Origin of the sequence: Kocuria atrinae (assembly GCF_039531425.1) — a bacterium.
In the GTDB taxonomy this organism is placed as follows: domain Bacteria; phylum Actinomycetota; class Actinomycetes; order Actinomycetales; family Micrococcaceae; genus Kocuria; species Kocuria atrinae.
On sequence record NZ_BAAAQA010000001.1, the window covers coordinates 12,427 to 57,819 of the forward strand.

General features: G+C 63.5%; 38 protein-coding genes, 2 tRNA genes and 1 pseudogene. 8 read left to right on the forward strand and 33 right to left on the reverse strand.

Annotated elements, in window-relative coordinates; genetic code table 11:
* Positions 1 to 46: 46 nt before the first annotated feature.
* Together gndA and ABD283_RS00085 are read right to left on the reverse strand one after the other, a co-directional pair.
* The gene (gene gndA, locus ABD283_RS00080; RefSeq protein ID WP_344223035.1) at positions 47 to 1,504 is read right to left on the reverse strand and encodes an NADP-dependent phosphogluconate dehydrogenase; all 1,458 of its coding nucleotides are present in this window, start codon (positions 1,502 to 1,504) and stop codon (positions 47 to 49) included.
* A 107-nt stretch (positions 1,505 to 1,611) separates the two neighbouring features.
* Positions 1,612 to 1,682 (reverse strand) — tRNA-OTHER (locus ABD283_RS00085).
* A 317-nt stretch (positions 1,683 to 1,999) separates the two neighbouring features.
* Between ABD283_RS00085 and ABD283_RS00090 the strand changes: the two genes are divergently transcribed.
* Together ABD283_RS00090 and ABD283_RS00095 are read left to right on the forward strand one after the other, a co-directional pair.
* A tRNA-Val gene (locus ABD283_RS00090) sits at positions 2,000 to 2,072 on the forward strand.
* A 155-nt stretch (positions 2,073 to 2,227) separates the two neighbouring features.
* The gene (locus ABD283_RS00095; RefSeq protein WP_344223037.1) at positions 2,228 to 2,905 is read left to right on the forward strand and encodes a histidine phosphatase family protein; all 678 of its coding nucleotides are present in this window, start codon (positions 2,228 to 2,230) and stop codon (positions 2,903 to 2,905) included.
* 4 nt (positions 2,906 to 2,909) lie between these two features.
* Here the strand turns inward: ABD283_RS00095 and ABD283_RS00100 are convergent, their stop codons facing one another.
* The 27 genes and pseudogenes from ABD283_RS00100 to dinB form a co-directional block, all read right to left on the reverse strand.
* On the reverse strand, positions 2,910 to 3,932 hold the full coding sequence (locus ABD283_RS00100) for a zinc-dependent alcohol dehydrogenase family protein (RefSeq protein WP_344223038.1): 1,023 nt from the start codon (positions 3,930 to 3,932) through the stop codon (positions 2,910 to 2,912).
* 70 nt (positions 3,933 to 4,002) lie between these two features.
* Positions 4,003 to 4,575, reverse strand: coding sequence for a hypothetical protein (locus ABD283_RS00105; RefSeq protein WP_344223039.1), 573 nt, complete (start codon positions 4,573 to 4,575; stop codon positions 4,003 to 4,005).
* 254 nt (positions 4,576 to 4,829) lie between these two features.
* Positions 4,830 to 5,306: pseudogene (gene nrdR / locus ABD283_RS00110) on the reverse strand (transcriptional regulator NrdR); the annotation flags it as partial.
* Between the two features lie 3 nt (positions 5,307 to 5,309).
* Entirely contained in the window at positions 5,310 to 6,689 is a 1,380-nt protein-coding gene (gene hisD / locus ABD283_RS00115; protein WP_344223041.1) for a histidinol dehydrogenase, read from the reverse strand.
* Positions 6,690 to 6,786: 97 nt separating this feature from the next.
* Positions 6,787 to 10,281 carry a DNA polymerase III subunit alpha gene (dnaE, locus tag ABD283_RS00120; protein WP_425552778.1) on the reverse strand — a complete coding sequence of 1,165 codons (3,495 nt, stop codon included), beginning with the start codon at positions 10,279 to 10,281 and terminating at the stop codon, positions 6,787 to 6,789.
* Between the two features lie 183 nt (positions 10,282 to 10,464).
* Positions 10,465 to 11,442 carry an RluA family pseudouridine synthase gene (locus tag ABD283_RS00125; RefSeq protein ID WP_344223044.1) on the reverse strand — a complete coding sequence of 326 codons (978 nt, stop codon included), beginning with the start codon at positions 11,440 to 11,442 and terminating at the stop codon, positions 10,465 to 10,467.
* On the reverse strand, positions 11,435 to 12,037 hold the full coding sequence (lspA, locus tag ABD283_RS00130) for a signal peptidase II (RefSeq protein WP_425552775.1): 603 nt from the start codon (positions 12,035 to 12,037) through the stop codon (positions 11,435 to 11,437). The genes ABD283_RS00125 and lspA overlap by 8 nt, the downstream gene beginning before the upstream one ends.
* A gap of 6 nt (positions 12,038 to 12,043) precedes the next feature.
* Positions 12,044 to 12,742 (reverse strand): DivIVA domain-containing protein, encoded by a 699-nt coding sequence (locus tag ABD283_RS00135; protein WP_344223045.1) that lies wholly within the window; start codon positions 12,740 to 12,742, stop codon positions 12,044 to 12,046.
* A 120-nt stretch (positions 12,743 to 12,862) separates the two neighbouring features.
* Complete coding sequence (locus ABD283_RS00140; RefSeq protein WP_344223046.1) at positions 12,863 to 13,159, reverse strand: YggT family protein; 297 nt, start codon at positions 13,157 to 13,159, stop codon at positions 12,863 to 12,865.
* A gap of 2 nt (positions 13,160 to 13,161) precedes the next feature.
* Positions 13,162 to 13,686 (reverse strand): cell division protein SepF, encoded by a 525-nt coding sequence (locus tag ABD283_RS00145; protein ID WP_344223048.1) that lies wholly within the window; start codon positions 13,684 to 13,686, stop codon positions 13,162 to 13,164.
* A 63-nt stretch (positions 13,687 to 13,749) separates the two neighbouring features.
* Positions 13,750 to 14,577 (reverse strand): YggS family pyridoxal phosphate-dependent enzyme, encoded by an 828-nt coding sequence (locus tag ABD283_RS00150; RefSeq protein ID WP_344223049.1) that lies wholly within the window; start codon positions 14,575 to 14,577, stop codon positions 13,750 to 13,752.
* Positions 14,574 to 15,377: a purine nucleoside phosphorylase YfiH/LACC1 family protein gene (locus tag ABD283_RS00155; RefSeq protein ID WP_344223050.1), complete on the reverse strand. Its 804-nt coding sequence runs from the start codon at positions 15,375 to 15,377 to the stop codon at positions 14,574 to 14,576. The genes ABD283_RS00150 and ABD283_RS00155 overlap by 4 nt, the downstream gene beginning before the upstream one ends.
* A 108-nt stretch (positions 15,378 to 15,485) precedes the next feature.
* On the reverse strand, positions 15,486 to 16,733 hold the full coding sequence (gene ftsZ / locus ABD283_RS00160; protein WP_344223051.1) for a cell division protein FtsZ: 1,248 nt from the start codon (positions 16,731 to 16,733) through the stop codon (positions 15,486 to 15,488).
* A 256-nt stretch (positions 16,734 to 16,989) separates the two neighbouring features.
* On the reverse strand, positions 16,990 to 18,015 hold the full coding sequence (locus tag ABD283_RS00165; RefSeq protein WP_344223052.1) for a cell division protein FtsQ/DivIB: 1,026 nt from the start codon (positions 18,013 to 18,015) through the stop codon (positions 16,990 to 16,992).
* A complete protein-coding gene (murC, locus tag ABD283_RS00170; RefSeq protein WP_344223053.1) occupies positions 18,015 to 19,424 on the reverse strand; it encodes a UDP-N-acetylmuramate--L-alanine ligase in 1,410 nt (469 codons plus the stop codon). The genes ABD283_RS00165 and murC overlap by 1 nt, the downstream gene beginning before the upstream one ends.
* A gap of 57 nt (positions 19,425 to 19,481) precedes the next feature.
* On the reverse strand, positions 19,482 to 20,606 hold the full coding sequence (gene murG / locus ABD283_RS00175; protein ID WP_344223054.1) for an undecaprenyldiphospho-muramoylpentapeptide beta-N-acetylglucosaminyltransferase: 1,125 nt from the start codon (positions 20,604 to 20,606) through the stop codon (positions 19,482 to 19,484).
* Positions 20,596 to 22,023, reverse strand: a complete 1,428-nt coding sequence (ftsW, locus tag ABD283_RS00180; RefSeq protein ID WP_344223055.1) for a putative lipid II flippase FtsW — start codon at positions 22,021 to 22,023, stop codon at positions 20,596 to 20,598. The genes murG and ftsW overlap by 11 nt, the downstream gene beginning before the upstream one ends.
* The gene (murD, locus tag ABD283_RS00185) at positions 22,023 to 23,561 is read right to left on the reverse strand and encodes a UDP-N-acetylmuramoyl-L-alanine--D-glutamate ligase (RefSeq protein ID WP_344223056.1); all 1,539 of its coding nucleotides are present in this window, start codon (positions 23,559 to 23,561) and stop codon (positions 22,023 to 22,025) included. Before murD ends, ftsW begins: the two co-directional genes overlap by 1 nt.
* Positions 23,558 to 24,691: a phospho-N-acetylmuramoyl-pentapeptide-transferase gene (gene mraY, locus ABD283_RS00190; protein ID WP_344223057.1), complete on the reverse strand. Its 1,134-nt coding sequence runs from the start codon at positions 24,689 to 24,691 to the stop codon at positions 23,558 to 23,560. The genes murD and mraY overlap by 4 nt, the downstream gene beginning before the upstream one ends.
* Positions 24,688 to 26,199 carry a UDP-N-acetylmuramoyl-tripeptide--D-alanyl-D-alanine ligase gene (locus ABD283_RS00195; protein WP_344223058.1) on the reverse strand — a complete coding sequence of 504 codons (1,512 nt, stop codon included), beginning with the start codon at positions 26,197 to 26,199 and terminating at the stop codon, positions 24,688 to 24,690. Before ABD283_RS00195 ends, mraY begins: the two co-directional genes overlap by 4 nt.
* Entirely contained in the window at positions 26,196 to 27,854 is a 1,659-nt protein-coding gene (locus ABD283_RS00200) for a UDP-N-acetylmuramoyl-L-alanyl-D-glutamate--2,6-diaminopimelate ligase (protein ID WP_344223059.1), read from the reverse strand. The genes ABD283_RS00195 and ABD283_RS00200 overlap by 4 nt, the downstream gene beginning before the upstream one ends.
* Positions 27,855 to 27,938: 84 nt before the next feature.
* Complete coding sequence (locus ABD283_RS00205) at positions 27,939 to 29,792, reverse strand: peptidoglycan D,D-transpeptidase FtsI family protein (RefSeq protein WP_344223060.1); 1,854 nt, start codon at positions 29,790 to 29,792, stop codon at positions 27,939 to 27,941.
* Between the two features lie 89 nt (positions 29,793 to 29,881).
* Positions 29,882 to 30,508, reverse strand: a complete 627-nt coding sequence (gene ftsL / locus ABD283_RS00210; RefSeq protein WP_344223061.1) for a cell division protein FtsL — start codon at positions 30,506 to 30,508, stop codon at positions 29,882 to 29,884.
* On the reverse strand, positions 30,505 to 31,488 hold the full coding sequence (gene rsmH / locus ABD283_RS00215; RefSeq protein ID WP_344223062.1) for a 16S rRNA (cytosine(1402)-N(4))-methyltransferase RsmH: 984 nt from the start codon (positions 31,486 to 31,488) through the stop codon (positions 30,505 to 30,507). Before rsmH ends, ftsL begins: the two co-directional genes overlap by 4 nt.
* A gap of 201 nt (positions 31,489 to 31,689) precedes the next feature.
* Positions 31,690 to 32,121, reverse strand: a complete 432-nt coding sequence (gene mraZ / locus ABD283_RS00220; RefSeq protein WP_344223063.1) for a division/cell wall cluster transcriptional repressor MraZ — start codon at positions 32,119 to 32,121, stop codon at positions 31,690 to 31,692.
* A 223-nt stretch (positions 32,122 to 32,344) separates the two neighbouring features.
* A complete protein-coding gene (locus ABD283_RS00225; RefSeq protein WP_344223064.1) occupies positions 32,345 to 32,731 on the reverse strand; it encodes a DUF3040 domain-containing protein in 387 nt (128 codons plus the stop codon).
* Between the two features lie 50 nt (positions 32,732 to 32,781).
* On the reverse strand, positions 32,782 to 34,059 hold the full coding sequence (gene dinB, locus ABD283_RS00230; RefSeq protein WP_344223065.1) for a DNA polymerase IV: 1,278 nt from the start codon (positions 34,057 to 34,059) through the stop codon (positions 32,782 to 32,784).
* 220 nt (positions 34,060 to 34,279) lie between these two features.
* Between dinB and ABD283_RS00235 the strand changes: the two genes are divergently transcribed.
* Positions 34,280 to 35,392: a polyprenyl synthetase family protein gene (locus tag ABD283_RS00235; RefSeq protein ID WP_344223066.1), complete on the forward strand. Its 1,113-nt coding sequence runs from the start codon at positions 34,280 to 34,282 to the stop codon at positions 35,390 to 35,392.
* A 2-nt stretch (positions 35,393 to 35,394) separates the two neighbouring features.
* Here the strand turns inward: ABD283_RS00235 and ABD283_RS00240 are convergent, their stop codons facing one another.
* Positions 35,395 to 35,787, reverse strand: a complete 393-nt coding sequence (locus tag ABD283_RS00240) for an Rv2175c family DNA-binding protein (RefSeq protein ID WP_344223067.1) — start codon at positions 35,785 to 35,787, stop codon at positions 35,395 to 35,397.
* A gap of 135 nt (positions 35,788 to 35,922) precedes the next feature.
* On the opposite strand from ABD283_RS00240, the gene ABD283_RS00245 reads away from it, so the two are divergent.
* On the forward strand, positions 35,923 to 37,053 hold the full coding sequence (locus tag ABD283_RS00245) for a LysM peptidoglycan-binding domain-containing protein (protein ID WP_344223068.1): 1,131 nt from the start codon (positions 35,923 to 35,925) through the stop codon (positions 37,051 to 37,053).
* Positions 37,046 to 38,881 (forward strand): Stk1 family PASTA domain-containing Ser/Thr kinase, encoded by a 1,836-nt coding sequence (gene pknB / locus ABD283_RS00250; RefSeq protein ID WP_344223069.1) that lies wholly within the window; start codon positions 37,046 to 37,048, stop codon positions 38,879 to 38,881. Before ABD283_RS00245 ends, pknB begins: the two co-directional genes overlap by 8 nt.
* 123 nt (positions 38,882 to 39,004) lie before the next feature.
* Here the strand turns inward: pknB and ABD283_RS00255 are convergent, their stop codons facing one another.
* From ABD283_RS00255 to ABD283_RS00265, 3 genes are all read right to left on the reverse strand, one after another.
* Positions 39,005 to 39,568, reverse strand: a complete 564-nt coding sequence (locus ABD283_RS00255; protein ID WP_344223070.1) for a CAP domain-containing protein — start codon at positions 39,566 to 39,568, stop codon at positions 39,005 to 39,007.
* Between the two features lie 244 nt (positions 39,569 to 39,812).
* Positions 39,813 to 41,207, reverse strand: coding sequence for a class II 3-deoxy-7-phosphoheptulonate synthase (locus ABD283_RS00260; protein WP_344223071.1), 1,395 nt, complete (start codon positions 41,205 to 41,207; stop codon positions 39,813 to 39,815).
* A gap of 9 nt (positions 41,208 to 41,216) precedes the next feature.
* A complete protein-coding gene (locus tag ABD283_RS00265) occupies positions 41,217 to 42,071 on the reverse strand; it encodes a lysophospholipid acyltransferase family protein (protein WP_344223072.1) in 855 nt (284 codons plus the stop codon).
* Between the two features lie 143 nt (positions 42,072 to 42,214).
* Here ABD283_RS00265 and ABD283_RS00270 point away from each other — a divergent pair, with 143 nt between their 5' ends.
* The 3 genes from ABD283_RS00270 to ABD283_RS00280 all read left to right on the forward strand — a co-directional run bounded on the left by ABD283_RS00270 (position 42,215) and on the right by ABD283_RS00280 (position 45,349).
* Positions 42,215 to 43,021, forward strand: a complete 807-nt coding sequence (locus tag ABD283_RS00270; RefSeq protein ID WP_344223073.1) for an alpha/beta hydrolase — start codon at positions 42,215 to 42,217, stop codon at positions 43,019 to 43,021.
* The gene (locus ABD283_RS00275) at positions 43,018 to 43,440 is read left to right on the forward strand and encodes a hypothetical protein (protein ID WP_344223074.1); all 423 of its coding nucleotides are present in this window, start codon (positions 43,018 to 43,020) and stop codon (positions 43,438 to 43,440) included. The genes ABD283_RS00270 and ABD283_RS00275 overlap by 4 nt, the downstream gene beginning before the upstream one ends.
* A 100-nt stretch (positions 43,441 to 43,540) precedes the next feature.
* Positions 43,541 to 45,349, forward strand: a complete 1,809-nt coding sequence (locus ABD283_RS00280; RefSeq protein WP_344223075.1) for an AMP-dependent synthetase/ligase — start codon at positions 43,541 to 43,543, stop codon at positions 45,347 to 45,349.
* Positions 45,350 to 45,393: the final 44 nt, after the last annotated feature.

The following is a 45,393-nucleotide window of genomic DNA, read 5'->3' on the forward strand; positions in this document are numbered from 1 at the left end:
TGGAAAGGTGGCCCGCGGCGTCGTTATTGGTTCTAAGTCCTGGGAATCAGGAGACGACCTCGGAACGATCACCGCTCCACAGGACGTGGAACGAGCTCTCGGGATCGTCCACGCGCTTGTAGGTGTGCGCACCGAAGTAGTCGCGCAGCCCCTGGGTCAGGGCGGCGTTCAGGCGCGGGCGTCGCAGTGCGTCGTAGTAGGCCAACGCGGAGGAGAAGACCGGTGCCGGGATGCCGCGTTCGACCGCGCGAGCGACCACGCGGCGCCATGCGGGCAGCGCGTCTTCCATGGCAGCGACGAACTCGGGGGCGAACAGCAGGTTCAGCGGATCCTTGTCCCCCGCGTAGGCCTCCATGATCACGTTGAGCAGCTCGGCACGAATGATGCAGCCCTCGCGCCACAGGCTTGCGATGGTTGCCAGGTTCAGATCCCAGCCGTACTCGCGACCGGCCATCGTGAGCATGTCCAGGCCCTGGGCGTAGGAGACCAGCTTGGAGGCGTAGAGCGCCTTACGGACGTCTTCCACGAACTCGGGATCCTCGACCACGTCCTCCGTGGTGTCGCCGATTCCGGCGGGCAGGATCTCCTGGGCCTCGCGACGCATCTGGGGTTCGGAGGACGAGAGTGCGCGGGCGAATACGGACTCGGCGATGGCCGTAACGGGCGAGCCGAGTTCGAGTGCTTCCTGCACCGTCCAACGGCCGGTGCCCTTCTGGCCGGCGGCATCAGCCACGATGTCGATGAACGGCTTACCGGTTTTATCGTCCACCTGGCGCAGCACGTGCGCGGTGATCTCGATCAAGTAGGAGGAGAGCTCGGTCTTGTTCCACTCGTCGAACACGTCCGCCTGCTCGGCGGGTTCCAGGCCGGCCACGGAACGCAGCAGCTCGTGAGCCTCACCAATCACCTGCATGTCCGCGTACTCGATGCCGTTGTGGACCATCTTGACGAAGTGACCGGCGCCGTCCGTGTCGATCCAGGCGCAGCAGGGCTTACCGTCGTCGGCCTTGGCGGAGATGTCCTCGAGCATGGGGCCCAAGCTCTTGTACGACTCTTCTGAACCACCCGGCATGATGGACGGACCGTTCAGGGCGCCCTCCTCACCACCGGAGACACCAATGCCCACGAAGTGCAGGCCGTTCTCAGCGCATTCACGCTCGCGACGGCGGGTGTCCTGGAAATAGGAGTTGCCGCCGTCGATGATGATGTCGTCTCTGTCGAGCAACGGGGTGAGCTGTTCGATCACGGAATCCACGGGGGCACCCGCCTTGACCATCACCAGGATACGGCGGGGCTTCTCCAGGGAGTCCACGAGTTCCTGCATGGTTTCCGTGCGGATGAAATCACCCTCGGAGCCGTGTTCCTCAAGGAGAGCATCCGTCTTACCCACGGAACGGTTGTGAAGAGCCACGGTGTAGCCGTGACGAGCGAAGTTGCGGGCGAGGTTTGCGCCCATCACCGCGAGACCGGTGACACCAATTTGTGCTTTCTTATCTGCAGCCATGGCATAAGCCTACGCACCGCCCGGGGGTCTGAGCAGGGATTGCCCTTTGTTCCCACGCTCACAATTGGGCATGAGAAAACCCCGGACCGTGAGGCCCGGGGTTTCAATGGTGGAGACCGACGGAATCGAACCGCCGTATCTGTCACGCCCGAAGGCGATCTAGCGCACCAGCGTCCCCTGGTTCGAACGCACCTCTCGGCGCCTTCGTGACTACTACGTTAACTCATGGTTGCCCGTTCGTGCCACTCCACGCGGTGTTAATCCGCTCACACGATGCGCGCGAGCAGGCCATCGGACGTCGGGCGGTTGGTCAGGACTCGGACGATACGTTCCGGACCAGCGTTTGTTCCAGCAGATCAGCAGTGAACAATTGCGTGACCAACAACACACAACCGAACGTTCGGTTGCAGTTGTCAGAAGATACCTACGTGCAGGTAAGCTATACCCCAATCGGGTGCTGGCGGCTGCATCAGTTATGTCCACCCGATTATAAAAGGGCCTTTAGCTCAGCTGGTAGAGCGCTACGTTTACACCGTAGATGTCATCGGTTCGATCCCGGTAGGGCCCACCGAAGAAACGCAGAAGAGACCACCGCAAGGTGGTCTCTTCTGCGTTTCCGGGCCTGAGGGCTTCTCTCGGTTTCACTTGGCGTACCGCACCGGTCAGAATGGTGGGACATGCGTTGAACCAGACAGTTTCGGTTCCCGTTCTCACCATCGAAAGGTGTCTTCACCCTTGCGGCTCATACTCGTTCGACACGGTCAGACCAGCTCCAATGTGGGTCACAACCTGGACACTGCCGCCCCCGGCGCTGACCTCACGGATCTGGGGCGGGAACAGGCCGAGGCGCTGGTGAACACCTTGGGGGATGAACCGGTCCGAACGATGTTCGTGTCCGATCTGGTGAGGACGCAGCAAACCGCTGCTCCCCTGGCCGCCACCTTCGGCCTCGAGCCGATCATCCGTGAAGGGCTCCGAGAGATCTCCGCGGGTGATCTGGAAATGGCCAACGACGAGGAATCGATCCAGACCTACGTGCGGACCGCCGTGGGCTGGTCCGCGGGCGACTGGAATACTCGAGTCCCGGGCTCCGAAGAAGACGGCCACGACGCGATCCGTCGATTCAGCGCCGTCGTCTCGGAAGCTGTCGAAGGCGCGGCCCACGGGGAAGTACCCATCCTGGTCTCCCACGGGGCCATCATTCGTGCCTGGACCGCAGCCCGGTGCGAGAACATCGGCGTGGACTTTGTGGCGCACAACGGGCTCTCCAATACCGGCGCGGTGATCATCGAGGGCTCTGACGACCGCTGGGTGGTGACTCACTGGCAGGAACAGGCTCTGGGTGGCGCGCCGCTCGAGGACCCAGCGACCGATGGCGCGGCTGCGGATCCCATCCGCTGATTGCTCAGACCGTCAGCAGCACCTTAGTGGCCCGGCGTTCGTCCATGGCCGTGTAGCCCTCCGCGGCCTGCTCCAACGGCAGTGTCAGATCGAAGACGTCACCCGGGGTAATCTCACCCTTCATGATCAGGTCGATCAACTCCGGCAGGAACCGGCGCACAGGAGCGGGACCGCCGTGCAGGTGGACCTCGGACATGAACAGCTGGCCGCCGTCGATGGATATTCCATGTGAGACACCCACGAAACCCACGTGCCCTCCCGGACGCGTGGACTTGATGGCCTGCTGCATGGCTTCCTGAGTTCCCACAGCCTCGATGACGCAGTGCGCACCCAGGCCGCCGGTCAGTTCCTTGACCTTCTTGACGCCCGCGTCACCGCGCTCTTCCACAATGTCGGTGGCGCCAAACTTGGTGGCCAGGGCTTGGCGGTCCTTGTGCCGGCTCATCGCAATGATGCGCTCGGCGCCCAGCTGCTTGGCGGCGAGAACCCCGGAAAGGCCCACGGCGCCGTCGCCGACCACCGCAACTGTCTTGCCCGGCCCGACTTCGGCGGCCACGGCGGCGAACCAACCCGTGCCCAGGACGTCCGAAGCCGCCAGCAGATGAGGAATCTGCTCATCGGTCGGCTGGGACGGGGTTGCGACCAGCGTGCCGTCGGCCAGAGGAATGCGTGCGTACTCGGACTGTGTGCCGATCCCGCCCATGCCCACGTTGTTGACGCAGCGGCTCTGGTAACCGTCCTGGCAGATTTCGCACGTGTTGTCCGAGGCGAAGAAGGACCCAATCACGAAATCCCCGACCTTCACGTTCTTGACGTCGGCGCCGACTTCTTCGACCACGCCCACGTATTCGTGGCCCATGGGTGCGGGTTCCGGGATATCGCCGTAGCCGCGGTAGGGCCAAAGATCAGAACCGCAGATGCACGTAGCGGCCATGCGAATGATGGCGTCCGTGGGTTCTTCGATGACCGGATCCGGGCGATCTTCGACTCGGATATCACCGGGGGCGTGAATCATGACACCGCGCATAATGAGACTCTCCTTGAATTGGTGTGCGCCGTATTCTTACCGGTCGGGCTGCGAATTTCCCGAACGGTGATTACAGATGCGTGTCGTCGATCCATCGGTTGAATTTCATGCGCAGCGCGCGGTCCAGTCCGGCCAGAATGCCGCCTACCTGGAGGGCCGTATTCAGCCAGCCGGGCAGCTCGAAGGTCGGGACGGAAAAGTCGAGGAGGCGGCCCGCAAAGTTCAGCAGCTCCGGGAGTTGGGTGACGATGGCCAGGAACAAAACGATCCAGGAGCATACAGAAATAATTTTGTCGGCAGTTGGATGATTGACCGAGAATTTTGCGCGTCGGTCCTCACCCGTTCCCTCACTGGGCCGGAAAGATTCCGCAGGCTGGCCGTTCAGATGCACCAATCGCACGTACTGCATTCCGTACAGCGACAATGCGGCTTCCACCGTCGCGTGTTCATCCACGCGCAGCCTGGCAGGCGAGTTGTCCACGGCCACGAATTCGCCGTCCCGGTACAACCGGATCTTCTCCGAGAAATCGAAGAAGTCCACGTCCGCAACCAACAGCGAGCTCTGGTATTTCAACTCGAAAGTCGACCGCCACAGCCAATCCCAATTCTTGTACGGCGGAAGGTGTTCCGGATTCTTGACCACGCACGTTCCCTTCGGCAGCGGGGCTCAGCTGAGAGTTCTGTTGCCCAGCGTAAGCGATGGGGTCACCCCTACAGCAGCCGCGGCTGAGTTGCTGCTTCCGGTTGCTTCTTTGCGGCACGCTTTCGCCGGGGCTTGGGTTCGCTCTCCCCCGCCTCGTTGGCTGCGGTCGGTGACGACGCCGCAGCGGCGCCTTGCGATGGCTTGCGCGCCGGGCGGCGTCGTGCGGCGGGTGCGGTGTTGCGGCGGGAGGTGTCCGGAACGAGGGTCTGCTGTCCGGCCAATTCCGCTTGTTGATCGCGGAGCACTTCGATGGCGCGTTCGAAATCTTCGAGGCCCTCGAACGCTTGGTAGACCGATGCGAATCGGAGATAGGCCACCACGTCCAGCCGCCGCAGCGGCGTCAGGATGGCAAGCCCAACATCGTGGGCGTCAATCTCCGCGGAGCCCGAGGCCCGCACCGATTCCTCGACTTCCTGAGCGAGCATGGCCAGGTCGTCCTCGCTCACCGGGCGCCCCTGGCAGGCCTTGCGCACGCCATTGACGATGTTCTGACGGTCGAACGGTTCGGTGACGCCCGAGCGCTTGATCACTGAGATCGACGTAGTCTCCAACGTGGAGAACCGGCGCCCGCACTCCGTGCACTGACGACGCCGTCGGATGGCGGTGCCGTCATCGGTGGTGCGGGAATCGACCACCTTGGAGTCATTGTGTCGGCAGAACGGGCAGTGCACGGATCAGCCTTCCCGGCCGGATGATTCGGAGCGGATGGTCACAGCGCGACCGTGGGCCGGAAGGTCCTCGCTCGAAGCAAGCGCCACGATGTCGTCCTCGAGCTCAGCCAGTGCTTCCTGGCTGTACTCAATGACCTGTACGGCCTTCATGAACGAGGCTGCGTGCAGGCCGGAGTTGAAGACCGCCGTACCGCCGGTGGGCAACACGTGGTTGGAACCGGCCGCGTAATCGCCCAGCGGAACGGGGCTGTAGGAGCCGATGAAGATAGCACCCGCGTTGCGCACGCGTCCTGCCACCTCGCGGGCGTTCTCCGTGTGAATCTCCAAGTGCTCGGCGGCGTATGCGTCGGCCACCTCGATGGAACGATCCAAGTTGTCCGTGAGTACCACGCCAGACTGGGGGCCGCGCAAGGCGATCCCGATGCGTTCGTGGTGTTTGGCCTGGGGCACCTGAACCGCCAGCTCGGCTTCCACAGCGCGAGCCAACTCAGCAGACTCGGTGATCAGCACCGAGCCGGCATCCGGATCGTGTTCCGCCTGGGAAATCAGGTCCGCTGCCACGAATCGAGCATCCGCGCTGTCATCGGCAATGATGGCAATCTCGGTGGTGCCGGCCTCGGCGTCCACGCCCACGATGGAGCGTAACTGGCGCTTGGCCATGGCCACAAAGATGTTGCCGGGCCCGGTCACCGTGTTCACGGGTTCCAGCTCATCCTCGCCATCGGTCAGCCCGTACGCCATGGCAGCCAGCGACTGCGCACCACCGATAGCCCAGACCTCGTCCACCTCGAGCAGCCCGGCCGCTGCCAAGATCACGGGGTGCGGCAGTCCACCGAATTCCTTCTGCGGCGGAGTGCATAACACCACCGATTCCACCCCGGCCGCCTGCGCGGGAACCACGTTCATGATCGCCGACGACGGGTACACGGCCAGCCCACCGGGAATATACAGACCAGCGCGCTTGACCGGGGTCCACCGGTGATTCAGGACAGCTCCGGGTGCGATCTCCACCTCGACGTCCGCCGGGCGCTGTGCCTTAGCGAAACGACGGGTGCGATCGATGGCTGTTTCCAGGCCCTTGCGCACGGCCGGGTCCAGCTCAGCCACGGCCTTTTGGATCTCTGCCGGATCGACTTTGATCCGTCCCTGGTCGACATCATCGAACTTCTGGGCGTACTCGCGGATGGCAGCAGCGCCGTTGACCTGGACGTTCTCGATGATCGAACGCACGCTGGCCTCAGCCTCCGCCACGGACGACGCCGTTTGGCGGGGTACCGCATGGCGCAGCTCGTTCCAGCTCAGGTGCTGTCCACGCAGGTCGATGACCCGCAGGAAGCCGGAGGGAGTAGTTGCGCTTGCAGAATCCAGAGTTTGTTCAGTCACCCTTCCATTCTACAAGCGCGCGACACCGCCCCCGGGAATCCACGGACCGAAATAGTCAGAACAGCGGACATCCTGGGCCGGTCGTCCGAGACCTTGCTCACGCTTCCAGACAGGCCGGGCCCAACAACACCTTGAGATCTCCGAACAACGCGGGCGTCGGATTGACCCGGTACTCCGGTCCGAGGCGCAGCACCTGCAGTGACCGGTGGGTGTCCAAATGGATGCGAACCTCGGACTCACCCCGGTGATTGCGCAGTACCTCCCCGATCTGGCGGATGGTGGCTTCCGTGGCTCGATGCTCGGGCAAAGCCACACACACCGGACCGGTGGAGCCATCCACACTGAGCTCAGGAACCGTGAGTTCTTGAGCCGAGATGGAGATGGAACCATCATCGCGGCGCTGCATGCGTCCCTTGATCACACAGATCAGGTCCTCTGCCAGCACGCCGGCAATTGGCGCGTAGGCCTTGCCGAAGAACATGATCTCGATGGACCCGGAACGGTCCTCAAGCTCGATCCGCGCGTACGCGTTACCGGAGGTCTTGGCGATCCGTCGCGACAGGGACGTAATCATGCCGCCCACGGTCACAACGGCGCCGTCGGGCCGGTGATTGTCATCGGACAACAGCGGCTGGATGGCCGTGTCCGTGTACTGGCTCAGGGCGTCGTCGAGCCCGCGCAACGGGTGGTCCGACACGTAGAGGCCCAGCATTTCGCGCTCGAAGGCGAGCATGTCCTTGCGTTCCCACTCGGGGACGTCCGGCACCTCGACCGAGAACGTTTCCGCCTCGGGATCTTCCGAACCGCCCATCGCGAAGAGGTCGAAGGTGAACTCGCCGTTGTCTTCCTTTTTCTTCTGGGCGACCACGTCCTCCACGGCCTGCTCGTGGCACATGACCAGACCGCGGCGGGTATGTCCGAGCTGATCGAAGGCACCCGCCTTGATCATGGATTCGATGGTGCGCTTATTGCAGACCACCGCGGGCACCTTGGCCAAGAAGTCGTTGAAGGAGGTGAACTTCTCCTTCTCATTACGGGCCTTGACCATGGCCTGCACCACGTGGGCACCCACGTTGCGCACAGCTCCCATGCCGAAGCGGATGTCCGTGCCGACAGGAGTGAAGTTCAGCTCGGACTCGTTGACGTCCGGTGGGAGCACCGTGATTCCCATGTGGCGGCACTCTGTCAGGTAGAGCGCCAGCTTGTCCTTGTCGTCGCCCACTGAGGTGAGCAGCGCGGCCATGTATTCGGCCGGGTAGTGGGCCTTGAGGTACGCGGTCCAGTAGGACACCAGGCCATAAGCTGCGGAGTGCGCCTTGTTGAAGGCGTAGTCGGAGAATGGGAGCAGGATGTCCCACAGCGACTTGACGGCCGCCTCGGAGTAGCCGCGGTCGATCATCCCCTGGTGGAAGCCCTTGTACTGCTTGTCCAGCTCGGCCTTCTTCTTCTTACCCATGGCGCGGCGCAGAATATCTGCTTGGCCCAGCGAGTAACCGGCCACCTTCTGCGCAATGGCCATCACCTGCTCCTGGTACACGATCAGGCCGTAGGTGGTGTCCAGGATCTCCGCAAGCGGTTCTTCGAGCTCGGGATGGATGGGGGTGATTTCCTGCGCGCCGTTCTTACGCAGCGCGTAGTTGGTGTGCGAGTTGGCGCCCATGGGTCCCGGGCGGTACAGCGCAATGGTCGCGGAGATGTCCTCGAAGTTGTCGGGGCGCATGAGCTTGAGCAGCTGACGCATGGGACCACCGTCCAACTGGAAGACACCCAGCGTCTCGCCCCGGGCCAGTAAGTCGTATGACTCCTTGTCGTCCACGTCCAGCTGCTCCAGGTCGAGCACATAGCCGTCACGGTTGAGCGAAATGTTCTCGATGGCGTCAGAGATGATCGTGAGGTTTCGCAGCCCCAGGAAGTCCATCTTGATCAGACCCAGGCCCTCACACGTGGGGTAATCGAACTGGGTGATCACCTGACCGTCTTGCTCTCGTCGCATGAGCGGGATGATGTCGATGAGCGGGTCCGAGGACATGATCACGCCGGCCGCATGCACGCCCCACTGGCGTTTGAGCCCTTCCAGGCCTTGCGCGGTCTCGAAAACCTTCATGGACTCCGGGTCATCGGACAGAGTGTCGCGGAGCTCGCCGGCCTCGTCGTAGCGCTTGGCGTCCTGGTCGTAGACGTCCTTGAGCGAGATGCCCTTGCCCATGACGTCCGGCGGCATGGCCTTGGTGAGCTTCTCGCCCATTGAGAACGGGTAACCCAGCACTCGGGACGAGTCCTTGAGTGCCTGCTTGGCCTTGATGGTCCCGTAGGTGACGATCATGGCCACGCGTTCGTCGCCGTACTTCTCGGTCACGTAGTGGATGACCTCGGACCGACGCCGATCATCGAAGTCCACATCGAAGTCAGGCATGGACACGCGGTCCGGGTTGAGGAAACGCTCGAAGATGAGTCCGTGCTGAAGCGGGTTCAGCTCGGTGATGCGCATCGCGTACGCCACCATGGAACCGGCACCGGAACCACGCCCGGGTCCCACCCGAATGCCGTTGTCCTTGGCCCAGTTGATGAAGTCGGCCACAACCAGGAAGTATCCCGGGAAGCCCATCTGGATGATAATGCCCTTCTCGTACTCCGCCTGCTCGCGCACGTCATCCGGGATGCCGCTCGGGAACCGGTAGTGCAGGCCCTTCTCGACCTCCTTGACGAACCAGGACTCCTCGTTCTCGCCTTCGGGAACCGGGAACCGGGGCATGTAGTTGGCGGAGGTGTCGAACTCCACGTTGCAGCGTTCGGCGATCTCCAGGGTGTTGTCGCACGCTTCCGGGAAGTCGCGGAACAATTCGCGCATCTGTTCCGGCGACTTCAGGTAGAACTCGTCCGCGTCGAACTTGAAACGCTTGGGGTCCTGCAGCGTGGACCCCGACTGAACACACAGCAGCGCAGCGTGGGACTTGGCGTCCTCGGCGTGGGTGTAGTGCAGGTCGTTGGTGGCCACCAGCGGCAGATTGAGTTCCTTGGCGAGCTTCAGCAGGTCCTGCGTGACGCGCTTCTCGATACCCAGGCCGTGGTCCATGAGTTCGCAGTAGAAATTTTCGGCACCGAAGATATCGCGATACTCAGCGGCCGCCTGGACGGCCTGGTCGTACTGCCCCAGACGAAGGCGGGTCTGCACTTCACCGGAGGGGCAACCGGTGGTTGCGATCAGGCCCTTGCCGTACTGGTTCAGCAGCTCCCGGTCCATACGCGGTTTGTAGAGCTGACCTTCCAACGACGCCTTGGTCGAGGCGCGGAAGAGGTTCTGCATGCCCTGGCTCGTTTCAGCCAGCAGCGTCATGTGGGTGTACGCACCACCACCGGAAACATCATCACGGCCGCCGTCCGCGAACTTCACGCGGGTTCGGTCCTGCCGGGCGGTACCCGGGGTCAGGTAAGCCTCCACGCCGATGATCGGTTTGATTCCGGCGTTGCGCGCACGGCTCCAGAAGTCGAACGCGCCGAACACGAACCCGTGGTCCGTGGTGGCCAACGAGTCCATGCCCTGGCGGTGGCACTCCTCGAACAGATCGTCCAGGCGTGCAGCACCGTCGAGCATTGAATACTCGGTGTGTACGTGGAGGTGGGTAAAGCCTTTTTTGCCGGTCGCCGTGGTCACCGGACCAGTCTAGGACGCGTCTCCGACAAGCTCACGTTCCGGCGAACGCGATCTGTGCCTCATCCGGACGGCGACGGCCAACGACGCCGCTCGAGCGCCCAGTTGCCACCGGTCACCGCGCTATCAGAGTTGCGGTCCGCCCTCTCGCAGGGTTTCCACCGCGAACGCGAGATCCGCGGGATAAGCGCTCTCGTACTCGACGTGCTCCCCCGTCTCCGGATGGGCGAAGCCGAGTTTCTTGGCGTGCAACCACTGCCGTGTGAGCCCTAGCCCCGCCGACAGGGCAGGGTCCGCCCCGTAGGTCAGGTCACCGGCACACGCGTGTTTGAGCGCTGAGAAGTGAACGCGGATCTGATGGGTGCGCCCGGTTTCCAGGTGCACCTCAACCAGCGAGGCCCGCCCGAAGGCTTCCAGCACCTCGTAGTGGGTAATGGAATCGCGGCCGTCCTCCAGGACGGCGAAGCGCCATTCATGCCCCGGATGCCGACCGATGGGAGCATCAATGGTGCCCTTGAGCGGATCCGGAATCCCTTGCACCACCGTGTGGTAAACCTTGGTCACCGTGCGTTCCTTGAAGGCCCGCTTGAGCACGGTGTAGGCGTTCTCGTCACGGGCCACCACCATGAGCCCGGAGGTCCCCACGTCCAAACGGTGCACAATACCTTGCCGTTCCGGCGCCCCGGAGGTTGAAATGGACACGCCCGCACCGGCCAACGCCCCGACCACCGTCGGGCCCTTCCACCCGGGTGACGGGTGGGCTGCCACCCCGGCCGGTTTGTCGACCACCACGTAGCTGGGCGTCACGTGGACCAGTTGGAGATCCGCAACGTGCTGCGGGGCTATGCGCGTGGGGTCCTCCGGCACGGGAACGTCCACCGCGTATGTCTCCGAGGTCTCCACGCGGTGCGACTTGGCCACCGGCCGTCCCTTGAACAGCACCCGGTCGTCGGTGCACAACTGGGCTGCTGCGGAACGCGAGAGACCCGTCCAGGCCGCCACGGCGGCGTCGGCGCGCGCACCATCGAGCTCGTCGGACACGGTGAACCGTTCCGAGACGAACTCGGGTTCGGAACCGGTGGGGCGGGTGCGGGAGTCAGTCATTCTTGAGTGCGGGTCCTTCGATTTCGGAATCGTTAGCGGTGGGTTCCTCGGCGTCGACTCCTCGGTGCCCGGCGGGCTGGGTCATGTCCCGGTCCCCCAGGATCAAGATCATGATCACGCCAATGCCCACCACCACACCGCAGTCGGCCAGGTTGAAGATCGCGAAATTGGGGACCGCGATGAAGTCGACCACGTGCCCCTGCCCGAAACTTGGTTCACGGAACAACCGGTCGGTGAGATTCCCCGCGGCTCCGCCAAGTACCAGGCCCAGGCCCACAGCCCAGAACGGGTGCCGCACTCTGCGCAACGTCAACGCGATGAACACCACCACCACCGCCATGACGACCGTGAAGATCCATGTGTAATCCGAACCGAGCGAGAACGCGGCGCCGCTGTTACGGATGTGCTGCCACCACAACAGACCCGGGATCACCGGGAACTGCTGTCCGAGGGGCAACTCGGCCACGACCCACAACTTGGTGAGTTGATCCGCGCCATAGATCAGCGCGGCCACGATCAGGGACAGAATGAGGCAGCGGCGGCCCCGACCCGAAGGGGTGGGAGCCGCCGCTGTCTCGCGAGCTTGATGCGACACCGAGTATTACTTGGCCACGGTGCGGTTGGAAGCGTTACCGGAGGGCGCGTTGTCGGGCGCCAGGGATCCGGTGGAATCGATGTCACGCAGCTGACCGTTGATGAAGTTCTTGAGGTTGCTGCGGTAATCGCGCTCGAAAGTACGCAGTTCGCTGACGGAAGCCTCCAGGCGGGACTTCTCCTTCTCCAGAGTGGAGAGGGTCTCTTCCTTGGTGCGCTTGCCATCGGAGACGAGCTTGTCGGCCTGGGTGCGGCCCTCGGAGATGAGGCGCTCACGCTCCGAACGGCCCTGTGCGACGTACTCATCGTGGAGCTTCTGAGCCATCGCGAGCACGCCGGCCGCGGACTCGACCGATTCGGCGCGCGGCTGAGCAGCGTCCGTGGCGGTGCCCGTGGTTTCGGTCGCTGTCGGGGCAGCGGCAGAAGCCGGGGCGGTGGTTTCGCGGACCTCGGTGGTCTCCGAGGCCTCGACGGTCTCCTGAGGGGCAACCGGCGCGGAAGCCGCGGAGTCTCCGCGCTGCTCGGGAGCAACCTGGCCGCCTGAGGTTTCGACCTGCTTGCGCAGATCCTCATTCTCCTGGTTCAAACGGCGCAGTTCGACCACGATCTCGTCCAGGAAGTCATCGACCTCGTCCTGGTCGTATCCCTCGCGGAACTTGGTGGGTTGGAACCGCTTATTGATGACGTCTTCTGGTGTCAAAGTCATGTGAGTGCTTCACTCCTACTTCTAATCAAGCCGCGAAGGCCAGGCCTCGGTCAAGATAATTAACGCTAAGGATACAACTACGGCGTAACCAACGCTCGGTTATCGGGGTGTCACCGACACTTATCCCCGCAACAACATCCCCCACAGGATCGATTGGATGATGCTGACTGCGAAGACCAGGATGAGGAAACCCAGGTCCAGGGCCACGCCACCGAACCGCAGTGGCGGTACAACCCGTCGCAACAGGTTCATGGGCGGGTCGGTAACCGAGTAGATGACCGACGCTGCGATCAACATGATCCCCTGTGGCCGCCAGCTGCGGGCGAACATCTGTACCCAGTCCAACACGAGCCGGCCCAGTAACGCCACATAGACGAGATGGACCACCAAGTACAGGATGGAGAGGATGAGGTTCACGATCAGCCCTCGGCCTGTCCGTAGGACTCGGTGTCGTCGTCGATGTCATCGGTGTGTCCCTGGTCGCGCACCTCCACGTAGGAGGGGGTGAGCAAGAACACTTTGGCCGTGACTCGTTCGATCGAGCCGTGGAGTGCGAACACCAGACCGGCCGCGAAGTCCACGAGACGCTTGGCTTCCGCCTCTCCCATGTCGGAGACGTTCATGATCACGGGGGTGCCGTCTCGGAATGCTTCGCCAATCGACTTGGCGTCGTTGTAAGAGCGGGGGTGCACAGTGGTGATGGTGCGCAATTCGCTGTCGTCCTCTCGGGAACTGGGGGCCCTTCTGATGGGCGTCACGGGGGCTCGGTACTCCGGGGAACGACGTGCAGCGACACCGTTTCCGGTCTCACCGACCACTGCGGTGGAACCGCTTGCCGGCGTCTGTGTGACTTCCCGGGGACGGCTGGTCTCTTCGGAGGTGTAGTCGTCGTCGGTCTCGGCGAGGCCGAGATAGATCATGGTACGACGCAGCGCTCCGGCCATAGTCTCTCCTCAATCACTGGGCGGGTGGGAAAAATACCACCCGCAAAATTATCTCTCATTACGCTACCGCACGGTGGGACGCGCCCCGAGGACATCCGAGCCGATCCGCACGTGAGTGGCCCCCGCGGCCACGGCGGCTTCCAGGTCTCCGCTCATGCCCGCCGAGACGGCAGTGGCACCGGGATAGTCGCTTTGCAATTGCTGGGAGATCTCCCACAGTCGCTCGAAAGCCTCGCGAGGTTCGCCATCCTTGGGCGCCACGGCCATCACTCCGGCAAGTTCCAGGCCGTCGGTCTCCGTAACCTGTCGCGCGAGCTCCGCCACCCGTGACGGATGGGCTCCCCCGCGTTGCGAGTCTTCCCCGGCTCGGGGATCCAGATTCACCTGGAGGCAGCACTTGAGATCCGCTGTGGCGCACGGACCGGGGGAAACATCACCACTCTCCGCTGCCGCGCGATGATTGCCCACGGCCTTACCCAGGGCGGTGATCAATGACTCACGATCAACGGAATGCACCCAGGAGGCATACCGCACCACGCGCTTGGCTTTGTTTGACTGCAACTGACCGATGAAATGCCACACGGGTTCGCTCACGGCGGGCTCACGCTGCACAAGTGCTTGCGTGACCTCCTGCGCCTTGGGCAGAACTTCCTGGTCCTTGTTCTCGCCGACGGCGCGCACCCCCAGATCCCGCAGCCTCACCACATCCTGCGCGGGGAAGAATTTAGTGACCACAATCAGCGCTGGCAATTCGCCGCCGTGAGCGCGGTCTTCGCTGCGGAGCTCGGACGCATCGAGGATTCGTTGTCTCACCGCGGACAAGCGTTGAGCCAGTTCCGCGGTGCGTGCACGGTCAGAGGGAGTCGACAGTTGATCTTCGGAGTGGGTCACAGTGTGTCCTTTCCGCCGGTCGTGGCCGCCGAGGGCACCCACACGACACCTGCGAGGCGAGAAGTCGTCTTATCGCGCCGGTAGGAATAGAGCGCGTCGTGTTCCAGGGTGCACCATTCGGAACGATCAGCGCCGGTTTCGGCTACCTGCACCTCGAGTTCTTCGAGCAGGGTGCGCGCAGCACCAGGTAGATCGAGTCCGGGGGTCTGCCACGAGGTCTCGGCCTCGATCCCAGGAAGGAGCCGGGCGGATTCGGCCCGCATCTCCTCTGGGACTTCGTAACAGGCACCACAAATTGCGGGCCCCACCCAAGCGGTGATGGTCTGGGCCCCGAGTTTCCGCAACCCGTGCACCGTGTTCTGGAGAACTCCGTCCAGTAATCCGCGCCGTCCCGCGTGCGCCACAGCGGTCAGCGGGACGTTCGTCTCTGCGCGTTCGGCCACGAACACCACGGGGAGACAATCCGCCGTGAGCACGGCCAAGGGTGTTCCGTCCTCGCTGATTGCGGCGTCCGCCTCGGGTGCTTCGGGCACCGCGGAAGTCCCAGGCATCTCACGAGCTCCGGATGCGTGGAGGTCATCCGTGTCGCCCGCAGAGTGAGCCGAGAAGGACACGACTGTCGTTCCATGAACCTGACGCATGAATCTCAGTGACTCCGCAGGAAGGCCCAGTTCTTTCTCCAGCGCGGCACGGTGAGCCGCAACCTGGGCGGGGTCCTCCCCCGTGTGCGCGGCAACATTGCCTTCGGACGCGTCCGTGAACGCAATGGCCGCGCCCGCGTGCTGGTCGGTGAACCACACGACCCATCATCTCCTCACCACATGACAACGGGGTGGGTACCGCTTGGCGATACCCACCCCGTGATCCAATCTTTCGGGGGTCAACCCGGCGGGCAGTGCCCGCTCAACTCACTTCAGGAAATCCGGGAAGTCCAGGGAATCCTTGCGTGACGAGCTGGACGAGGAGTTCGAGGACTCGCCCTCGGCGGGTAGGTCAACGTCGAAGCCGGCGTCGTCCGGGATGTCGTCTTCCTGCGACTGGCGTGAGCCGAAGGACTGCGAGTTGTTGTTGCCGTAGGAAGAGCCACCGCGCTGCGGGGAACGACCCACGCCCGAAGGACGGGAGGCGTCACCACCGAATGCGGCACGGGTGTTGGCCGCCTGACGCTCTGCCGGGGAAGAGTTATTGGCGTTGGTTTCCTGCGAGACGGAGTCAAACCCGGCGGCGATCACGGTCACGCGAGCTTGGTCACCCAGGGCGTCATCGATCACGGCGCCAAAGATGATGTTGGCCTCCGGGTGAGCGACTTCCTGCACCAAGCGAGCGGCCTCGTTGATCTCGAACAAACCGAGGTCGGAACCACCCTGGATGGACAGCAGCACGCCGTGGGCACCATCGATGGATGCCTCGAGCAGCGGGGAAGCAATGGCGAGTTCCGCGGCCTTGACGGCGCGATCCTCGCCCTGTGCAGAACCAATGCCCATGAGCGCGGAACCAGCGCCCTGCATCACGGACTTGACGTCCGCGAAGTCCAGGTTGATCAAACCCGGGGTGGTGATCAAGTCGGTGATGCCGGAGACACCGGACAGCAGAACCTGGTCAGCGGACTTGAACGCGTCCAGCATGGACACGTTGCGGTCCGAGATGGAGAGCAAGCGATCGTTGGGGATCACGATGAGCGTGTCGACCTCGTCGCGGAGCGTCTCGATGCCGTTCTCAGCCTGGTTGGAGCGGCGGCGACCCTCAAAGGTGAACGGACGGGTGACCACGCCGATGGTCAGCGCGCCCAGGGAGCGAGCGATGCGTGCCACGACCGGGGCACCACCGGTACCGGTGCCACCACCTTCACCGGCGGTCACGAAGACCATGTCAGCACCCTTGAGTACTTCCTGGATTTCTTCTTCGTGATCTTCGGCTGCCTGGCGTCCGACATCGGGGTTGGCGCCGGCACCAAGACCACGGGTCAGTTCGCGGCCGACATCAAGCTTGACGTCAGCGTCTGACATCAGCAGTGCTTGAGCATCGGTATTGATGGCGATGAACTCAACGCCGCGCAGACCTTCCTCGATCATGCGGTTGACGGCGTTGACACCGCCGCCGCCGATTCCGACCACCTTGATGACAGCCAAGTAGTTCTGGGGGGTTGAGGAGTCCATATGCACCTAACTCGCGTGGGGCTTACCGACACCCGTTCCGCCAATCCAGTAAGTTCAAGAATTACTTGAGACTTGAGCGATTTATGCGCGAACGGTTATGTCGCATTTCATGTCGACCTTAGAGTACCAATCACCAGCGGGTTCTCCATATCACGACCGCTTGTGTTTCCTGATGAGTCGCTGTTGCCCCTGATCACAGAGGGGATGACCTACCTTCAACGTGAGCTTGAAGCTAAGATATGGCGTAATTCCAGAGTTATTTGATCGTCGGGTGAAGGGGCGCGGAAACGTCGTATTCGCTACCGCCAGCTGTTTCCTCGTCACTCGCGAGAGCGGCCAACACCTGAGCCTTCAATTCACTGTCCGAGGAATCCCCCCAGATCGCTTTGCGCCCGTCCACGAAAGTGAGCTCGACCGATGATTCGGATGGCGCCGAGGCGCTGTCGAGTTGTGTCAGAACACTGGCGGGTAGCGCCGCAAGAACTTCGGAGATGGCTGCGAACTTGTTGGTGCTCAGCACGTCTCTGCCGCCCTCGATCATGGGCACGTCGGGTCGGTCGCCCTCCCCGTAGCTCGCCAGCTGCTGGCCCTGGGAGTCGACGAGGATCATGTCCTGCCCCTCCTGCACCGTGGCAACGCCCACTCGCTCGTGCAGCTGCACGGTGATGGTGTGCGGGGGTTCCAGGACCACGTCCACTGATTTCACCTGCGGCACATCGCCCACCGCGGCGCGGACCTCCTCCTTGGAGATCCGAGTCAGAGGAACGCCCTCGAAGCGTTGCAGAGCTTGCTCCACATTCTGGGGGTCCGTCAGCCGCGCACCCTCCACGTCGATCGATCGAGTGGCGAACAGGGGCGAGAAGAACACGATACCCACGAACAAGGCCGCAAGGAGCAATGCGGTGAGTAGCGCGAGCAATCGCTTGCGGCGGCGTCGGCGATGGGAACTGCGAGGAAACGCAACCACCGTGTCCGGATCGTCCGGGTCCTGCTCGGTGTCGTTTTCCGAAGATTCAGCCTTGGCGGCTTTGCGACGCTGCCGCCACGAGGAGAACCGCCCGCCCGGAAGCGGAGTTTCTTGCAACTGGCCAGTGTCGACGCGCGAAACCTTGGACTCGTCATTAACACGGACGCGCACCGGGTCGTTGTCACCGGTGTCGTCGAAACCATTGTGGTCGGCGTCGTCGAACGCGCCGTCCTCGTGGGGTTCGTGCCGCTGGGGATCCTCGGAATCAGGGTCCCAGCCCAGGCGCGGTTGATGCGGTGGTGTGGGCCTGACCATTAGTTGAGCGCCAACCCGTCCACGATCTTGGGACCGAGCGCGGTGATGTCGCCGGCACCCACGGTCAGAATCAGGTCACCCTCGCCCGCGGACTGCAGGACCGCACCAATGGCCTCTTCGGCCTCCGGCGTGGACACCACTCGACCGGACGGCGCCAGGTCCGCAATGGTTGCCCCGGTGATGCCCGGCATCGGCTCCTCGCGCGCCCCGAAGACGTCCAGAACGTACGCGTGATCGGCCAACTCCAAAGCTGCAGCGAACTCGGCCGCAAACTCCCGGGTGCGTGAGTACAGGTGCGGCTGGAAGATCGCGTGCACCTTGTGTTCACCCGCGACTTCCCGGGCAGCCCTCAGCGCAGCCTGGACCTCGGTGGGGTGGTGAGCGTAATCGTCGAAGACGCGCACCCCGCGAGCCGTTCCCTTTAAATCGAAACGTCGTGCCGAGCCGTGGAACTGTCCCAGCCCATCGATCAGCGCTTCCGGCTCTGCCCCTGCGGCCAGTCCGGCGGTGAAGGCCGCGGCGGCGTCGGCAATGTTGTGCGCCCCCGGGACCAGCAGGTCCAATTCCAAAGAGCTGGGCTCTCCCCCTGCCAGGGCGAACGTCAGGGTGCAATGCGAACCAACGCCCCGCGCCTCGATGCCCGAGATGACCACGTCCGCGGCAGGATCCAGCCCGTACGTCAAGACCGCTTCACCGGTAGCACGACGACGCTCAGCAAGGTTCCGCGAACCCTGGTCATCGAGGCAGGCGACCAACGTTCCGCCGGGACGGACGGTTTCCGAGAAGCGATCGAAGGAGGCGAAGAACTCTTCGGCCGAGCCGTAGTGGTCCAGGTGGTCCGGTTCCACATTGGTGACCACCGCGATTTCGGGGTGGTAAGCCAGGAAAGAACCGTCGGACTCGTCCGCCTCCGCCACGAACCACGCGCCGTCGGCAAAGCCCGCGTTGGCACCCAGATCAGCGACGAACGCGCCAATGGCCCATGACGGGTCCAGACCAGCTGCCCGGAAGGCCACAGTGGTCATGGAACTCGTGGTGGTCTTCCCATGAGTTCCCGCCACGGCGACGACCCGCCGACCGTGCATCGCGGAGGCCAAGGCCTCGGACCGGTGCACCACGCGCAGACCCCGCTCCCGCGCAGCCGCAAGTTCCGGATTGCTGGGTTTGATGGCTGTGGAGATCACCACGGTGCCGGCGCCGTCCACGTTCTGGGCCTGCTGACCCACGAACACCGTGGCGCCGAGTTCCTCGAGTTCGCGAAGCCCTTTCGAGTCCTTGGCGTCGGAACCGCTCACGTCCACACCGCGGGCCAGCAGGAGTCTCGCCACGGCAGACATGCCTGCCCCGCCCATGCCGATGAAGTGGACGCGCCCCAGCGTATGGGGATCGAGCTGGACCTGGGAGTTCACGGTGTCTCCTCCGAACGGGAAGTGGGAAGTAATGGGTTCCGAGTGATCGGGACTAACTTAGTGCCGCTGCGCGTGTTCCAGAACCAATTGCGCCATGGTCTGTGCCGCATCACGAATACCGTGGGCCGCGGAGGCCTGCGCCATCCGGTTCAGTCGAGGGGCATCAGTGACGAGAGCAGCTACCGTGTCCCGGTAGAACTGCGGGGTGAACTCGGAATCCTTCACGAGTTCCGCTCCCCCGGCGGCCACCAAGGAGCGGGCATTGAGCGCCTGCTCACCGTTGCCGATGGGCAGGGGCACGAACACCGCGGGCAACCCCACCGCGGCCACCTCACACACCGTGGCGGCACCCGCGCGGGCCACGAGCAGGTCGGCGGCGGCGTAGACCTTTTCCATACCGTCCACGTACTCAGTCTGGACATAGCCCGGAGCCCGCAGCAGTTCGCCGCTGTCCGTCCGAACCTCCTTGGTGCGTCCGGTCACATGCAGAAGCTGGTAGCCATGCTCGGCAACTTCGCGCGCGATTTTCGCCACGGTTCTGTTCATCGACTGCGCTCCGGAGGAACCGCCCGTCACGACCACGGTGGGCAGGTCAGGGTCAAGGCCGAGTTCATCGCGTGCCTGAGCGCGCAGCGCCGAACGATCCAGCTCTGCAATTTCCTGGCGCATGGGCATGCCCACCGGCACGGCACCCTTCAGGGGGGTGTCCGCGAACGCTGTGGCCACCACGGAGGCGAAGCGGGCACCCACACGGTTGGCGAGCCCTGGGCGCGCATTGGCTTCGTGGATGATCACGGGGATACGACGCCGCGCAGCCGCCAGGTAGACGGGCGTGCACACGTAACCGCCCACTCCCACCACGACATCAGCACCTTGCGAATCGAGGATCCGACCCGCTTGTTGAACCGCTCGGTTGAGTCGCGCCGGAAGGCGCAGCAGATCTGCCGATGGACGTCGCGGCAGAGGCACTCGATCAATGAGTTCCAGTGGCACACCAGCGGCGGGGACCAGGCGAGTTTCCATACCGGACGCGGTTCCCACCGCGCATACAGACGCAGCCGGGTCGGCTTCCTCAATCGCGTGCGCAATGGCCAGCAACGGGCTCACGTGCCCGGCTGTGCCTCCGCCTGCGAGCACGACGTTCACGGAGCCCTCGGCCTTGTTCAGCGGTTCACTGCTCATGTTGTGCCTTTCCACCCTGCGAAGTAATGCGTCGCAACCATTCTGGCCCCCGACGCCGCGGTTCCCCGTCAGCGGAGACCTCGTGGGCTTCCTGACGGTCCAGGATCGCGGAATTCTTGCTGACCTCCACCGAACGCGGGACTCGGGCGAACGACATCACGACACCCACCGCCGCCAGGCTGATCATCAACGCCGAACCACCGTAGCTGATGAACGGCAACGGAATACCGATCACGGGCAGCAGTCCCGTGACCATTCCGAGGTTCACGAACGCCTGGCCCACCAACCATGTGGCGACGCACGCCGTGGCGATCCGCACAAAGATACTGCGGGTTCGCAGGATGATGCGTGCCATGGCGATCACCATGATGGCGAAGAGCAGCAGGATGATGGCGGTACCCAACAGCCCCAGTTCCTCACCGATGATCGAGAAAATGTAGTCGTTGTGGGCCTCTGGGACGTAGTTGTACTTGAGCCGGGACTGGCCCAACCCCACGCCCCACCAGCCACCGGTGGCCAGTGCATTGAGCCCTTGCTCGGCCTGCCAACAGGCATCCGTTGCACCGCATTCGCCGAACAACCAGCCGGTAATGCGGTCGACACGGTGCGGGGCCGTGATGATGGCCCCCACACCCAGGACGATTCCCACAACGGCCGCTCCGGCGAAGATCTTGAGCGGAGCACCCGCGAAGAACAACGCGGCGGCGTAGATCAGCACGAACACAATGGCAGTGCCCATGTCACCGCCGGCTGCCACCAGTCCCGTGGGGACCAGGAACCCGATGAGAGACGGCCACAGAGCTTTCTTCCAGTCGGTGACCTCGTCACCCTGTTTCGCGAACTGCGCTGCCAACCAGACACACAGCGCCAGCTTGGCCGCTTCGGAGGGCTGCAGGGTCAGGCCGCCCAGACTCAGCCAGTTGCGGTTCCCGTTGACTTCTTCGCCCAGTGGCGAGAACACGAGAAGCAGCAGGCCCACGCCAAGGGCCCAGAGAGCCCACGAGAGTTTGCGATAGAGCCAGGCAGGGACGAACGACAGGGCAATCATGGCGATCAAACCGACCGCTCCGAACATGGCCTGCCGTTGGAACAAGAAATACGCGGAGCTGTCCTCGGCAATGGCCTCGACTGCCGATGCGGAAAGCACCATCATCATGCCGATCGCCGTGAGCATGATGACCGTGCCGGCCAAAGCCCAGTACGAGTGGAAGAGCGGCCCATCCACCAGTTGGTGCCACATGTGACGGAGTTTGCTGCTCAGGGGACGGCTCCCCCCGCCGCTGGCCCGAACCACTCCCAGATCGTCGTCGCGTACGCCGGTGCCCGGGTGTACCGCTGTCGCGCGGGAGTCCTTGGGGTGCTCGGCAACTGCGCCGTTGCGGGGGGTGTCGAAGCTCCGACCCGGGGATTTCGCCATTAGAGTCCCAGTTCTTCTCGCACGCCGTTCATGAAGGCATCGCCGCGGTCCGCGTAATCCTGAAATTGATCCATGGACGCCGCTGCCGGGGCCATGAGCACCGTGTCCTGCGGCGTCGCAACCTTTCGTGCTTGCTGCACGGCGGTGCGCATGGCCGCGTGGCCGTCCGTGGGATCCGCGGCCGGGTCCACGGCGTCGGGGCCCGACGTCGCCACGACGGGGACCTCGGGCGCGTGGCGCTCCAGGGCATCCAACAGCGCCTGATTGTCCGTGCCGATCAGGATCACCGTATGCAGTCGAGAAGCGTTACGCTCCACGAGTTGGTCGTAGGTCACGCCCTTGGACAGCCCACCTGCAATCCAGATGACTGAATCAAAGGCGGAGAGTGAAGCCTGGGCGGCGTGCGGATTGGTGGCCTTGGAATCGTTGATCCAGCGAACGCCGTCGGACTCGGCCACCAACTGGATTCGGTGGTCACCGGGTTGAAAAGCGAGAAGACCGTCGCGCACGGCCTCCGGTGCAACACCGGCGGCGCGGGCCAGAGCCGCAGCGGCCAGTGCGTTGGCCACCACGTGTCGAGTGGGCAGTGCACCGGTGTCGGCCACGTTGCCCAGTTCGGCGGCAGTGTTTCTCCGGTCCTCGACAAAGGCCCTGTCCACCAGAAGGTCGTCCACGACACCGACCATGGACAGGTCCGGGGAACCGGTCGTGAAGCCGATGGCGCGGCAACCCTCCAGGACGTCGGCTTCCTCCACGAGTTCCACGGAGCCTTGCTGTTCCGCGTTGAACACGCACGCCACCTTGGTGTTCTCGTACACGCGAGACTTGTCCGCCACGTAGTTCCCGTAACCCTCGTGCCAGTCCACGTGATCCTGGGCCAGGTTGAGCACCACGGAGGCCAGGGGCGCCATGGAATGGGTCCAGTGCAATTGGAAACTCGAGAGCTCCACCGCCAGTACGTCATATTCGATGGGATCGCGGAGCGCGTCCAGGATGGGGGTACCCACGTTGCCCACCGCAATCGCTTTGAGGCCGGCAGCCTGGAGCATCGATGCCGTCATGCCCACGGTGGTCGTCTTGCCATTGGTGCCGGTGATGCACACCCATTCGGCGGTCTTGCGGCCTTCACGTTCGCGCACGCGCCATGCCAATTCCACGTCGCCCCAGATCTGGATGCCCTCTTCGCGGGCGGCCACGAGCAACGGGTGCGTGGGCGGGAAACCGGGTGAGGTGACGACCAGGTCGGGGCGGTCCCCTGCGACGTCGGGAACGAAGGTCATGGCCTCCTGGCCTAGGTTGACGTCCAATGCACCCACGATGCGCAGGGTGTCAGCCCGCTGCCGGTTGCGGGCGGTGTCGTTACCGTCCAGAACGACCACGCGCGCGCCCAGTTCAATGAGTGTGTCCGCCGCTGCGAACCCGGAAACACCGATCCCGGCCACGACCACTCGCAGTCCGCGCCAGTCAGCGTCCCAACTGGTCAGAGCGGTCAGTCGCGGGTTGTCCAGAACGGGGTTGTCGTTACTCGCGTGAATCATCGAAGTGCCTCAGCTCCGGGGAAAGCCCCTCCGTTGTGAATCAACCAGTCACCGTAGAACACGCCCAGTGCCGCCGCAACGAACAATCCGGCAATGATCCAGAAGCGCACCACAATGGTGACCTCTTGCCAGCCCTTGAGCTCGAAGTGGTGCTGGAGCGGTGCCATCTTGAAGATGCGTTTACCACCGGAGAGTTTGAAATAGCCCACCTGCATGATGACCGAGAGCGTGATGACCACGAACAGGCCTGCAATGACGATCAGGAGCAATTCGGTGCGGGACAGCACGGCAAATGCGGCCAGCGCACCGCCGAGTCCCAGTGAACCGGTGTCGCCCATGAAGATCTTGGCCGGTGAAGTGTTCCACCACAGGAAGCCGATCAGTGCCCCCACGAGTGCGGCGGCCACGATAGCCAGATCCATGGGATCGCGGACCTCGTAGCAGGCTGCCTGGTCCACGTTCTCGCACAGATGACCGGACTGCCACAGGGCAATGAGCATGTATCCGCTGAACACCAAAATGGATGCGCCCGTGGCCAGCCCGTCCAGGCCGTCCGTGAGGTTCACCGCGTTGGTGGTGCCCGTGGCGATCAGGTTCACCCAGATCACGAAGAGGATCGCGCCGATGATCGGACCCGCAAAGGCCAGGTCGACGTTGGTGTCCCTGGTCCATGAGATGGCGGTGGATGCGGGAGTGTTACCGGCCTCGTCCGGGAAGAACAGGACCAGCACGGCGAAGGCCACGCCAATGGTGCCCTGCAGGATCATCTTTCCTGCTGCGGTGAGTCCCAGGTTCTGCTTCTTGGCGATCTTCTTGTAGTCGTCCAGGAAGCCGACCAGCCCCATGCCGAGCATGAGCCCCAGCGCGAGCAGACCAGAAATAGTCATGCCGCCGTTCTCCGGCCAGGCGAGGACACTGACCACATGGGTGACGAGGTAGGCGGCCACCACGGACAACAGGATGGCCACGCCACCCATGGTGGGCGTGCCGCGTTTGGTCTGGTGACTCGTGGGACCGTCGTCGCGGATGTACTGGCCGTACCCTCGACGTGCCAACAACTTGATCAGCGCCGGGGTGCCGAAGATCGAAAAAACGAGGCCCAGCCCCGAAGCCATGAGCAACTGAATCATGCCGGCTCGTTCCCCTTGCCGTTGTTCTGGTCGTTGTGGTTGCTTGCGCCGTCCGTGGTTTCGGCCGCCACCCGGTCACCCAAATGGTTGAGTCCGGCGGCATTGGAGGACTTGAACAATACGATGTCCCCGGGTTGCAGGGCGCCCTTGAGGTATTGCTCTGCTTCCTCCGCGGTGGCCACCCATTGCGCCTCGTCCCCCCAGGAACCTTCAAGCGTGGCGGCGGTGAAAATGGGGCGGGCCACGTCCCCCACGGCTACCACGTGCGAGATGTTCATGCGCACCAGCAGTTGGCCCAGGGCATCGTGGGCGGCAACGGATTCGTCTCCGAGTTCATACATGCCGCCCAACACGGCCACGGTTCGGCGCGGGGCGGTCTGACCGTCACCACGACCCATTTGAGCCAGGGTCTGGAGCGCTGCACGCATGGACTGTGGGTTGGCGTTGTAGGCGTCATTGATCACCGTCACGCCGTCGGGGCGCTCGGTGCGCTCCATCCGCCAGCGCGACGCGGCACCCTGGCCGTTGACTCCGGCCGCAATGGCCTGCGGATCGATACCGGCGGCAAAGGCAATGGAAGCTGCAGCCAGGATGTTGGACACGTGGTGCGCGCCGATCAACTTGGACTCGACCACGTGCGAGGAGCCGTCGGGCAGGTGCAGTGTGAAACTGGGGCAGCCGTCGGCACCCACGGTCACGTTTTCGGCCCAAACTCGATCGTCGTCGTGCTCGGGCACGTGCGCCTGGGCACCGAGACCGAAGGAGACGATGTTTGCTTGAGTGCGGGTGCGCATTTCGCGGACGCGGGGATCGTCGTCGTTGAGGACAGCGGTGCCGCTCGGTGCGAGACCCTCGACCATTTCGCCCTTGGTGCGCGCGATGTTCTCGACACCGCCGAACTCACCGGCGTGCGCTGTTCCCACGCACAGCACGGCTCCCACGTCAGGGCGCACCATGTTGCACAGGTATTCGATGTTGCCCAGGTGATTCGCGCCCATTTCGATCACGAAGTAGCGCGTGTCATCTTGGGCGATGAACACCGTGAGCGGCACGCCCACCTCACCGTTGTAGGAATTTCGAGGTGCCACCGTGGGGCCCTGCGACCCGAAGATGCCGGCCAGCAGGTCCTTGGTGGTGGTTTTGCCCACCGAACCTGTCACCGCCACCACGGTCACCGGATGCTTCTGACGCAGCCGATCGATCACGTTGCTAGCCAACGCACTCATGGCCTCGACGACGTCGGGCACCAGCACACCGGGATAGGTCTCCCCCGCATCGGTGGTCACCTCGCGCTCGAGCAAACTGAGCACGGCTCCGGCTTGGGCGGCCTGGGGGACGAACTTGTGCCCGTCCGTGGCCTCACCCGGCTTGGCCACGAACAAGGTCCCCTCAGTGACCTCGCGGGAGTCCGTGGTCACCGATGAAATTACCACGGACTCAGCATCCTGGACACCGACCAGTCGGCCTCCGGTGGCTTCAGCCACCTCAGCTGCGGACAGGGGAATCATTTGTGCTCCTTACGGCCCGAGTGCAGCGCATCCAGCGCCGCCTTGAGCTCCACGCGATCATCCAGAGGATGTGCCACGCCATTGAGATCTTGGAAAATTTCGTGACCGCGTCCGGCCAGGATGATGGAATCCTCCGGTCTGGCCATGCGAACCGCAGTGTGGATGGCCACCTCGCGAGGGGCGATCACGTGCACCTCTGCAGCGCGCGCTCCGCGTTCTTGGGCTTCGCGTGCCCCCTGGGCGACCTGCTCCCGAATGGGCGCCGGATCCTCGTCGTGTGGATCGTCATCGGTGACGATCACGATATCTGCCCCCTCGGCGGCCACCCTGCCCATGATGGGGCGCTTGCTGGTGTCCCGCCTGCCGGTAGCGCCGAACACGATGATGGTCCGGCCGCCTTCCTCAGTGGGTTCCACGGACTGCAGGGCTCGCGCCATGGCATCCGGATTGTGGGCGAAGTCCACGACGGAGGTGGGTCGTGTACCGACCAACTGCATCCGGCCGGGGACATCCGTGGTCAACGGGTCGTGCTCGTCCAGGGCGGACTGCAGAGTGTCCAGATCCACGCCCGATTCGAGCACCATCAGCACAGCAAGGGCGGCATTGGCCACATTGAAATCACCGGGTAGCGCAGTGGAGACCGTGAGTTTGCGACCGTCACGGTGCTGGAGGGTGAACGCATGGCCGATACCGCGCCGGGTCAGAGAACTCAGGGTCCAGTCCGCACCGGATCGATCGGGACCGGACTGCGCGTCATCACCGATATTGCCGCGCAGGGCCACTGACGTCACATGATCCGCCCCGAGGTTCTCCCTCGCTCGACGAGCCATCGCCTCGCCCCAGGTATCGCCTTCGGTCAGCAGGACGACGGCGCGCTCGGCCCGTTCCGCGGTGAAAAGTTGGGACTTGACCTCGAAATAGGCCTCCATGGAACCGTGCAGATCCAGGTGGTCCTGAGTCAGGTTCGTGAACCCGGCAACGTTATAGCGGACTCCGTCCACGCGGTGGAATTCCAGGGCGTGGGAGGAGACCTCCATGGCCGCGGCGTCGATTCCTCGCTCGCGCATGAGCGACAGCAACGAATGAACGTGCGGGGCTTCTGGGGTGGTCAATTTGGACGGGATGGAGGTGTCCCCGGCCAGGATCTCGATCGTGCCGATAAGGCCCGTCGTATGGCCCAGAGCCCGCAGGATGGAGGTAATGAAATAGGTGGTGGTGGTCTTGCCGTTCGTGCCGGTCACGGCGAAAAGCTTCTGGGCGCTGTTGTCCCCGGGGTGAGAGTTGTAGATCTCGGCCGCGATCCGACCCGTCCACGCTCTGGGATCGTCACTCACCAAAACGGGCAGGTCCACGTTCCCCTGGGCCACGAGCTCCGCCCCCGCGGGATCGGTGAGAATCGCCACGGCACCGGACGCAGCGGCGTCGGCGGCGAATTTTGCCCCGTGCACGCGCGCACCGGGAAGCGCCGAATACAGGTCCCCCGGCTGAATCTCGCGAGAATTCAGGACCACTCCGGTCACGGACGCCTCCGGCGCCCCCTGCGACCCAACGATCTGCGTGCCCGTGAGACCCGCCAACTGCTCGACAGTATGCGCCACGGGATGGGACGGACGCACCGACTGTGCGTCAGGCCCCTGTTCGGCAGATGCAACCATGGAAATCCTTTTCAAAAAACTGTCGCGAGCGTTCCCCACTCACCCGGGCCGGTAGTTACCGGTAAATAACCTGGTGCTGCGAGTTTATCCCTGCGACTCTTCCCTCGCCGGTGAAGGCCACGTTTGCTCCAACGCGTTCGAGGGAGTCACGGAGCGATCGAGGTTGTCCGGCACTTCCTTGGGAATCTCCACCGGATCCGTGGTGGACGGCGGCACGTTGTAGTGGTGCAACACCTGCTCCATGATCTTGGAGAAGGTTTCCGTGACGCCAATAGTGTGGACATCTCCCTCGGGCCGCTGGAGAGTCACGGCCACGAGGTACTGGGGATCCTCCATGGGTGCCACTCCCACGAACGAGGTCGTGTAACCGTCATAGCCGCCCTGGTCACTGGGCGCCTCCGCGGTACCGGTCTTGCCACCCACGCGGTAGCCGGGAACCGCTGCTTCCTTGGCACCGCCTTCGGTCACCACCGTCTCCATGACGTCCATGGTCTTCTGCGCGGCTTCTGCAGAAACCACACGTTTACCCTCCGGCTGCTCAGGGGTGGTGACCGTCCCCTCCGAGTCCTCCGTGGACTCCACGAGCCGCGGTTCGATCAGAACTCCGTCATTGGCGACAGCTTGGAAGATAGAGGCCGTGCGCAGCGGGCTCTGCGAGACACCCTGGCCGAACAGAACGGTGAACTGCTGGCGGAAATCCCACTCGTCGGCGGGAGCCAGGATTCCCGAGGTCTCTCCGGGAAGCTCGATGCCCGTGGACTGGCCCACGCCGAAATTCGACATGTAGTCGTGGCGAGTCTGCTTGTCCATCTTGGCGCCCATAATCACGGTGCCCGTGTTCATGGAGTCCGCGATGATGCCGGCCACCGTGCGGTTCTGGGTGCCGTGATCGAAGGCGTCGGTGATCTTCTCCGAATCGATCTGCAAGTGTCCGGGCACCGTGATTTCGGTATCGGGATCAACAATGCCCTGGTCGATGGCGGCTGCCGTGGTGAGGATCTTCTGCGTGGACCCGGGCTCCACGGCATGCGTCACTGAACGGACGCCCAAGTCCTCGCCCTCTGCCTCACCGGGCACGTTGGGGTCCACCGTGGAGGAATCCGCCATGGCCAGCACCTTGCCGGACTTGATCTCCATGACCACGGCACTGCCCCACTCCGCGTTGAGCTCCTCGGCACGTTCCGACACGGCCTGTTGCGCGAAGTACTGAACATCACTGTCCATAGAAAGCTGAACGTCAGAACCGTCCTGTGGGGCCTGCAATTCCTGCGGGGCCACAGGAATGCGCACACCGTCACCGGAAATTTCGTATCGCCGTTCACCGTCGGTTCCGCGCAACTTCTCGTCCTGGGTCTGTTCGATGCCCCCCAAAGCCTCGTTGTCGCCGCCCAAGAACCCCACGATGGACCCACCCACGGCACCGTTGGGATAGCTGCGCTGGAAGGTCGGTTGTCCGAAGACATAGGGCAGGTTGAGATCTCGGATCTTGCCGTACTGCTCCGGGGTCACCCCGCGGGCCACGTAATTGAAGGTCTTGTCCCCGTCCAAAGCATTCTTGACCTCGGTGTCAGGGAGATTCAGTGCGTCAGCAATCTCGTACACCGCCTGGGTGGGAGTCACCTGTTCCGTGGACTGATCTTCCTTCACCCGAGTAAAGGCTGCCACGGCGGTCTGGTCGACCGTGATGTCGTAACGCTGCAGGGTGCGTGCCAGAACCTCGCCGTTGGTGTCCTTGATGTCGCCGCGGACGGCCGGGATCACTTCCGTTTGGGTACGGCTCTCCGCTGCCGCTTCAGCCCGTCCCGTGGGGTCGAGGCCCTGCACCCAGAAGAGCTTTCCCGCGACCACCAATAACAACGCCAGCAACAGGGCGATGCCGACCTGTGCGCGCGTCCAGCGGGGTCGCCAGGACGCGCTTCCGGTTGCGGGTGATGACACGGTGAATCCTCAATTCCTAGCAGTCAGCGTAGCGGGCTACCTCCGAAGGTGCGGCTGTGATCCCGGCGCCGTTGCCGGAAGTGCAAAGTTTACTGGCCGGGCTCGCGCTGTGCAGGAGCCGGGATGGAACCTCCATTGAGGTTCTCCTTCTCCTGGGCTTCCTGCTGCGCCTTACGGTCCGCGGCCTTCTTCTCGGCCTCTTCCTTGGCGCGCTTCTCAGCGCGCTCCTCGGCGGCGATGCGAGCGTTCTCCGCTGCCTCGGAACCCTTCATCTTGGCCGGGGGCACCAGGATCTCCTGAGCGTTACCCTTCTCGGCTACGCCCGACGCCGCCGTGACGGCGCCCGTGCTCAATGTCACGGTTCCCACGTCCTTGGCCTGGACCATTCCCAGGTCATTGGCTCGGGCAGCCAGGTTCTGAGGCGCCGCATTGGCTTCGATGTCCTGCGTGAGTGCCTCGTTCTCCTGGGACAGTGCTCGTTCCTGGATGGTGAGCTCGGTGAGGCGGTACTGACCGGAGGAAATTTGAATGTTGAGGAACAGGATGCCCATCAGTGCGGCTGCCAGAGCGATCGCACACATCACCACGGTCGAGACCCGGCTGCGCCGGACCTCCCGCTGCGGAACGACCGACAACGGGGTGCGCCGTTGCTGTGAGGATTCTTCCCCTTCGGGGGTCGATGACGGCGCCGGTCGTGTCATAGCCGCGCTGCTCATCGTGTGCTCCCTGACTTCCTGGTGGTGCGAATCTTCTCCACAGCCCGCAACCGAGCTGAGGCCGCTCGGGGGTTGGTTGCGGTTTCCTCGTCGCTGGGCCGCTCGGCTCCGCGAGTCAGAATCTTGAGCGTGGGCTGGTGTTCCGGCAGTTCCACAGGGAATCCCTTGGGTGCCGTGGACCGCGCTCCACGCGCAAATTCCTGCTTCACGATTTTGTCCTCTAGTGAGTGGTAACTCATGGCGACGACACGCCCCCCGACCCTAATAGTTTCCAAGGCGGCAGGAATTGCACGGGTTAAAACATCAAGCTCTTCGTTAACTTCAATACGCAACGCCTGAAAAGTTTGCTTGGCAGGGTGCCCCTTCTTGTGCTGGACACTCATCGGCACCGCAGACTTCACCACGTCCACGAGTTCGCCGGTGGTTTTGAGGGGCTTCACCGCGCGTGCTGCCACGATCGCCCGAGCAATGCGCGGGGCGAATCGCTCCTCGCCCCAATTGCGCAATATTGCCCGCAACTCATCTTCGCTGTACTCATTGACCACGGTCTCCGCCGTGAATTCGGACTCAGAGTCCATGCGCATGTCCAGGGGTGCGTCGAACGAATACGCGAACCCGCGTTCTCGTTCATCCAGTTGGAGAGAAGAGACACCCAGATCGAACAGCACCCCGTCCACGGTGCCCACACCGGCGACCGCAGCGGCGTCGGCAATGTTGTCGTACGTGGTGTGAATGCTCAAGAACCGTTCCCCGAACGGTTCCAGCCGCTTTCCCGCGAGCTCGAGGGCCTGCGGGTCCCTGTCGATCCCGACAACCGTGAGCTGCGGGAAGCGATTGAGCATGGCTTCACTGTGCCCGCCCATTCCCAGAGTGGCGTCCAGGACCACCGGGTGGTCGGTTTGGAAACCGGGAGCAAGGAGGTCCAGACAGCGATCGAGCAGCACCGGTACGTGGCGCTGCTCAGCTGGTGTGTCTCGCATTCGGGCTCCTGATCTGTCTGGGGTCAGCCCTGGTTGCTGTCACCCGCGTGGTTGACGGTACGTGGTCCTCCGCGGTCCGGCTACCAGATCCCCCTCCGCCACTCGCCTCTCGAATCCGGCCTGACTCGGGGGAAGTCGAGTCAGGACGGTGACGTGGGCGGCTGGAGATCTCATATCCGGTGTGCGTGAGCTGCGGTGAAATCAGAACAGTCCGGGAATCACCTCTTCTTCGGTGTCCGAGAACGCTGCCTCCTTCTCCTCCAAGTACTGCTGCCATGCCTGCGCGTCCCAGATCTCCGCGCGGCTACCTGCGCCGATCACGGCAAGCTCCTTACCGAGCCCGGCGTAACTGCGCAGTGCCGCAGGAATGGTCACGCGACCTTGCTTGTCCGGCACTTCGTCCGAGGCGCCGGACAGAAAAACTCGGATGTAATCCCGTGCCTGTTTGGACGACAACGGTGCCGCGCGCATTTGCTCGTGCACCCGGGCGAATTCCTCTTCACTGAACACGTACAGGCAACGTTCTTGCCCGCGAGTCAGTACGAGTCCATCCGCCAGTTCAGCCCGAAACTTGGCCGGGAGGATCAGCCGGGCCTTTTCATCAAGACGCGGTGAGTATGTTCCGAGAAACATCTCCACCGCCTTGATTCAGGGGTCCTACTGCACCCTCGTTCCTCTACCGCCCTCCACTTTACTCCACTTGCCTCCACCGTCAACGCATCCCCTCCACTCCCCCGTGTTTCCAGGCTTTCGCGCGCTTTTCGTGCGGTTTTGGGCAAAGAAAAACTCCCCGGTCGCTGACCGAGGAGCCGAAAAACTAGTTCTGGGGAGGAAAGTGGGGGGAAGTGTGGAGGAGCTACTTGCCGCCGCCCTGGTTGCGCTGATCCCACTTCTCTTCAAGGTTCTGCAAGAAGCTGGACGAGGACTTGGGGCTTCCGCTCTTCTTGGGCCCTGAGGGGCTGGAGCCAGCCGGTTCACCCTTGGCCGGGATGATGGCCACGTACACGCCCACACCCATGACGACGAAGCCCAGCACGCCCAGGATGATCAGGTTGGTGGCCACACCGGCGAGGACAATTCCCAGACCGACCACGGCAATCACCACGCCCAGCACCACGTTGCGCTTGGAACCACGCCCACGGGTGGGTTCCGGCTGCATGGTGGATGCGAAACGCGGATCTTCTTGGTGCAGTTGCTTTTCAAGCTGCGCCAGAAGTTGCTGTTCGTGCTCGGAAAGGGGCACGATTCCTCCTGCGAGTAGAGATGAAGATGACCGCGAAACCCAAATGATCATCACGTGTTATCAAGGATATCCCCTGCGGACCGGTTTGGCACGGTGGGATCGAGGAGCTTTGCGGGCCTGACCATTCCCGGGCCGAATCGACTGTGGACTCGGTCCATGGCCTGCTCAGCAGCCCCCCATTCCTCTTCGCGACCGTCCAGGCTGAGCTGCAGTGCATCATCGGATGCGGCCAATTTTTCAGCGCGAACTCCCAGCAACCTTACTGACTGCTTTCGGGGTCCCAAATGGTCGAGAAGGGCTGCTGATTCCGTATACAGCTCATGTGCCGATGTGATCGGATGGTTCAGCGTCCGCGAGCGCGAAATCGTGGAAAAGTCCGCGTACCGCAGTTTGAGTCCCACGCGTTCCGCCCGTAACCCGTGGCGACGTAGCCGTGCGGCAGTGTCGTGGGAGAGCCCGAGCAGCACCCGCTTCAGCTGAGCGGTGTCCGAGATGTCTTTCTCGAAGGTGCGTTCGGCGCCCAGGCTCTTCTCTTCACGTATCGGTGTCACCGCGCGCGGATCGTACCCGTTGGCCAGTTGATGCAAGTGGTGCCCCGCGGCGTCCCCCACGAGCGAGCGCAGCCTGTTGACGGGTGTCTGGGCGATGTCCCCGACCGTGGTCAGCCCGGCGCCCTGCAGAATAGCAGCGGTGCGTTTACCCACGCCCCACAGTTTGGTCACTGGCAATTGCGCCAGGAAGGCCAGGGTGTGCTGCGGCTCGACGATCAGCAGACCGTCGGGTTTGCAATGGGCGGAGGCGATCTTCGCCACGGTTTTGGTTTCGGCTACACCCACGGAAGCGGTCAGGCCGGTACGCCTCTCGATCTCCGCCCTGATGCGTCGGGCAATCACCACCGGCGGGCCGAGGCGGCGAATCGCACCGGAGACGTCCAGGAACGCCTCGTCCACGCTGAGCTGCTCCACGCGATCGGTGATTTCGCGGAACATGGCCATCACGAGACCCGAGTAATAGCTGTAGTCCTCTCGGTGCGGTTCCAGTACCACCGCGTGAGGACATGCCGCACGGGCCTGAACGAGCGGCATCGCGGAGTTCACGCCGAATTTTCGCGCTTCGTAGGAGGCGGACAGCACCACGGAACGCGCCCCCAGCCCGGCTACGATGACCGGTTTGCCGCGATGTTGAGGCGTCCGTAACAGTTCGACCCCCACGTAGAACATGTCCATGTCCACGTGCAGGATGGCGCAACGGCGGTACTTGTCCAGCTGTTCCGGTGTGGGGCCACGGCTCGACTGAGACGTGGACCTGGAAGATGCGCCACCTGTCATACGAGCTCCCCCTCCCCTCAAGTCTCCGTGTCAGCTCGACCGAACGGTTTTGGAGAACAAACACCACGTTCTCTTCCGTCACCCTCACCCTAAGTATCGGCACTGACACGCAGAGACCAGTTCGGCTTCCCGATAGGCTGGACCGGTGCTTTGAGCAGTCAGTCAGCAGCCGCTCGAAGCCGTACCAACCCAACCGCCCGGACGATAAGGTGCCCGCCGTATGACAGAGACGCCAAACCCCGCACCAACAGCAGGCACCGAGGACGCGCAGTTCTCACGGGCGCTCAACGAGCTCCTGGCGGAATTCTTTGCGACGGAACGGGACCGCGTGGCACGGATTTCTCCGAACGCCCCGCAGCTGGTGGATTCCATCGAGCGTCTCACGGCCGGCGGCAAGCGGCTGCGTGCGCGGTTGAGCTATTGGGGTTGGCGCGCAGCGGGTGGCGCGACACTCGAGCCCGCTATCGTCCGTGCAGCCGCGGCGCTGGAATTATTCCAGTCCGCCGCGCTCATCCACGACGACATCCTGGACCGCTCCGACACCCGCCGCGGGCAGCCCAGCGTCCACCGCGAGTTCGAGCGGATCCATGACCGGTCCGAGTGGCGCGACGACGCCGCCCACTTCGGTACCAGCGCCGCCATCCTCACGGGGGACATGAGCTTGTCCTTCGCAGAACAGCTGTTCGCTCAGGCCACCTCCGCACTACCCCGCGAGCACGAACGGGCGGCCCGAGCTATTTTCGACACGATGCGTACCGAGGTCATGGTCGGCCAGTATTTGGATGTGCATGCCGAGGTGGCTCCCACTCCTGACGACCCCGACGAGCAATTGACACGTGCCATGGACGTCCTGCGCTATAAATCCGCGAAGTATTCGGTGGAACACCCGGTGCGGATCGGTGCGGGATTGGCCGGGGCGGACGAGGAATTCCTGGCGCACTGCTCGGCCTTCGCGCTCCCGGTGGGTGAAGCGTTCCAGCTCCGAGACGATGTGCTCGGGGTCTTCGGTGATCCCGAGACCACGGGCAAACCCGCCGGAGACGACATCCGCGAGGGCAAACGCACGGCACTCGTGGCCCTGTGCGCCAAGGGCGCTGTCGCGGAGGACCTCGATTGGTTGGATTCGGCTCTTGGGCGCAGCGACCTGAGTGAGGCCGACATTCAGCGCGCCCGCACGCTCATGACGAACAGTGGCGCACTCGGGCACGTTGAAGATCTGATGAGTGAATTGGTGGCCACCGCGGACCACCAACTCTCCACACTCCCGACGAACGAGGTGGCCCGCGCCGGTTTACGCGCACTCGCGGATGCCGCGGTGCGACGTAGCCGGTAGGCCTACCAGCCCAGGGCTTGAGCGCGGCGTCGTACCTCGGTTTTGCGGCCATCGCGCAGCGCGTCCACCGGACGGCCGGGCAAGGACTCGTCCGCGGTGAACAGCCAACGGATGGCTTCCGCGTCCGTGAAACGAGCGTCCCGCAGCACGGCGATGGTGCCCTTCAGCGCGTTGAGGGGCTGGCCGTTCACCAGGAATTCGGCGGGTACCACACGAATGCCGTCCTCGGGTCGGCGAACCTCGAGGAACTCGCCCTGGTCCATCATGCGGTGCACCTTGGTGATCTGGATATCCAAGGTCTCCGCGATGTCTGGCAGGTAGGTCCATTCCCTCACCAGGGAATCAAGTTCGGCAAAAGTTTCGGTGCTGATATCGGATGAAGGATTCACGGACAATACTTTGCCACGGTTAGCCGATCCGGTCAGTTCTTCAACTCGCCCAGCCAGGTCGGGTACTCTGGTCCAGCTGTCACGGCTCGCGTGAGTCGGTGGCCTTCCCCTCATCCTCGTACTTAGGCAGGAAGCACGAACATGCCGGTTGAGCCGCCAGAAGATCGTCCGTCCGCCCGTTCCTTATGGGCCCGGCGAGCCACCAAGGGTTCCGCAGTCACCGCCCTGGCCGCACTGTCGGCCATCGGGTCCCTGGGCACCGCCCACGCGCAGTCGCCCGTGACGCCCCAAACCACTGGCACTTCTCAACATGCCCAGGCATCCGGGGAAATCACCGTTTCCGCTGGAGATTCCGTGTGGTCCCTGGCCACCAAGCACGGTGTGACCGTCGCCGATCTGATGAAGGCCAATAAGATTCCGGCTCACGCCATGGTGCGCCCCGGCGACCGGCTCACGATCCCCGGCAAGCAGAAAGCAGCTCCCGAGGCCAAGCCCGCCGAGAAGCCGGATCCCAAGGCCCCTGCGGCCCGCCACACAATCGCTTCCGGGGACACCATCTGGGACCTCGCGGCCAAACACGACGTCAGTGTGCTGGAGTTGCAGCGGGCCAACGACCTCGACGCATCGTCCTTGCTCCGCCCGGGTCAGTCCCTCAAAATCCCCGGCACCCAAGCAAAGCCCAAAGCCAACGACGCCCAGGCGCCCGCCGCGGCGTCGTCATCGCCAGATCCCGCGCCCCAGCCCGAGGCGGCCGAGGCCGAGAAGCCCGCTGCCGCTGCCAAGCCCGCAGTGGGCGACTCTTTCGCCGGCCGGACCTACCCCAAGCACGTCGTGGATTCGGCGAACAAGCACCACACCGAGCTACAGCAACGCGACCTGCCATCCCAGGAAGCCGTGCAGTCGATGATTCGCGAGACCGCCGAGTCCATGGGTGTGGATCCTCAACTCGCGCTGGCCCACGCCGCCCAGGAATCCGGCTTCCAACAGGGCGTGGTCTCCCCCGCCGATGCCGTGGGCACCATGCAGATCATTCCGTCCGCCGGTGAGTGGGCCTCCAACCTGGTCGGGCGCGACCTGGACCTGTTGGACACTCAGGACAACATCACCGCCGGCGTGGCCATCGTTAAGGAACTCCAGGACAAGGCCCCGTCCAAGGAACTGGCCATCGGAGCGTATTACCAGGGCCTCCACGGCGTGAAGACCTATGGTTTGTTCTCGGACACCAAGGACTACGTACGAGCGGTTTCCGCTCAGGAAAAGCGATTTGCCTGATCAATCCCCCCAAGATCGCCTGACCGGCACGCTGCTGGATCACCGTTACCGGATCCAGCAGCGATTGGCCACGGGCGGAACAGCCTCCGTCTACGTGGGTCTTGACGAGCGGCTCGACCGCAACGTGGCCCTCAAGATCATCCACCCCCACTTCGTCGATGACCCCAGGTTCGTGGAGCGCGCCCAGCGCGAGGCAAAGGCCGCCGCCCGGTTGCAGCACCCGAATGTGGTGGCCGTGCTCGACCAGGGCCAGACCGCCGATGGTGTGGTGTACCTGGTACTCGAGTACGTCGATGGCCCCACCCTGCGTCATGTGATCGCCCGCGAATCCCCCATGACCGCTCGCCGCACCCTGGACCTGCTCATCCCGGTGCTGCGCGGGCTGGCCCACGCGCACCGTTCCGGCATGGTCCACCGGGACATCAAACCCGAAAACGTCTTGTTGACCGCCGGCGAAGATGTCAAGGTTGCAGACTTCGGCCTGATGCGCGCCGTGGACGAACACACGTCAACGAGCACCATCCTGGGCACGGTCGCGTACGCCGCCCCTGAACTCGTGGGCCACGAATCCGTGGACCAACGCTGCGACGTGTACGCCGTGGGCATCATGACCTACGAGATGCTCACGGGGTCTCGCCCCTACACCGGCACCGCCCTGCAGGTCGCCAACGCGCACGTCAGCCGCGACGTCCCCGCACCCAGCCGGATCTCCTCCGGTATCCCGGACAGCCTGGACGAATTCGTACTGCGCTGCACCGCACGGAACCAGGATGCCCGCCCCGCCGACGCCGCAGCCCTCCTGGACCTGGCCCTCGCCATCCATCGTTCGTTGCCGCCCGTGAATGATCCGGTCTCGCTGAACCAGCCGACCCATGTGATTCCGGCCTCGGACGAAACCCAGGCCTTGCCGCATTCCGGTCAGGCGAATGTGCCGAATGATGCAGAAACCACGGTGCTGTCCGCTCAGCCACAACGTGCATCCTTGACCGAGCCGATTTCCGGTTCGGAAGTTCGCGACGCCGCCACCCGCGCCGTTCCCGCCGCCGGCATCCTGCCGAAGTACGACCTGGACGCCACCCAGACGGTCGCCATGACAGCCGCCGGATCCACCGCGCACCGAACGCCGGAGCAGCCCCGCGTCACGCTCAACCCACAGCCACAGCCCCTGCATCTGGCCATTGGCGCCGTGGTGTTCGTGCTGCTACTTGCTCTGGCCGGGTTTCTTGGCTGGTGGCTCGCGTCCGGGCCGGGCACCACGGCCAACACCGTGCCCGACGTCTCCGGCATTCCGGTGGCACATGCGGAACGAACCTTGGGCGCTGCCGGCATCAGCAACGTGGGTGTCCACACCATGACCAACGCCCAGATCCCGGCGGGTTCGGTGATCTCAACGGACCCGGGCGAGTCCGCTCAGGTTCGAGGGATAGAACAAGTGGTCCTTCTGGTGTCCGAGGGCCCCGCCCAATTGGACGTCCCGCAGTTCCAAGGCATGACACTTGACGATGCTCGTAACGCGATTAGCCAGGCAGGATTCGCCGTAGGCGGCATTCAAACCCAGTTCTCGGACCAACCGGAGGGCACCGTCTTGCAGCAAGTGCCCGCGGCCGGCTCCAAGGCGGAAGAAGGCACTGCCGTTGACCTCAATGTGGCCACCGCCAGCCCGCCGGAGCAGGTGCCCAACGTTGTGGGGCAGAACGTCGACTCCGCCCGGGAGTCATTGGAAGAACTCGGTTTCACCGTGGAGGTGAACCGCCCGGTGGGCTCAACCCTGGATCGCGTGGTTCACCAACGCAAAGACGGGGACACGGTCATCCTGACCGTGCTATGAGCCCGCGGTATTGCCGAGATCGGGACCCCACCCTCACTGAACAAGCACCCCTGAACATGGCCCAGGGCCGGTACCCCGTTCCCGGGTACCGGCCCTGACTGGTTCTGAATGTCTATTGCCGGATCAGTAGGTGCCGAAGTTCTGGGTAGCGAACACGCGACCGTCAGCAGCGGTCGCCAGACCGAAGCCCGCACCGTTGAACTCGGGGCTCATGATGTTGGACGCGTGGCTGGGGCTGTTCATCCAGAAGTCGAAGAAGTACTGGGCGGTTGCCCGCGCGGAGTCACGAGACTGGACGTCGTAGGCGATGTTCTCCGCCATTCCCGTGGAGCCGGAAGCCGTGGTCTGCTGGATGAAGGACGGGTTGTGGCTGGCTGCACCGCTGGAGGCCATCTGCTCCGACCAGCCGGAGGCAATGCCGTTGAGCGCCCCCACGTTGGCCAGCGGCTGGAGACCCTGCTGGGCGCGGGCGTCATTCATCATGCCCAGCAGTTCCTGAGCAACCTGATCTGAAGAGGACTGGGGACCGGAGCTGGACTGAGTGGTCACCTGGTTCAGCGAGATCGAAGCGGACTGCGCGGTCTCGGGAACCGAAGCCGTCTGGCTCGCGGCGGCGGGTGCAACCATGGCCCCGGTCAACGCGGCAGTGGCGGTTCCGGTCAACACGATCTTCTTCATAACGTTCATTCGGTGCTTCTCCTGACGGTTCAGCGTTGGCTCGCCCCAAGTGGGGCATGTCGTGAAACACCGTATGAACCATAGAAAAGGCCGGTCAAAACAGAAACGTTATGACACCGTTATTTTCCCCCGATATTGGGCGGTTACAAAAGTAACCGAACTGCGATCGCGGGGATCAAAGCACATCGCGGCACCGAAGAATGATATCCGTCACAAGACTCATTCAACGGTGCCGCGATGTGGTCGATGGATCTCAGTTCTGCTTGGAGAGGTACTCCGCCACCAGGAACGCGATTTCCAGCGACTGCATGTGGTTCAGGCGCGGATCGCACAGAGTTTCGTAACGCTCTGCGAAAGACGACTCGTTGACCGGGTCCGAACCGCCCAGGCACTCTGCGACGTCGTCGCCGGTCATTTCAACGTGGATACCGCCGGGGAACGAGCCCAGTGACTGGTGTACCTCGAAGAAGCCGCGGACCTCGTCCACCACGTCGTCGAAGTTGCGCGTCTTGTAACCGGAGGGCAAGGACACGGTATTGCCGTGCATGGGGTCCGTGACCCACACAGGCTTGGCGCCCGAGCCTTCGACTGCCTGAATGATGGCCGGGAGCTTCTCGCGGATGTTCTTGGCACCCATGCGGATGATGAACGTGAGGCGCCCCGGTTCGCGGTTGGGGTCCAGTGCGTCGATCAGGCGCAGCGCGTCCTCACCCGTGGTGGACGGGCCGAGCTTCACGCCAATGGGGTTGCGCAGGCGCGAGAGGAGGTCCACGTGGGCGCCGTCGAGCTCGCGGGTGCGCTCTCCGATCCACAGGAAGTGACCGGACGTGCCATAGGGCAAGTGGGTGCGGGAATCGATGCGAGTGAGGGCACGCTCGTAGTCGAGCAGCAACGCCTCGTGACCGGCGAAGAATTCGGTGGTCTTGAGGGCATCGAAGTCAGCCCCGCAGGCCGCCATGAACTTGACCGCGTGATCGATTTCGCGAGCCATGGACTCGTAACGGGCGTAAGCGGGGTTGGCCGCGAATCCCATGTTCCATGCGTGCACCCGGCGCAGATCCGCGAAGCCACCCGTGGTGAAGGCACGAATCAGGTTCAGGGTGGACGCGGAGGTGTGGTAGCCGCGCAGCATGCGATTGGGGTCGTGGACACGGGACGCTTCGTTGAAGTCGAACCCGTTGACCATCTCACCGCGGAAGGACGGCAGGGTCTGGTCACCGCGGGTTTCCAGATTGGAGGAACGCGGCTTGGAGAACTGGCCCGCCATGCGGCCCATCTTGACCACGGGCAGCGACGCACCGTAGGTCAGGACAACAGCCATCTGCAGCAGAGTCTGCACGCGACCCGAGATCTTGTCCGCGGTGGCACCGGCGAACGTCTCGGCGCAGTCACCGCCCTGTAGGAAGAATGCCTCGCCCGCAGCAACGGATGCCAGACGCTCACGCAGCAGATCCACCTCACCGGCGAAGACCAGCGGCGGAACTGCGTTGAGCTCCTCGATGGTGGAGGCGAAGTCCGGGTGCTCCGCCCACTGCGGATGCTGACCAATGGTCCGATTGCGCCATTCGTCCAGGCCGGGATAGTTGGCGGCACTGGGTGAAGGGGTAGTCATGGCGCTTGCTTGTTCAGACTGAGTTACAGAGGTCATTGTCCCAGTCTAGGCGTTTCGATCCGAGGACTGGTCATCGTTTCCATCATGTGAACGCCCGGGCAGTTTAGAACCGAGCTGCTCGGCCTGCTCGCTCATGGACGCGGACACGGAGCGACCTTTTTCGCGCGCGGATTCAGCTGCGTCCTTGACCTGGGTCCTGAACTGTTCGCGCTTCTGCTCCGCCAGTTCCTTCTTGTAATTGGCGGCGTATACGTGCACGGTCTCTTGACCCGACAGTTCCTGGATCGCGGCCATGATCTGATCGGTGACCTCCCGCATCACGGCGTGATCACCGTGCTGCCCCTTGAGGTGGGAAAAGTCCAGCGGCTTACCGAAGATGGTCGTGACCTTCGCCTTGCGAGGATCCGGGAACTTGGAACCGAGGGGTTGGATCTTGTCCGTGCCCACCATGGCGATCGGTACCACGGGGGCGCCGGTCTCCAGGGCCAAGCGAGCCACGCCGATCTTGCCGCGGTAGAGGCGACCGTCCGGGGAACGGGTGCCCTCAGGGTAGATGCCCAGCAGCTTGCCGTCCTCCAGGGCCTGACCACCAGCGCTCAGCGCCTTGGCGCTGGCCTTACCGCCGTTACGGTCCATGGGGATCTGATTGATGGCCCGGAAGAAGGCGCCCACGATCTTGCCCTTCGCGCCGGGGCCCGTGAAGTACTCCGACTTGGCCAGGAAGTACACCTGGCGGGGCACGGCCACGGGCATGAATACTGAATCAGAGATCGACAGGTGGTTGCTCGCCAAGATGGCGGCACCCTGGGAGGGGACATTCTCCAGACCGACGGCCTTGGGGCGATACACCGTGTTCACCACGGGACCCACCACGTAACGCTTGAGGAACATGTACACCATGACTCGGATCCTTCCGGAAAGCTTCTGTTGAACCACTTGGCCGCGACATCGAACGGGTCAGATGCGCGCGGATCAGCCGTGCGCGTATCGAATTCCCCGCTGGATTCTCTCACGACAATTGCTCGGACTGGCACAATGGCGCCATGAGCTTTGATCCCGCCACGCACGGCCATCAATTCTTCCCGGGGTCCGCATCCGTGGGGGTGCTGGTCCTACACGGGTTCACCTCCACGACCGCCTCGGTCATCGAGTGGGCACGTGCCATTCACCGCGCCGACGACGCCGCCGGCCACCACCCGTCCGTGTCCGTTCCGCTGCTGCCGGGACACGGCACGACCTGGGAGGAATTAGGCAAGGAAAACTGGCAGGCGTGGCGGGACGCCGTGGATCAGGAGTACTGGAAGTTGCGCGCCCGGCACGAGCACGTGGTCGTGTGCGGACTCTCAATGGGCGGCGCGTTAGCCGTTCAGCTCGCGGCTCGGTACACGGTTGCAGGCCTGGTACTCGTGAATCCGGCGCTGGCGCTCACCAACCGGACCGCGGCGTACAGCCACATCGCCAAGCACGTGATTCCGTCGGTGGCAGGCATTGGCAGCGATATCAACCGGCCCTCTGAAGGCGAAACCACCTACGACCGCACTCCCCTGGCCGCCGTGGCACAGCTCAATCTTCTGATTCGCCAGGCCATCAAAACTCTGCCCGCCGTGACGGCCCCGGCAATGGTGTTTCGCTCAGCCGTCGACCGTATCGTGGCCGACGCCTCCGTGGACCTCATTCGGGAACGCAGCGCAGGCCCGGTGGAGGTTATTGCGTTGCCCAACAGTTTTCACGTGGCCACCATGGACTACGACCGGGGCATCGTGGAGACGGCGTCCCGCCAGGCGGTGCAGAATCTCATGCGGGGCTTGGACCTGACTCAGGTACCGGGCGAAGCGGCGGCGTCGGCATGACCACACGAGACAACCGGGATCAGCACCCTGATGACGATTTTCGCCGCATCATCGAGGGCAACGACTGGGAGAACGTACCCCGTGACGACGAGGACGCTGAGCCGTGGGCGGATGAGATCCCGTGGGAGCCAGCGGAGCAACCCGCAACCGACGTGCCACTCGAGCTTTTTGAATCCGAAGAGGATGAGTCCTACAATCCCGATCCCGGCGAGATCACCCGAGGCGTGAGTGCCAAAATGGTCCGAGCCGTTACGGTGATCCTGGCAGTGCTCGTGATCATGATCGGCTTGGCTGCGCTGCCTGGTTCGCTGCCCACAGTGGTGTGGGCAGCTGGTGTGGCCGGAGTGATCGGTGGCCTGTACCTGGTGTATCGCGCCTTACCGGAAGATCCCCGCGATGACGACGGTGCCGTGGTCTGAAGTGGGTGGCAGTCTCGAAGGTGGACACGTCCATAAATGCCACATCATGACGCACATCACACAGTAGGCTTGCTCAATATCTCCGCAAAGAAGGTGCTAAATGAGACGCGTAAGCGTACCCCCCGTAGTTGACCCGCTTCCGCACAACAGCGTGGCCGAGATCCTGGCCCGCCAAGCGAGCGAGAACCCGGACCTCGTCCTGTACACGATCCTCGCCGAAGGCAAGGAACGCGATGTTACGGCGCGTCAGTTCCGCGATGAAGTGATTGCCGTGGCCCGAGGGCTGGCCGCACGCGGCATTCAACCCGGCGACCGGGTGGGGATTCTGAGCCGCACGCGCTACGAGTGGTCGCTCGTGGACTTCGCCCTGTGGTGGGTGGGCGCGGTTCCCGTCCCCGTATATGACACGTCATCCCCGGACCAGATCGCCTGGATCCTTTCCGATTCGCAGTCCAAGGCAATTTTCGTCGAGACGGATGAACTGGCCGAACGCGTTGAGGCCGCCGCAGCTATCACGCCGTTCGCGGCGTCGTCCCGAATCTGCGTCTTTGACACCGCAGACCCCAAGTCCTCGTTGCAGACCTTCATCGCCGAGGGTTCTGACCGCACCGACTTCCAGAACCCCCACGACGGGATATCCCTGGATGACACCGCCACCCTGATCTACACTTCGGGCACCACCGGTCCGCCCAAGGGGTGCGAGCTGACCCATCGAAACTTTGTCGGTTGCTCCGCCAACACCATTCCTGTGGCCTCGGAAGTGATCTATCCGGGTGCTCGCACTCTGCTGTTCCTGCCGCTGGCCCACGTGTTCGCTCGTTTCGTGGAAGTCATTGCATTGGACGCCGGTGTCACTCTGGCCCACACCCCTGACGTTTCCGGGCTCATGGAGGATTTGGGCCGTTTCAACCCCACGTTCATCCTGGCCGTACCTCGCGTGTTCGAGAAGATCTTCGTGGGCGCACGGCTCAAGGCTTCCGCAGCCTCGCCCGTCAAGAAGCTCATCTTTGCCCGGGCGGTATCGGTTGCTGTCGAGTGGTCCAAGGCATCGCAGGCGGGCAAGGTCTCGCCGTTGCTCGAGGCTCAGCATCGGCTGTACGACAAGCTGGTCTATTCCACGCTGCGCAATGCCATGGGCGGTGCCGTACGCTACGCCGTGTCCGGCGGGGCGGCACTTGGTTCGCGACTGGGTCACTTCTTCAACGGTATCGGCGTGTACGTGGTTGAGGGCTACGGTCTGACCGAGACCACCGCCCCCATTTCCGCGAACTTCCCGAGTATCAACCGCCTGGGTACCGTGGGCCACCCCATCCCCGGTCACGAGATCGCCATCGCCCACGACGGCGAAATCCTGGTGCGTGGCAACAATGTGTTCCGCGCCTACCACGGGATGCCGGACAAGACCGAGGAAAGCTTCCACGACGGCTGGTTCGCCACCGGCGACCTGGGAGTTCTGGATGAAGAGGGTCTGCTCACGGTCACCGGTCGCAAGAAGGAGATCATCGTGACGGCCGCGGGCAAGAATGTGGTGCCCAACGTTTTGGAGGATCCCATTCGAGCCTCCGCCACCGTGGGACAGATCATCGTGCTGGGTGACAACCGGTCGTTCATTTCCGCGCTCATCACGTTGGACCCGGAAACCCTGCCCAAGATCCTGCCCACTCTGGGCCTGGACTCTTCGCTCACGCCCGCGCAGGCTGCCAAGGAACCCGCCGTCATCGAGCACGTGCAGAAAATCGTGGATCACGCCAACGCCAAGGTGTCCCGTGCAGAGAGCATTCGGAAGTTCGAGATCCTGGATCGCGATTTCACGATTGAGGACGGGTACCTGACGCCCTCCATGAAGCTCAAGCGTGCCAAGGTCATCGAGGACTACTCAGCCGAAATCGACGCGCTCTACGCTAAGTAGGTCTGAACAAACCGATCCGCGAGACAGACGGAGGCCCGGCAGAT

What these genes read in the sequence shown, in the direction of transcription:
- ABD283_RS00260 (WP_344223071.1), bottom strand. Translation starts at nt 41,207, where the DNA reads ATGACCTCTGTAACTCAGTCTGAACAAGCAAGCGCCATGACTACCCCT.
- ABD283_RS00125 (WP_344223044.1), bottom strand. Translation starts at nt 11,442, where the DNA reads ATGACTGACTCCCGCACCCGCCCCACCGGTTCCGAACCCGAGTTCGTC.
- ABD283_RS00235 (WP_344223066.1), top strand. Translation starts at nt 34,280, where the DNA reads ATGACAGAGACGCCAAACCCCGCACCAACAGCAGGCACCGAGGACGCG.
- ABD283_RS00275 (WP_344223074.1), top strand. Translation starts at nt 43,018, where the DNA reads ATGACCACACGAGACAACCGGGATCAGCACCCTGATGACGATTTTCGC.
- gndA (WP_344223035.1), bottom strand. Translation starts at nt 1,504, where the DNA reads ATGGCTGCAGATAAGAAAGCACAAATTGGTGTCACCGGTCTCGCGGTG.
- ftsL (WP_344223061.1), bottom strand. Translation starts at nt 30,508, where the DNA reads ATGAGCAGCGCGGCTATGACACGACCGGCGCCGTCATCGACCCCCGAA.
- dnaE (WP_425552778.1), bottom strand. Translation starts at nt 10,281, where the DNA reads ATGCTCGACGGTGCTGCACGCCTGGACGATCTGTTCGAGGAGTGCCAC.
- murG (WP_344223054.1), bottom strand. Translation starts at nt 20,606, where the DNA reads ATGAGCAGTGAACCGCTGAACAAGGCCGAGGGCTCCGTGAACGTCGTG.
- ABD283_RS00255 (WP_344223070.1), bottom strand. Translation starts at nt 39,568, where the DNA reads ATGAACGTTATGAAGAAGATCGTGTTGACCGGAACCGCCACTGCCGCG.
- rsmH (WP_344223062.1), bottom strand. Translation starts at nt 31,488, where the DNA reads ATGCGAGACACACCAGCTGAGCAGCGCCACGTACCGGTGCTGCTCGAT.
- ABD283_RS00145 (WP_344223048.1), bottom strand. Translation starts at nt 13,686, where the DNA reads ATGGCCGGAGCGCTGCGTCGTACCATGATCTATCTCGGCCTCGCCGAG.
- ABD283_RS00280 (WP_344223075.1), top strand. Translation starts at nt 43,541, where the DNA reads ATGAGACGCGTAAGCGTACCCCCCGTAGTTGACCCGCTTCCGCACAAC.
- ABD283_RS00265 (WP_344223072.1), bottom strand. Translation starts at nt 42,071, where the DNA reads ATGGTGTACATGTTCCTCAAGCGTTACGTGGTGGGTCCCGTGGTGAAC.
- dinB (WP_344223065.1), bottom strand. Translation starts at nt 34,059, where the DNA reads ATGACAGGTGGCGCATCTTCCAGGTCCACGTCTCAGTCGAGCCGTGGC.
- murD (WP_344223056.1), bottom strand. Translation starts at nt 23,561, where the DNA reads ATGATTCACGCGAGTAACGACAACCCCGTTCTGGACAACCCGCGACTG.
- ABD283_RS00165 (WP_344223052.1), bottom strand. Translation starts at nt 18,015, where the DNA reads ATGGTCAGGCCCACACCACCGCATCAACCGCGCCTGGGCTGGGACCCT.
- ABD283_RS00195 (WP_344223058.1), bottom strand. Translation starts at nt 26,199, where the DNA reads ATGATTCCCCTGTCCGCAGCTGAGGTGGCTGAAGCCACCGGAGGCCGA.
- ABD283_RS00270 (WP_344223073.1), top strand. Translation starts at nt 42,215, where the DNA reads ATGAGCTTTGATCCCGCCACGCACGGCCATCAATTCTTCCCGGGGTCC.
- mraY (WP_344223057.1), bottom strand. Translation starts at nt 24,691, where the DNA reads ATGATTCAGTTGCTCATGGCTTCGGGGCTGGGCCTCGTTTTTTCGATC.
- ftsW (WP_344223055.1), bottom strand. Translation starts at nt 22,023, where the DNA reads ATGGCGAAATCCCCGGGTCGGAGCTTCGACACCCCCCGCAACGGCGCA.
- ABD283_RS00100 (WP_344223038.1), bottom strand. Translation starts at nt 3,932, where the DNA reads ATGCGCGGTGTCATGATTCACGCCCCCGGTGATATCCGAGTCGAAGAT.
- mraZ (WP_344223063.1), bottom strand. Translation starts at nt 32,121, where the DNA reads ATGTTTCTCGGAACATACTCACCGCGTCTTGATGAAAAGGCCCGGCTG.
- ABD283_RS00245 (WP_344223068.1), top strand. Translation starts at nt 35,923, where the DNA reads ATGCCGGTTGAGCCGCCAGAAGATCGTCCGTCCGCCCGTTCCTTATGG.
- ABD283_RS00135 (WP_344223045.1), bottom strand. Translation starts at nt 12,742, where the DNA reads ATGACTTTGACACCAGAAGACGTCATCAATAAGCGGTTCCAACCCACC.
- ABD283_RS00200 (WP_344223059.1), bottom strand. Translation starts at nt 27,854, where the DNA reads ATGGTTGCATCTGCCGAACAGGGGCCTGACGCACAGTCGGTGCGTCCG.
- ftsZ (WP_344223051.1), bottom strand. Translation starts at nt 16,733, where the DNA reads ATGGACTCCTCAACCCCCCAGAACTACTTGGCTGTCATCAAGGTGGTC.